Origin of the sequence: Paenibacillus solisilvae, from assembly GCF_042656405.1 — a bacterium.
GTDB lineage: Bacteria > Bacillota > Bacilli > Paenibacillales > Paenibacillaceae > Paenibacillus_Z > Paenibacillus_Z solisilvae.
This window is the reverse complement of sequence record NZ_JBHSOW010000076.1, coordinates 1-57,671: the sequence shown is the minus strand read 5'-3', so window position 1 is coordinate 57,671 and position 57,671 is coordinate 1. Positions and strand designations below refer to the sequence as shown.

Genomic DNA, 57,671 nt, shown 5'->3' with positions numbered 1-57,671 from the left:
CAAGTCCAAGGGCAACCCGCGACTGGATTCGCGCTGCGCAGGCAGCTGCATATGTGGCAGGAAGAAGATATGTTGTGCCGGATGATTTGAAATCTACAGCTGAACCTGTGCTGGCCCACCGGCTGGTTGTAAGCGATATGGCGGCAGTCAATGGTATGCGGGCAGCGGATATACTAAACCGCCTGATCGCTTCTGTACCGGTGCCTGCTCCCGCAGGCGAAGGCGGGCGGAGAAGATGAAGGCCGTCAGCAAAGCTCAGGCGGACCGGAGCGGAGCTCAAACGGACTGGAGCAGCAAGGATTTAACGGACCAGAGCGGCAATTCGAATGCCGGGAGACCGGTTCAAACGGTGCACAGTGCTGGAGAGAAGGCCGGAAGTAAACTGCAAGAAGGATGGAAAATCGGGAGTAAACTGCAAGAAGGATGGAAAATCGGGAGTAAGCTGCAAGCTGGACAGAAGGTTGGAGAGAAGGCTGGGAGTGAGCCGCAGGAGGGACGGAAGGCTGGTGTGAGGTCTCGGAGCGAGCTGCAGGGACGGAAAGATGGAGTGAGGGACCGGAGTGAGCAAGCCGGACGGAAAGTCGGAGAAAAGGCTGGTTCAGGGAAGCTGCGCAGCCGGTATTTTGCCAGAATTCTCTTGCTCATCCTGCTTGCAGCGAGTGCTGCAGCTGTGTATTCGCGCAGCGGAGCCGTTGAATGGCTGTTCTTCGCGATTATTTTCAGCCTCTTCCTGAGTGCTTGGATTCTGCCCTATGCGGTTTCAGGCCGTATTCAGGTAGAGAGAAATATTGATAGGGAACGGGAACTCGTTGACGGCGGAGACATGCATGTCAGATTAAAGATCCGCCTAAGCCGGCCGATCCCGTTAATGTGGCTGAACGTTCATGAACGGGTCACTAATCTTACCGCTCCCCGGCATGCACCGGTTCAGTATCAAGCGGCTACCATACCCGGATTTGGCCGTGGACTGGTTCTGGATTATACGGTGACAAACGTGCAAAGAGGCGAGCTTGCTTTTGAACCGCTTCAGATTTCGGTAGGTGATCTGCTGGGTTTAACGATTCGAACCTTTAATATCGATTGTGCGAGTATTCCGCTTGTCCGTCCTTTGCCACCTGCGGGCGAGCAGCTTCTTGACATTCCCTGTGCACTTGCAGGAGCTAATACCCGTGGAGCAAAGCCGATTGCAGCATTAGGCAGCCTGTCCACTACAGCAGCGGCAGGCAGAAGCCGGGACGGCATGGGGCCTGAGGTTCGTGCTTACACACCGGGCGATTCCTTAAGGCGGGTTGATTGGCGCGCAATGGCAAGAGGCCTTGGCATGCAGACGAGAATCAGCAATGCAGAGCATCCGGGTGAGGTCGTTATCGTTCTTGAAGCGTCAGAGAGGGCATATGGCAGCGATTTGAGGCTGTTTGATGCCAACGCCGGGCGTGCTCTTATGGCGGCGGCAGCTGCTTGGGAAGAGGGAAAAGGCAGTACGATCATAAGCAACAGTTATGAAGAAGATCGGATATTCATTCGCCCAGGCGACCGGAAATCTCTTCATACAGCAGGGGAGAGGCTTGCGAGTATGCGTGCTGACGGCACGAAACCGCTGGCTGCGCTGCTTTCATCGGCCATTGGCCAGCTGCCCCGCGGTGCTTCCGTCATTTGCCTGGGGGCTGCCGAAATTGGAGCCGTCTATAACGAGCCCCAAACAGGTGACGCCGGGACAGATCTAAGGGGAAAAGCGAGCGGAGTCGGAAGTATTGGCGGAGCAGGCGCAGGAAGTGCGGGAAGTGCGGGAAGTGCAGGAAGTTCGGGAAGTTCCGGAATCGCCGGAAGTGCAGGAAGTTCGGGAAGTGCCGGAAGTGCGGGAAGTGCGGGAAGTGCAGGAAGTGCGGGAAGTGCAGGAAGTGCGGGAAGTGCCGGAAGTGTCGGAAGTGCGGCAAATTCAGAGTCGGAAATTCCGGCAGACTTCAGTACAGATGGAATCGTGTACGGAGCGAAGTTGGCTGGCATTAGAGGTGTGTCGCTGTATCTGCTGCTCGCTTACGATGGAGCGGATGTGAAGCAGGGAGAGCAGCAGTGGAAAGCAAAGCTTGACGGTTCGGGCTGTTATATTAAAGGGATGCCCGTACCTGCGGAATACCGCCGCAAGGATTCGATCGCAGTGGAAGGGGGATACGCCCATGTCAGCACCACAATCAGCTAACGGGTCCAAACGAAGCAAACGGGAAATCGAGAAAGCCAGCTTGATTTTTTTCAACTTAAGCTCGCGGCGGCTCGTAACCAGTCTGCTGCTGTTTGGGTTAATCATCGAATGGCTGCTTCCATTGGCCCAATTAGAAGCGTATACGGAGCTTTACCGGATCGGACCTCTTATTGCAGCGGTTGGTCTATCCTTGGCTGTAGGCTTGCTGGTTCCGCCGGCGTGGCTCTCCCTGCTGCTGAATGGCGCAATTTGCCTGGGCACGGTGCTTGTCATGTTCAAGGTGCAATATTCCTCGCCTTATGAATCGTGGGTCGGACTCATTCATGGGCTCAGGGCGGATGTCCAACATCTGATGGACGGGGAGATGCAGCTTAGCGGAGAAACACGGACACTGCTGCTGGTCGCTGGACTTGGAATGATGGCGGCTGCTGTGCAATCTCTGGTGTGGCTGCGTCAGTGGGGGCTTGGATTGGCCGCGTTGACAGCGGTTTATTTGCTGATCCTCTATGGATTTCTAGGCTTGAATGTGTTTCCCGGGCTGCTCCGCACCTGCGTGGAAGGGCTGCTGCTCAGTGCGCTGCTGACGATTCCCCGGTTGGAGCGTCTAAGCGGGGCTAAGATTGTTCAAGTAAGCATGAATGGCGCATATGACCGACAGTATGATGATAAGCATAATCAGGTACACAATTCAACTCCGGAACAAAAGCAAAATCAATCCCATACCTACATGCAGAATCCAACATCAAATCCAGATCATTCCATAACGAACACCCGGAATCCAAAAAGGCCCCTTTCGCTTTTCGGTTGGCCGGTTCGCTGGTGGAGCGGAGCGACATGGCTCGCGGTCATTATTGCTGCTGCGGGTATAGGCGCTGCTTGGGGCAGAAACGCTTCTTCTGAACCTGCACCGTGGGCAGCGGAGGCAGTTAACTGGGGGAAAACCCATCTGAGGGAGGAACAGCTGACGACTGCCGTGCAGGGTCAGACCATGCAGCCTATTGAAATCACAGGCGGATTAGGGTCGGCGGGAATAACCGGCTACGGTTTCGATGATCGCTCGCTTGGCGCTCCGCTGTCCTTGAGTGCTGCTGTTTTATTCACCGTACAGTCTCCGGCGGCGACCTATCTGCGCGGGGAGAGCAAGAGCGTCTATAACGGTCATGGCTGGGAACAGCCGGAGCAGCTGCTGGAGGAGCGGATTATAGGCTCGGACCGGACGCAGCAGACGATTGCGGGCGGGGATTTGATTTCGGCTGAAGGCAGCGGAGTTAAGTTGGATCTGGCGCATACGGGTACAAAAGAAGATATTTTTGCCGGTATTACCGGGAGTTTGACGACAGCGGGGAGTTACGATTCGCTTAAAGATAAATCCGCTGCCGGGCAAACGGATGGAAGCGGGACGAATGCAATAACGCAGACCGTCACGGTTGCATATCCGACTGAGGGCTGGCCTTTGCTGGCGGCAGGTCCGGATGCCCAGGTTATCGCTATGCAAACGGCGGACGGTACGAAGCGTGAATTTTATCGCTTCAATAAGCTGACAGATGCCATGTATCCGGCTTCATCCAAGGATCGCCTTACAGCCTATACCGTTTCAACGCGGCTGCCGGATCCTGCATCCCTTCGCTCAAACCGTACAGAGCAGGGTGCGGGTGTGCCGTCAGATCCTGCGGATCTTTTACAGACATACACACAGCTGCCGGAAGGGCTGCCTGCGCGTATCGGGCAATTAGCGGGTCAGATTTCGGGCCAATTGGGTGCGGGTGCTAGCCGGTATGAGAAGAGCAAAGCCATTGAAGATTATTTGCGGTCCCATTATGTTTATACGCTGACAGATACGGCCGTTCCGGCAGCCGGCGCTGATTTCGTGGATAACTTTTTGTTTGAGCAGAAGCAGGGTTATTGTGTTCATTTTGCCTCTGCTATGGTGGTTATGCTTCGGACGCAGGGCATTCCTGCGCGGTATGTGAAGGGCTTCGCACCCGGGGAAGCAGCAGGCTCAGAGAATAGCGAGCGAATAGGGGCTGGGATATCCAGCGCGGGCAGCGGGGACGGAATTTCTGAGGGCGGAGCGGGTTCAGCGAAGACGCAGGCCTTCACCGTGCGAGCAAGCGATGCGCATGCATGGGTTGAGGTGTATTTTGAGGGTGTCGGCTGGGTGGCTTTTGAGCCGACACCTGGATTTGCGGCGGTGCCGAGCTTGGCCGGCGCCGGAAGCTCCGCAGCATCGGCCGGGCAGCCTGCCGATGCTGCGGAGCAGGGGGCTGCGGCGGCGGGGGATTTCGCCGCCGCAGCTGGCGCCCGCGGGCTCGCCGGGCGCGCCGCAGCGCAGCTGCAGGCGGCTGCGGAGCAGGCCGCCGATGCCGCGCAGCGCGGGGCGCATGCCCTCGCGCAAGCGGCGCGCAGCGCCGCGGCGGCCAGGCCATGGGCCATGGCCGCGCTAGCCGCGGGCGCCACAGGCGCCGCCGGTCTGGCCGCGGCGGCGTGGCGCAGACGCGAACGCGATGCGTTCGCACGCGCGCTGCACAAATACGGCAGCGCGCTCGCCGCGGGCCGGCGCACAGCGGCCCGCGGGCAGTTCCTCGAGCTCGCGGACATCTGCTGGCGCGAGCTCTACGCTCGCCGCGGCGCCAAACCGCCGCACAGCACCGCGCGCGAATACGCAGCGGCACTGAACCTGCCGCCGCATATGACCCCTCTCATCGCTCAATTCGTGCGATGGGACGAACAGGCGCGTTACGGCTCGGAATGGTCCGAGCCGCCAACGCACACCGAGCTTGCGGATCTAAGAGCCGCCATTCAGAGTCTGAACTCGGCCAAGCAATCCAAGCAGCAGGGAACCGTTCAGAGCGTGTAGCTGATATTCAAATCAAACAGGGGCTGAACCAACGCAGATCAAACTGCTTTGGTTCAGCCCCTATTTATGTATCTATTGCCTGTTCCGTAACTCCCCTTGCGTACTCCGTATCCTATTGCCTGTTCCGTAACTCCCCTTGCGTACTCCGTATCCTATTGCCTGTTCCGTAACTCCTCTAGCTTACTCCGTAATCTATTGCCTGCCTCGTATCTCCTATTGCCGATTCACGAAGCCTAATTCCGTTCTACGGGATGCGTTCATCATTGGCATCTCTTACCTCAACAGAGACATCCCTTGGGAAAGCCATGGTTAAGGATGCGGAGGGGGAGGATTCATTGAGGCCGATCCGCTGCGGCAGCTCCTTGATCGAAATATACATCGTTTGGTCAATGGTAAGGATTGAGGTGATGTCATCCGCCTTCAGCGGCGCATTCTTCTCGTCACGATTATGCCGGATGCGGTAGCTGCCGAACAGATGCACCTCGCGGGTGCCGATCTTATCGATCTTGGGCATGGTTCCATGGGTCTCTACAACAATCCGCGTGACTTTAGCGGGAACAGGCTGCTCAACGGCCGGAATATCGAAGGTGCGGTCCTCGCTGCCAAGCGCGTATTGGAGTTCACGGGTAAGCCCGCTTGAAGCGGCGAGTGCAAAGCCGGCACAAATACAGCAGAGCACGCCGACGAACAGAATGCTGAAGATATCATAATGGATGACCGGCTGCTCCTTGTTTTTCAGCGCGATAAAAACGACGATTTCAAGGCCCAGCAGAATAAAGACGACCGGCCACCATTTGAGCAAGGTATCGATAGCCGTTTCCTGGCTCCAAGTCGATATCATCAGCGTGATGCCGATTAGTATCAATGACAAACCCATCGAAAGGGTGCCTACTCTCCAGCGCTTCATTGGTGCGGATCAGCCTCCTTCCTGGTTTCCTTGTTCTTGCTGCCGGCCATGAGCCGGAAGCCGCCGATAATGAGCAATATCGAAACGACGGTGACCTGAACATAGCGCTGGAACCAGTAAGCAAGGCGCCACTGCGGAAACTTTTCTTCGATCATGCCGAGAATTGCACTGTCAAAGAGATAATAAGCGCCGATTGCAATGAGGCCAAAGCCAATCCACTTCTGATGATTCATGAGTCCGTCGATCAAAGGCACATCCTTGAGTTCACCCTCGCCATGCTTAGAAACGCTTTGCATCGCATCAAACAGACTAAGAAACCACAGGATGGGAATCAGATAGAGGAAGATCGACAATCGCAGCGCATCCATCAGGTAGATCGAGAGCAGGAACGCAGCCATTAGCTGCAGCCCGCGTTTTTGAAGGCCCAGATACAAATGCCCGGCGCCAGGGAAAACAGCTAGCAGGAGAGCCACGGTTTTGCTCTTGCGGCCAGTCTCCCGGTTCAGTTCAAAGTCCTCGAAGATCGTACGGTCAGGGATTTCCTCGCCGCGCTGCTTGCGGCCTAGCAGCTGCATCGCATCGAAGAGGCCGTAGAACATAATAACGGGCAGTGCGAGCAGAAAAATAAATACCCCGTTCTCATGCGTAATGAAGCTGATGAAGGCGATCATGGCGAACAAGCCGAAGAACCCGACGATAAAGGTTAAGCCGCGCTGCATCAGCCCAAGCTGAAAATGCGACAGTCCGGGAATAAGCGAGAGAATGATTGTATAGAACCGCTCATTTTGCTGATGGATTGGAGCAGCTCCGGGATAGCCGCCGGTTCCGTCAATTGGGCCGAATCGTTCCGTATACCCGGAATCGCCTGCATACGGAACAGATGCGCCAGCCTCCGGATAACCGCGGTACCTGGAGGTTGGCTTCAGCAGCGTTACGAGCATATCAATCATATTCAACAGACCTATAATAAAAGCAAAGATAAGCAGGACGAGAATTGCATCAGGGTCGGTGCTGCCGCCATTCGACACCTCCATGAGAGCGATTAACGCCAGCGGTCCCCAGAAACCGGCAGCGTAGACGAAAGCGCGAATGAACCTGCCCAGATAGAGATGGCCGAAGCCGGGAATGAAGGACAGCAGAAAGGCGGTCAAAGGATTTTTATTCATGTGAGTGGCCTCCAGTACGTTTGGAATGGATGTTATCGAGCAGGGATGTTGTTTTCTCCATCAGCCGTTGAGAGAAGGTTTCATCTGGCTTCTCCTGCTTGAGGACAGCTGCATCGGCAGGCGGTGTCCTCCAAGCGGCAGCTTCGATATCTTGAAATACTCCGGCAGCCACTAAGATAATCGTCACAGCGGCAGCCACAGCATATTGGAACAGCGGTTTGCGGATGAGAGGCAGACGCCGCGAACGAGGCTGAGCTTTCGCCGCTGCTGCTGCCTGGGCAGGTTCAAGCAGGAGGTCGTCTGCTGGCGCAATACTGCGGTCAGCTTCGCGCTCACTGCCCATCGGTAGCGCATCTTGTCCGCCGCGGTTCAGGGTTTCTTTATTTGAATCAGCCGAATCAGCCGAATCTACTTCGTCATCCGACCCGGTTAAACGGTCAATCTCTGAATAATCTGCACGTGCTTCTTGAATAGCAAGCATCACGCGATCAGCGAATCCTCCGCCGGCTGCCGGCATTACAGCAGGCATTTCTTTCTCATGACCGGCAGTCATTTCATCCATATAAACCGCCAGGCATTCCTCGCACCCGTACAGATGGGACTCAAGCTCATCTCGTCTTTGCACAGAAAGTGTACCGGCAGCGTATGCCTGCCATTCCTGCGGTGTTCCATGGCTCATCGGAAATCCTCCTCCTTCCAATGCTTCTTCATCCAGCTTCTAGCCCGATAGAGCTTCGATTCTACGGTTTTAACTGCAATGCCATGCTCGGCAGCAATTTGCATATGGGATTTCTCTTCCATATAAAAGGCCACGACTACAGGCCGGTAATGATCCGGAATATCGTTAATATAACCAGCTATGAGCTGGGAGCGTTCCTGCCGCAGCAGGTCGTCCTCGACAGATTCCGGTGCACGCACGCATTCGTGCACAAGCAGCTGTTCATTCATCACATCGGGAGCTGCAGCTTGCTCTCTGCGCCTGATCACTTTGCGCTTATAATCAATGGCTGTGTTGACGGCGATTCGGGTCAGCCAGGTTTTGAAGCCATGCCCTTCATAGCGGGGGAGAGAGAAGTAGAGCTTCACGAACGCCTCTTGGGCCGCGTCCTCTGCATCCTTTGGATGCTGCAGGACAGACAGCGCAGCTTGGTATACATAGGACTCATAGCTTGCAATAATCGAGCGAAAAGCATTCTCGTCGCCGGCCAGGACTTGTTCTATGATTTGATGGTCATGGATGATCTTCTCCCCCTCTCCAGCTATATAGACGAATGAAAGCGGGCTTACCCCTGCATCTTCCAATAAATCATAGCTTTAACCGTAAAATTTGTATATTGAGAGAGGGAGCGGTTGTCCGCAGCTTCTCTCTGATAGTCAAACAGCCCGAAATAACTCGAAGAAACTCTAGCGACCTAGGCTCATTTCCTTCACCAACTGTGCATGGTAGAGGCCTAAACTGGATTTCATACAGGATAGGGAGCGATATCGGATCACTGAAGCAGCTATACTGCATTCTATACAGTTAAAAAGAACCAATAGGGCTTATTTGGCTTGGATTCAGCAGATTTAATTGGAAATTTCCAGTATAGCTCACATCTGAATCGATATCGCTCCGATTTAACTGCAATGATCCAGTATAGAAGTAAGGTTGAAGTGAAGCAGCCACTGCTCTCCGTCAACGAGGGCATGAAAAGGGTTCTTACAAAAAAAAGTCCAGCCAATGGAGCTAGTCTCAGATAGGCCTCGAAAAATGCGCCTAACCAAGCGGCTCCAGCCAACGGGCCAGTCTCAGATACGTCTCAAAAAAAACCGCCCGAATCAAGCGGCTCCAGCCAATGGAGCTAGACTCAGATAGACCTCGAAAAATACGCCCAACCAAGCGGCTCCAGCCAACGGGCCAGTCTCAGATACGCCTCAAAAAAACCGCCCGAATCAAGCGGCTCCAGCCAAAGCAGCAGCCGTGCAGGCAGCTCATCCCTGAGACTGCCCTGATGAAATTCCAAGCTCGCCTTCGTTCACGAACGGAGAGCATCTGCTTAACAAAATCCAGTAAAAAGACAGGACTATTTTTGCATTTGGATTCCAGTCTGAGCCCGTATCCGGCAGCTCTTGTTTGCCGTGCCTTGACTGTCCTAAACGCCGTTATATATAATTAGCACATTGATTTGAGGGAGGCCTTGTAATGGACAAGCCAAATGAAATGATTGTTGTCCTCGATTTCGGCGGACAATACAACCAGTTAATCGCAAGACGTATTCGGGATTTAGGTGTATACAGCGAATTGCTGCCATACAACACAACGGCAGAACGGATCCGTGAGCTGCAGCCGAAAGGCATCGTGTTCTCGGGAGGGCCGGCAAGTGTGTATGAGGAGAAATCGCCGCTCGTTGATCCTGCTATTTATGAGCTTGGACTGCCGATCTTCGGGATCTGCTACGGCATGCAGCTTATGGCTCACCAGCTTGAAGGAAAAGTTGAACGTGCGGGTAAACGCGAATACGGTAAGGCAGAAGTTGAATTCATCGCGGAAAGTGCGTTTGTTCAAGGCTTGGAGAACAAACAAACCGTATGGATGAGCCATGGCGACCACGTCGTTGAGCTGCCTGCAGGCTTCCGCGTCGATGCCAGCACAGATCATGCTCCGATTGCAGCGATGAGTCATGCAGAGCGTAAGCTGTACGCGGTACAATTCCATCCGGAAGTGCGCCACTCCGTTCAAGGTAATGAAATGATTCATAATTTCCTCTTCAATGTGTGCGGCTGCGAAGGCAAATGGAGCATGGAGACTTTCATTGATGATACGATCCGGGATATTCGGGCTCAAGTCGGCAGCAGCAAAGTCCTTTGCGCCTTGTCAGGCGGCGTCGATTCTTCCGTTGTTGCGATTCTGCTTCACAAAGCAATCGGCGATCAATTGACTTGTATGTTTATCGACCACGGCCTGCTCCGCAAAGACGAGGCAGAAGGCGTTATGGAAACCTTCGTTGGCAAGTTCGATATGAAGGTCATCAAGATCGACGCGAGCGAGCGGTTCCTGGGCAAGCTGCGGGGCGTTGAAGATCCGGAGCAGAAGCGTAAAATCATCGGCAACGAGTTTATCTATGTGTTCCAAGAGGAATCCGATAAGCTTGCTGATTACGAATTCCTTGCGCAAGGAACGCTGTATACCGATATCGTAGAGAGCGGAACAGCTACGGCTCAAACCATCAAATCTCACCATAATGTAGGCGGCCTGCCTGAAGACATTAAGTTCAAGCTTGTTGAGCCGCTTAAGGCTCTGTTTAAGGATGAGGTTCGTAAAGTCGGCTCAGAGTGCGGTCTTCCGGATGCCATTGTATGGCGTCAACCGTTCCCGGGTCCGGGTCTTGCAATCCGCGTGCTGGGCGAAGTAACTGACGAGAAGCTGAAGATCGTTCGCGAATCGGATGCGATTCTGCGTGATGAAATTATCAAAGCCGGTCTCGACCGCGAGATCTGGCAGTACTTTACTGCTCTTCCAAACATGAAGAGCGTTGGTGTTATGGGCGATGCACGTACGTATTCTTATACGGTAGGCATCCGCGCTGTAACCTCCATCGACGGCATGACAGCAGACTGGGCGCGTATTCCATGGGATGTGCTGGAGAAAATCTCCGTTCGTATCGTTAACGAAGTCGACAACGTTAACCGTATCGTGTACGACGTAACCTCGAAGCCGCCGGCTACAATCGAGTGGGAATAGCATGATGAACCAAGCAGTTTTCTCCGCTGAGGAGGAAGCTGCTTTTTCTTATTAATACAGAAATCCGCTGCGTCACTGCGATTAGTATGTAATGTCCGGCAAGTATACGTTTTCCATTGACAAGCTTCAGCTTTGCTAGCTAGAATGTTCAATGAATCGTACAAACTGCATACCTTTTCGTATAATCTCAGGGATCGGCCTGAGAGTCTCTACGAGATCACCTTAATGATCTGTCTACGAAGAGCAAGAATGAGCATCGCGGCTGTTGGTCCACCGTGCATACTTTTCTTGTTTTGCGTGGAACCTAGGTTAAAGTGCCTGAATTGGCATTTTATAACTTAGGTTTCTTGTTTGTTCTGACCACATTTTTTGGGGAGGGTATTTTAAAAAATGCGTAATTTCTTTCGCTTGAAGGAAAACGGAACAAATGTAAGAACAGAGATTATGGCGGGTCTCACGACATTCATGACGATGGCGTACATATTGGCTGTCAACCCGGGAATTCTGGGCGGAGCGGGACTCAGCGCCTATTCGGTTTTTCTTGCAACCGCGCTCGCCGGCGGTATTTTTACCATTGCAATGGGACTTTTCGTTAATTTTCCGGTAGCACTCGCACCGGGGATGGGGTTGAACGCTTATTTTGCAGCGACAGTGCTTGCATCCAAAGCAACGAATCACCCGATTTCTCCGGAAATGGCGTTAACAGCTGTCTTTATCTCCGGGATTATTTTCTTGATTTTAACGGTTACCCAAATTCGTCAGATGCTGATTACAGCTGTTCCGGACAGCTTGAAGCATGCCATTACGGTGGGGATTGGTCTGTTCATTACGATTATCGGCTTGAAAAACAGCGGGCTGATGACGATTGGGATTGAGAACACGGTTACGGACATTCCGAAAGCACAGTTCACGGATATTTTAAGCTTCGAATCCGTTATTCATATGGGAAGTCTGGAGAGTTCCAGTGTTTACCTTACGCTTGTCGGCTTGCTGATCATCTCTGTGCTCATGGTGCTGCGTGTTCCAGGCGCGATTCTGTTCGGCATTATTGGAACGACGATCGTTGCGATCATCACGGGCGATGTGAATGTCGGCAAGACGCTTGAGGGTCAATCCTGGTCCCCGGATTTTACGCAAATGAACTTCTGGGACTTTGACTGGGCGGGCGTTTGGCATACAGGAATCATTTCTATTATTGCAACCTTTACTTTCGTGGAATTGTTCGATACCTTCGGTACCCTTGTCGGTACGGCGAACCGCGCCGGTGTTATGAAGGATCCGGTGAAAGGCAAGAAAACAGTCGGCAAAGCGATGCTCGTGGATGCAATCGGCGTAAGCGGCGGCGCTGTACTGGGAACCAGCACAGTGACGGTATTCGTCGAGAGTTCCGCAGGTATTGCGCAAGGCGGACGTACAGGCTTAACCGCTGTAACGACAGGCGCTGCCTTCTTGTGTGCGCTGTTCCTATGGCCGGCTATCTCTCTTATCCCGGGGTCGGCTACAGCGGCTGCGCTTATTATCGTAGGTGTGCTGATGATGCAGTCAGTCAAAGAAATTGACTTCCAGGATATGGTGTACGCGATCCCGTCCTTCTTCACCATTGTGCTCATGCCGTTCACTTACAACATCGCCAATGGTGTTTCCTTCGGTATCGTGTCTTATGTGCTGCTTGCGTCAATTGCGAATGCAGTAGGCTCCAAAGCCGGCGGTTACAAGGTTCACTGGCTCATGTGGGTCCTCGCCATTCTGATTATTGCACGGTATGCGTTTATCGGCAGCCAGGGCTAACCCACGTTTGATTATTCAATAACGGACCTATACATTGACAAGAGACTGCTCCCGCAGGTGGCGGGGCGGTCTCTTTTGTTGTTATCCTTGTCGGATAAGTGAACCGTTTAAGCAACAAATAAAATGCAGATGTTAGGTTATCATGACGGATTGTGGCAGGTGACCCCGCTAAATACGAACTTTAATTAACAATATTAAGTTAATGTTCGTGTTTTCGCGTTGACAATCTGACATAGGATTGTTAAACTAAAAGAAGTTAAAACAGATTCGTTAAGACTGAATTTAATCTCGTATATACTCGGGGATAAGGCCTGAGAGTATCTACCCGAAACCATTAATTTTCGGACTACGAGCCCAGATACAGAGAAGCAGGTTGCCGCCAACAAGGGGCAGCCTGATGTTGTCTTTACCACACCGGAATCCCGTCCTGGATTGAACTATTCCAAGGGGAGAGAGCCGGTGCTGTCGGACAACAGATCATGTTTTCTCTGTTACGGCCTACGAAGTCCCGAAGCATTCCTAGATTTGGAAATGGTGCTGAGGGGCTTTTTTTTGACCTTAATGAATGCCAAGGTTAGAGAGAGAAGAAAATAACGATTTAAGTCATACTTTGCTTATATTTGTGAGCGAAGAGACTTGTTACGCCTCAGTAACGATGTTTCTTCATATCTATAGATAAAGGTGGTAATAATTGCATGTCTGCAAAAGTAGGCGTCATCATGGGCAGCAAATCAGATTGGGAAACAATGAAACTAGCCTGTGACGTGCTGGAAGAGCTGCAAATTCCTTATGAGAAGAAGGTTGTTTCAGCGCATCGAACGCCAGATTTGATGTTCGAATATGCGGAAACTGCCGTATCCCGCGGTCTCAAGGTCATTATTGCGGGAGCAGGCGGAGCTGCACATTTGCCCGGCATGGTTGCTGCGAAGACCATTTTGCCGGTTATTGGCGTTCCTGTGAAGTCATCGAATTTGAACGGAATGGACTCGCTGTTGTCTATCGTACAGATGCCTGGCGGCATTCCAGTTGCCACTGTGGCGATAGGCAACGCCGGCGGAACGAATGCCGGGCTGCTCGCAGGTCAAATTCTCGGAGCTTTCGATCCTGAAGTTCAGGCTCGCGTGCAAGCGCGCCGCGATCGGATTCAGCAGGAAGTGCTTGAAAGCAGTGAGACGCTATGAGTGAGGCGGACAAGCAAGGAAGCGGGTTAGTGCCTCTTACCAGCTGGTTAACGGAAGAGAAATCCTTAGGCGCCTGCGGCATCGATGGCTGTGAGGCTGATGATGCGGCTTCAAGTGCAGTGAAGAAGCTCGTGAAGGTCATTCTCCCTGGATCGACGGTCGGTATTCTCGGCGGCGGACAGCTTGGCCGGATGATGGCTAATGCCGGGAGTGCGATGGGCTATCGTTTCATCGCCCTTGATCCGACACTGGATGCCCCCTGCGGCCAAGTATCGGAGCAGATTGTGGCCGCTTATGATGACCGCGATGCGGCACGAGAGCTTGCGAGCCGTGCGGATGTGATTACCTACGAGTTTGAGAATGTAGACGCAGGCGTTGCAGCCATGCTGATGGAAGAATCCTATGTTCCTCAAGGCAGTGAGCTGCTCTATACCACCCAGCATCGTCTCCGCGAGAAGCGTGCGATTGAAGCTGCAGGTGTGAAAGTCGCGCCCTACTGTGAAGTTGCAAGCGCAGACGAGCTTCGCGCGGGGGTTGCAAAATTCGGTCTTCCGTGCGTGCTGAAGACGGCAACCGGCGGCTATGACGGCAAAGGCCAGTGGGTGATACGGGACGAAGCGGAGATTGATGAAGCTTTCCACACGTTGAACCGTGCAGGAATGGAGCTTGTCCTTGAACAGTTTATCAAGTTCGAGAAGGAATTATCCGTTATTGCGGCAAGAAGCCCGCAGGGCGAGATTCGAACATTCCCTGCTGCAGAGAACATCCATGTGGATAATATTCTTCATCTCTCAATTGTTCCGGCAAGGGCCGATAAAGAGGTCCAGCGCGAAGCGGAGCGGCTAGCCGCCCGGATTGCGGAAGGACTCGGCGCTGTCGGTCTTATCGCGGTAGAGCTGTTCCTCACCGAAGGCGGGGAGCTGTACGTGAACGAGCTGGCCCCGCGGCCGCATAACAGCGGACATTACACGATGGAAGCCTGCCGGACCTCCCAATTCGAGCAGCATGTGCGGGCAATCTGCGGACTGCCGCTCGGGGATACAGCCCTGCTCACGCCGGTGGTCATGGTCAACGTGCTTGGCGAGCATATGGAGCCGCTGCTTGCGCGGATGGCGGAGGTTGATGAAGCTGCGGACCGTTTGGGCGTTGCCCCAAAGGTACATCTTTACGGGAAACAAGAAGCAAAACATAAACGGAAGATGGGTCATGTCAACGTGCTTACGGCTGATGTAGACGCGGCGCTTGCCTGGATATCCGAAACCAACATTTGGAGGGCTTAAAAACTCATGTTAGAACGTTACAGCAGACCCGAAATGAGAGCGATTTGGACGGAACAGAACAAATTCCAGGCATGGCTTGAGGTTGAGCTTTGCGCATGCGAGGCTTGGGTAGAGCTTGGAGTCATTCCACGCGAGGATGTTGAGGCGCTGCGCCGCGGTGCAAGCTTTAATATCGACCGCATCAGCGAGATTGAGCTTGAAACTCGCCATGATGTTATTGCCTTTACGCGTGCAGTTTCGGAAACGGTAGGTCCAGAACGCAAATGGGTCCATTACGGATTAACTTCAACAGATGTCGTCGATACGGCAATGGGCTACCTTCTCCGTCAGGCGAATGAAATCCTGGAGCGCGACATTCTGAACTTCATTGAGATACTTCGCGGCCAAGCCGTTACTTATAAAGATACAGCGATGATGGGACGTACGCATGGAGTTCATGCCGAGCCGACTACCTTTGGACTGAAGCTTGCTCTTTGGTATGAGGAAATGAAACGTAACCTGGAGCGTTTCCGCCATGCGGCAAACGGCGTTCAATTCGGTAAAATCTCCGGTGCTGTCGGTACGTATGCCAACATCGATCCATTCGTAGAGGAATTCACATGCCGCAAGCTCGGCATTTCACCGGCTCCGATCTCGACGCAAACCCTGCAGCGCGATCGTCATGCTGAATATATGGCAACACTTGCACTAGTTGCTTCGTCGCTTGATAAATTCGCTACCGAAATCCGCGCCCTTCAAAAGAGCGAATTCCGCGAGGTTGAAGAGCCTTTCGCCAAAGGGCAAAAGGGTTCATCCGCAATGCCGCATAAACGCAACCCGATCGGCTGCGAGAATATCTCCGGTCTTTCCCGCGTTATCCGCGGTCATATGATCACGGCTTACGAGAACATTGCTTTGTGGCATGAGCGCGATATCAGTCATTCCTCTGTAGAGCGTATTATCCTGCCGGATGCAACGATGCTTCTGAATTACATGCTGAACCGTCTGGGCAACATCATCAAGAACCTGCAGGTGTTCCCGGAGAATATGAAACGCAACATGCAGCGCACATACGGCGTGCCATTCTCCGGCCGCGTCATGACGAAGCTGATCGACAAAGGCTTCAGCCGTGAGCAGGCATACGACACCGTTCAGCCGCGAGCGATGCAAGCTTGGGAAGAACAGCGCCAGTTCCGCGATATTATCGAATCAACGCCAGAGATCACTGCTGTTCTATCGGCAGACGAGATTGAAGATTGCTTCAACCCGACATGGCATCTCAAGCATGTAGATACGATTTTCAAACGCCTTGAATTAATCTAATACAGTTATTCATGTCCGTGACAGCCGGGCTGAGCCGCGCAAACGATTCGCAGCCGGCCGCTGCACGCGAAAAAGGAGCCAGAGCAATGACTACTTCACCTGCATTATCCACTGCTGTGGACTATGTTAAAGCGCCGCTGCTGTATAAAGGCAAAGTACGGGAGCTGTATGATCTTGGCGAGCATTACCTGATTGTTGTGACCGACCGGATCAGCGCGTTTGATTACGTGCTGGACCCTGCTGTACCGGAGAAGGGCAACGTCCTTAACCGCCTGTCGGCCTTCTGGTTCGAGCAAACGGCGGACGTCATTGAGAACCATATCGTGCATACCGATGTGGAGAAGCTCGGTGATCTCGTAACGGAGCCGGAATTATTGAAGAATCGGATTATGGTTTCGCGAAAAGCAGAGCGCATTGATATCGAATGTGTCATTCGGGGCTATATCACAGGCGGTGGTTGGAGACAATATGTGAAAACATCGGAGATTAACGGCATCAAGCTTCGTGAGGGCCTGCGCAAGAATGAACGTTTCGACCAGCCGCTGTTCACACCTGCAGCCAAGAACGATGTCGGTCACGACGAAGATATTCCGTTCGAGAAAATGCAGGAGTTGGTCGGTTCCGAGCTTGCTGAGGAGCTGCGCGACCAAAGCATCAAGCTATACGAATTTGCCCGCGGCTTCTGTGAGGAACGCGGCATCATCCTGGCGGATTGCAAATTCGAATTTGGCTTAATCGGCGGCAAAGTCATCCTGATCGACGAAATCTTCACGCCGGATTCATCCCGCTTCTGGTCCAAAGATAACTACGAGCTTGACATCGAAATCGACAGCATGGACAAAGAACCGGTACGCACCTATCTGCTGGGTTCCGATTGGGATCAAAACAGCAAACCGGCGCCGCTTCCTTCATCCGTCGTCGAAGAAACAACCCGCCGCTACCTGGACATCTACAAAGTCCTGACCGGCCGCGCGCTCTAATAATGATCGGACTGAGTTCTGCAAAAGCAAGGACGACGTTTGCTAAACATACTTGAAAATGAACGGCATGAACTTGTCTTGCTCTTGACCCTAGCTGTTCGTAAACGTTTCTCAATGTTCTTGAACATTAAGGAAACTAATCATTATTGGTGTTCAGCATTATGGTGTTAAGCATTATGCTGTTGGCGTTGCGATCTTAGCGCACCAAGCGCCTTCTTTAAAGTTAAATTCCTGCAATGCGGTCAGCAGCAGGAACAAACAACGCTGAAGGCGAAGATCTCGAATCCTTAAGCCCTTGAACTTATGCAGTTATTCCTTAAGCATTCATCACTACTTAAACCCGCGGGACAAGCAAAGATGTTCCGCACCAATATAAACCGCGTGCGGGCGAAGAGCAGGCTAAGCGCCCTTGCTCCTAGAGCCTCATGCGAGAGGAAGTATGCTCTTTGGAAAATGCGTGGAGCAATAAGCGGGATACCCGCCGGAGAACGAAGTGATCGCCTTTGAACCCGGGAATCCACTTTATAAGGGTGGGATCAAGATTCCAGGGTTCAACAGCGACGGAGGCGGGTAGTCCCAGCGGTTGTGCAACCCTCCATTTTTCATCCAGCGAAGCGAGATTCAAGAGTGACTTACATTCCCAGGAGGCGACCCAAATGAAGGCAACAGTCTATGTAACCATCAAGCAAAACGTACTCGATCCGCAAGGCAGCGCTGTACAAGGCGCACTTCACTCGATGGGCTTTGACGAAGTCGGCAAAGTCCGTATCGGCAAATACTTGGAGCTCGATATGAACACGACCGACCGTGCAGCAGCCGAAGAGCGCTTGAAAGCTATGTGTGAGAAGCTGCTGGCGAACACGGTAATTGAAGACTACCGTTTTGAATTGGAGGGTTAAACGATGAAGTTTGCGGTAATCGTTTTTCCAGGCTCGAACTGTGATATTGACTGCTACAAAGCAGTTGAGGATACAATCGGCCAAGAGGTTGAATATGTGTGGCATACGGCTACGGATCTGTCCAAGTTTGATGCGATTCTGGTTCCGGGCGGCTTCTCCTATGGGGATTACCTGCGCTGCGGCGCTATCGCGCAGTTTGCATCGGTCATGGATGAGATCAAAAAAGCTGCTGAAGCAGGCAAATATATACTGGGTATCTGCAACGGGTTCCAAATTCTTACCGAGGCCGGCCTTCTGCCGGGCGCACTCATTCGCAACAACGGCATGAAATTCCGCTGTCACCAAACGCAGCTTGAGGTTGTGAATAACAGCAATGTGTTCACCAATCAATACGCGCCAGGCGAGCTGATTAACATTCCGATCGCACACGGCGAAGGAAACTACTTCTGCGACGACGCAACACTGGCGCAGCTGAAAGCGAACAACCAGATCGTATTCCGCTATGCAGGCGATACGAATCCGAACGGCTCGCTTGAAAATATCGCGGGTATCAGCAATGAACGCGGCAACGTAGTCGGCATGATGCCGCATCCGGAGCGCGCGGTCGATCAGCTGCTGGGCTCGGAAGACGGCAAACGGATGTTTACATCGATTTTGAATGCATGGAGGGAACAGCATGGCGCAGCAATTAACGGCTAAGGAACCGACAGCGGAACAAATCGCAGACCAGCGGATTTATACGCAATTCGGCGTAACCGATCATGAATATGGGTTGATTTGCGGTTTTCTGGGTCGCAAGCCGAACTACACCGAGATCGGTGTATTCAGCGTTATGTGGTCCGAGCATTGCTCCTATAAGAATTCCAAGAAAATTCTTAAGAAATTCCCGATCACCGGACCGAAGGTTCTGATGGGGCCAGGCGAAGGCGCGGGAATCGTAGATATCGGCGACAATCAAGCGGTTGTATTCAAAATCGAATCGCATAACCATCCATCCGCGGTTGAGCCTTACCAAGGCGCAGCAACAGGAGTCGGCGGAATTATCCGTGATATCTTCTCCATGGGTGCGCGTCCGGTAGCGCTGCTGAACAGCTTGCGTTTCGGTAAGCTTGAGAACCCGCGGGTTAAATATTTGTTCGAGAACGTTGTTTCCGGTATTGCTGGATATGGTAACTGTATCGGGATTCCAACGGTTGCGGGCGAAGTCATGTTTGACGAAAGCTACGAGGGTAACCCGCTCGTAAACGCAATGTGCGTCGGTCTGATCGATCATGATAAAATCCAGCGCGGTGTAGCAAAAGGCGTGGGTAACCCGGTATTCTACGTGGGTCCGGCAACTGGACGCGACGGAATCCACGGTGCAACCTTTGCATCCGTAGAGCTCTCCGAAGAATCCGAAGAGAAACGTACAGCTGTACAAGTAGGCGATCCGTTCATGGAGAAGCTGGTCATGGAAGCGACGCTCGAGCTTATTGATTCCGGCATCGTAGTCGGCATTCAAGATATGGGTGCAGCTGGACTTACCTGCTCCAGCGCAGAGATGGCATCCAAAGCAGGCAACGGACTTGAGCTGTACCTCGATGAAGTGCCGCAGCGTGAAGAAGGCATGACGCCTTACGAAATGATGCTTTCCGAATCGCAAGAGCGCATGCTGTTCGTGGTTGAACCTCGTCATGAAGCGCAGGCGCAGGAGATCTTTGACCGTTGGGGAATTATCTGCGTGAAAGTCGGTAAAGTAACAGATGACGGCCGTTTGCGTTTGTTCCACCAAGGGGAAGAAGTGGCGAATATGTCGGTTACAGCACTCGTTGACGAGTGCCCGATGTATGACAAGCCTTCGAAGGAGCCTGCGTATTATGCAGCTAATGCGGCGATCGATACAGCGGCTTACCCGGAAGTGACAGATTTGACGGATGCACTTAAGCAAGTTCTTGCTTCGCCGACTGTAGCGAGCAAAGAATGGGTATATAACCAATATGACCACATGGTTCGTACGAGCACGGCTGTTGCTCCAGGTTCCGACGCGGCTGTCGTTACGATCCGCGGCACGCGCAAAGCGCTCGCGATGACAACTGACTGTAACGGCCGTTATGTTTACCTCGATCCTGAGGTTGGCGGACGGATTGCCGTTGCGGAAGCAGCGCGTAACATCGTTTGCTCCGGTGCAGAACCGCTCGCAATTACGGATAACCTCAACTTCGGCAGCCCGGAGAAGCCTGAAGTATTCTGGCAAATCGAGAAAGCGGCTGACGGTATCTCCGATGCTTGCCGTGTACTGGATACACCGGTTATCGGCGGTAATGTAAGCTTGTATAACGAGAACGCGAAAGGCGCGATTTACCCGACTCCTGTCATCGGGATGGTTGGTCTCGTGCATGACCTGAACCATATTACGACACAGAGCTTCAAAGCCGAAGGCGATATCATCATTCTTGCCGGTGAAACGAAGAACGAGCTTGGCGGCAGTGAGCTGCAATACGTGCTGCAAGGCAAGTCCGAAGGCCGTCCACCGCAAATTGATCTGGCTACCGAGAAAACATTGCTAAGCACGGTGCTTGGCGCGATTCAGCAGGGTCTTGTCGCTTCTGCGCATGACTTGTCCGAAGGCGGCCTTGCGGTTGCTCTGGCGGAATCCAGCATCAGCGGCAAGCTTGGCGCTGATGTGAATGTAGTTACAGAACTGCGTGCAGATGCCGCGTTGTTCAGCGAAACACAATCCCGTATCCTGCTCTCAGCTAAGCCTGAGCAAGCGGCGAAATTGACAGCATACTTGACGGAGCAAGGCGTACCAAATGCACAAATCGGCGTTGTGCGCGGAAGCGGACTGACGATTAACATCAATGGCAAACCGGGCGTAGATTCGCCGGTTGAGCAACTGGAGAAGGTCTGGAAGGATGCGATTCCATGTCTGATGAAGTGAACCAGCAACCCAAGCTGTGGACAGGCAATCATTACAACGAAGGTATAGGCCGGGACGATATTTTTGATAAATTGCGTGAAGAGTGCGGTGTATTCGGGGTGTTCGGCGTCCGGGATGCAGCCACTCTCGGCTATTATGGTTTGCACACGCTGCAGCACCGGGGCGAGGAAAGCTCCGGAATATGCGCGGTGGATTCGGTTGAGGGCACGTTCAATTATCACCGCGGTATGGGACTTGTCAAAGAAGTATTCGATCAGAAAACGCTGGAATCCCTGCCGGGTGACCGCGTCATCGGACATGTCCGTTATTCAACGGCTGGAGAGAGCAAGCTTGCCAACGCGCAGCCGCTAATCTTCAAATACCGGGACGGGGATCTGGCGATTGCAACGAACGGCAACATTGTGAATGCACCTTCCATCCGTAGGGAGCTCGAGAGTCAAGGCTCGATCTTCCAAACGACAAGCGATACCGAGGTTATTGCCCATCTGATCGCTCGTTCGAGCAAGGATTTTGTCAATGCGGCGAAGGACGCTTTGCAGCGGATTATCGGCGGCTTTGCTTTCCTGATCATGACGAACGAGAAGCTGATTGTCGCTTCCGATGCCCATGGCCTGCGACCGCTTGTTATGGGTAGGCTTGACGGCGGTTATGTGTTTGCTTCCGAAACCTGCGCTCTGGAGACCGTTGGCGCGGAGTATGAACGTGATGTGCAGCCCGGAGAAATGCTTGTCCTGGACAGGGACGGCTTGAAGCTCGACCGCTTCGAGAAGCTGGAGCGCCGGGCAACCTGCGCGATGGAATATATCTATTTTGCCCGTCCGGACAGCGACATCAACGGCATTAACCTGCACTCCGCCCGCAAACGCATGGGCCAGACGCTGGCGCTTGAAGCTTTTGTCGATGCGGATGTGGTAACAGGTGTGCCGGATTCCAGTATTTCGGCGGCGATCGGATATGCCGAGCAAACGGGTATTCCTTACGAGCTTGGACTCATTAAGAATAAATATACAGGCCGCACGTTCATTCAGCCTTCCCAGGAGCTTCGTGAGAAGGGCGTGAAGATGAAGCTGTCGGCTGTTCGTAAAGTGGTGGAAGGCAAGCGTGTGGTCATGATCGACGATTCCATCGTTCGCGGCACAACAAGCCTGCGTATCGTTAACCTGCTCCGCGAGGCCGGAGCGACAGAGGTTCACGTGCGTATAACGTCACCGCCATTTATGAATCCTTGTTATTATGGGATTGATACGCCCGATCGCAAGGAGCTGATCGCTTCTCAGAAGACGGTGGAAGAAATTCGGCAGGCGATTAACGCGGACTCGATTTATTTTCTAAGTCATGACGGGTTTATCGATTCTGTTGGCGGGAATGACGGCGAATATAACCGCGGCATGTGCCTGGCTTGTTTCGATAATGATTACCCGACTCCGGTCGATCCAACGTCCGAGAAGAGCTGCAGCTGTTAACAAATATATGATGAGGTGACCCTAGTGGCAGAAGCTTATAAACAAGCCGGCGTTGATATCGCGGCAGGTAATGAAGCGGTTGAACGGATGAAGAAGCACGTGAAGAAAACGTTCCGCCCGGAAGTTCTGACAGAGCTTGGCGGATTCGGCGGACTGTTCGGTCTGAACAAAGACAAATACGAGGAGCCTGTGCTCGTTTCCGGTACAGACGGAGTAGGGACGAAGCTGAAAATCGCTTTTGCCATGGACAAGCATGATACGATCGGTATTGATGCTGTGGCAATGTGCGTGAACGATATTATCGTGCAAGGCGCCGAGCCGTTATTCTTCCTGGATTACCTGGCTTGCGGTAAAGTTGAGCCTGCGAAGATCGAAGCGATTGTCAAAGGGATTTCCGATGGCTGCATCCAGTCCGGCTGCGCGCTGATTGGCGGAGAAACAGCAGAAATGCCAGGCATGTACCAAGGCGATGAGTATGATATTGCCGGCTTCACGGTAGGTATCGTAGATAAGAAGAAAATCATCGACGGTTCCACCATTGCTCCTGGTGACGTTGTGCTTGGACTTGCTTCGAGCGGTATTCACAGCAACGGCTTCTCGCTCGTCCGCAGACTGCTGCTTGAGCAAGCAGGCTTCAGCCTTGACCAAGCGCTGCCTGAGCTGGATGGCAAGAAGCTTGGCGATGTTGTTATTGAACCGACTCGTATCTATGTGAAATCCGTGCTGGAGCTGATCAACCGTGTGACGGTAAAAGGGATGGCTCATATTACAGGCGGCGGCTTCATCGAGAATATTCCGCGGGTGCTGCCTGAAGGCGTGAACGTGAATGTTGAGTTTGGCTCATGGCCGATTCAGCCGATCTTTAAGCTGATGCAGGAGAAAGGCAATATCACGAACCGCGATATGTTCACCACGTTTAACATGGGCGTCGGCATGGTTGTTGTCGTTCCTGCGGATCAAGCGGAGCAAGCACTCTCCATCGCACGCGAGCTTGGAGAAGAGGCTTACCGGATCGGTACTGTAACGGAAGGCAGCCGCATCGTAACCTTTACGGGAGCGGACGTATAATGGCAGAATTGCGTATCGCCGTATTCGCATCAGGGCAGGGAACGAACTTCCAGGCGCTCGCGGATGCGGCAAACCAAGAACGGCTCGATGGCGCAAGCCTCGAGCTTCTTGTTTGTGACAAGCCGGAGGCTCCTGTAGTGGAGCGGGCACGGCGGGCGGGCATCGATACCTTCTTGTTCCGGCCCAAAGAATATCCTTCCCGCGAGGCCTATGAGCAGGAAATCATCGCCGAGCTTACGCGCCGCGGTGTGGAATTGATCGTACTGGCTGGATATATGCGGATTCTGACCTCTGTGCTGGTAAAGCCGTTCTACGGACGGATGATTAATGTGCATCCATCCTTGCTGCCGGCTTTCCCTGGTGTCAATGGTATCAGACAGGCCATTGAGTACGGTGTGAAGGTAACGGGTGTAACTGTTCATTATGTGGACGGGGGATTGGACAGCGGACCGATTATCGCGCAGCGTCCGGTCGAGGTGCTGGACGGCGACACGGAAGCGACGCTTGTGCCGCGCATTCACGCGGTAGAGCAAGAGCTGCTCCCTTGGGTCGTTCAGCGCATTGCTGCAGGCGCAGTTGAATTAGATGGACGGCATGTGAGGATGGGGTAATATCGGGAAGCTTGAGGAGGCCTTTAGTTGGCATCCTCGGGTAAACCGTGCAAAAACTTGGCTGATGCTTGCGAAATAGTTTTTTGCTCACAGAGCAGATAACTTTAAGCAGCATTCGCAAAAAACTTGGCTGATGCTTGCGAAATAGTTTTTTGCTCACAGAGCAGATAACTTTAAGCAGCATTCGCAAAAAACTTGGCTGATGCTTGCGAAATAGTTTTTTGCTCACAGAGTAGATAACTTTAAGCAGCATTCGCAAAAAACTTAGCTTATGCTTTCGACGTAGTTTTTTGCTTAATGGTACCTAGTCGGTACCCTTAGGCAAAGCCACGCAAAAAACGTAGCTGATGCTTACGAAGTAGTTTTTTGCTCACAGAGTAGATAACTCAAGTAGCATTCGCAAAAAACTTAGCTTATGCTTTCGACGTAGTTTTTTGCTTAATGGTACCTAGTCGGTACCCTTAGGCAAAGCCACGCAAAAAACTTTTAGGAGGTCTATTATCTTGGCTATTCGTAGAGCGTTGATTAGTGTGTCCGACAAGACGGGGATTGTAGAGTTTTCACGGGCACTTGCGGGACTTGGCGTGCAAATTATTTCGACTGGTGGAACGGCGAGCCTGCTTGAGAAAGAAGGCGTTCCGGTTGTTGGTATTTCGGATGTAACGGGCTTCCCGGAGATTCTCGATGGCCGCGTTAAGACGCTTCACCCTGCTGTACATAGCGGCTTGCTTGCCGTTCGTGATGACGAAGAGCATCAAAAAGCGATGAAAGACCTCGGCTTAGACTACATCGACCTCGTTGTCGTCAACCTGTATCCTTTTGCAGCGACGATTGCCAAACCGGATGTTTCCTACGAGGACGCCATTGAGAATATCGATATCGGCGGACCGACTATGCTTCGCTCAGCGGCGAAGAACCATGCTTTCGTGACGGTAGTCGTGGATTCGGCAGATTACCAAACCGTTCTTGATCAAGTGAAAGCAGAAGGCGATACGACGCTTGAGACCCGTAAAGTGCTTGCAGCCAAAGTATTCCGCCACACAGGCGCTTACGATGCATTGATCGGCGATTACCTCTCCAAGCTGCAGGGCAACCCGCTTCCGGAAAGCTACACGGTTACTTATGAGAAGGTGCAGGATCTTCGTTACGGAGAGAACCCGCATCAGAAGGCTGCTTTTTACCGCAAGCCGCTTGCAGCTGCCGGCAACATCACGACTGCAGAGCAGCTTCACGGCAAAGAGCTTTCCTACAACAACATCAATGACGCCAATGCAGCACTTGGGATCGTCAAGGAATTTAACGAGCCTGCTGTCGTAGCTGTTAAACATATGAATCCATGCGGCGTTGGTATCGGCAGCGATATCCATGAAGCTTATCAAAAAGCATACGCAGCTGATCCGACCTCCATCTTTGGCGGTATCGTTGCGGCGAACCGCACAATCGGTGTTGAAACGGCTAAGCTGCTCGGCGAGATTTTCCTTGAGATCATCATCGCGCCAGAATTCACTCCGGAGGCGCTTGAAGTGCTGACGAAGAAGAAGAATATCCGTCTTATGAAGCTCGGCGAGCTGAAAGCAGCAGGCGAGCGCAAGCCGGAATGGCTCGTAACGAGCGTCGACGGCGGTATGGTTGTACAAGAGAGCGATGTTCACAGCTTGACGGAAGACGACATCAAAGTCGTTACGAACCGTAAACCAACCGAAGAAGAACTGAAGCAGCTGCTGTTCGGCTGGAAAGTCGTTAAGCATGTAAAGTCGAACGCGATTCTGCTTGCTTCGGATAATATGACAGTCGGCGTTGGCGCCGGCCAAATGAACCGCGTAGGCGCAGCGCGCATTGCCATTGAGCAGGCGGGCGAGAAAGCAGCCGGCTCGGTACTTGCTTCCGATGCGTTTTTCCCAATGGGCGACACGCTTGAAATTGCAGCTAAAGCGGGCATTACAGCTGTTATCCAACCGGGCGGTTCGATCAAAGACGAAGAATCCATTGCAGTTGCGAATGCCAACAACATTGCTATGGTGCTGACTGGCGTACGTCATTTTAAACATTAAGGCCTACTTGGGGAGGGTTTCCTTTGCGGATAATGGTCATCGGCGGCGGCGGACGAGAGCATGCGATCGTCTGGGCGCTAAACAATAGCGAGAAGGTAAAGAAAATCTACTGTGCACCGGGCAATGCAGGTATTGCGGAGCTTGCTGAATGTGCCCCGATTCCGGTTAACCGGTTCGCGGATCTCATTCAATTTGCCATGGATCATTCCGTTGATTTAGTCGTAGTCGGGCCGGATGATCCGCTTGCGGAAGGCATCGTAGATGCGTTCGAGGAGCAGAACATCCCGGTCTACGGACCGCGCAAGAATGCAGCTGAGATTGAAGGCAGCAAGATCTTCATGAAGAATTTGCTCAAGAAATACAACATTCCTACGGCAAAATACGAGACATTCACCGATTACGAAACGGCGCTTACTTATCTGCGCCAGCAAGAAATCCCGATTGTCATAAAAGCGGACGGTCTTGCAGCCGGTAAAGGCGTTACCGTTGCTTATTCATTAGAAGAAGCGGAGCAGGCGCTGAGCGATATGATGGTTGGCAAAGTGTTCGGCGAATCCGGCGGACGCGTCGTTATCGAAGAATTCCTGGAAGGACAAGAGATGTCCATCCTTGCTTTCGTCGATGGGGAAACCGTTCGTGCAATGGTTCCCGCACAGGACCACAAGCCGATCTTCGATAACGATAAAGGCCCGAACACAGGCGGTATGGGCACGTACACACCACTGCCGCATATTGATCCAGCCCTTGTAGAGGATGCAATCGAGAACATCATTAAGCCGACAGCTAAAGCCATGGTGAGTGAAGGCCGTTCTTTCCGCGGCGTGCTGTTCGCTGGCTTGATGATGACGAAGAACGGCGTGAAAACGATCGAGTTCAATGCTCGGATGGGCGATCCAGAGACACAGGTTGTTCTTCCGCGATTGAAGACTGACCTCGTAGATATTATATTGGCGTCGATCAATGGACGATTGGATCAGCTTGAGCTGGAGTGGAGCGAAGAGGCTGCAGTATGCGTGATTGCTGCTTCCGAGGGCTATCCGGGCAGCTATCCGAAGGGCCGTGTCATTGAAGGCTTGGAAGCTGCTAAGGCACAAGGCGCGCTTGTGTTCCATGCCGGCACTGCCGAGAAAGACGGAGAATTCGTAACCAACGGCGGACGGGTGCTTGGTATCGTCGGCCGCGGCCGCGATATTGCTGAGGCACGCGCTCGTGCGTATGAAGCCGTATCCGTGATCAAGTTCGAAGGCATGCAGTACCGTACGGATATTGCGGCGAAGGCACTTAAGTAACACTGGTTTGTTCTTTCCCTCAGGCGGAGAGAAAGAAGAGAGCTGCTGATCTAACTATGGTTTGTACCGAAATGGGCTGTTCCAAAAGTCATGTTTATGACTTTTCGGAGCGGCCCATTTGCATGATCCGCCTTATTTGGTTAATCAAGAGCTTCATAGAAGGCGCCAATAGTGGCTCTGGGGCAATATCAAGCTGCCGAGCTGACAGCAGCAGCTTCTATACTGGATAATTGCAGCTATTTGGAGCCCATTTCTTTCGCAGCGCACCCTATACTGGAAATTTCCAGTTATTATTTCGTGATTTGGCTCAAAAGCACCCTATGAGGTCGATTTAACTGTACGGAATACAGTATAGGTGGCTAAGAAAGCGAAAAAAGCTTCACATACTGTACGAAATACAGTATAGCCTTTAGCTCAGTGAAGAGGTTTGGCTAGCAAGATGAAAGGTAGAAGGAGGTGCCGAAAGCCGAAAATTAGAATTGGAGCAGCAGAGTAAGTATTGAGAATGGAAATAGCAATAGAAGCAGTAGAGTAGAGGAATTTAGGCACAGGTACCGCGCTTGAGATTCAGCTGCCAGATGGTACTGGTCTTAGAAGCAGATGTAGTTATAGAAGCAGCTGGGCAGCTGGAGAGCAAGAGCATGACTTGGAACGTTGCGCCACGGTCATCTCCTTCTCCTTTCTCAAACTAACAGTGTTTTAATCATTCTACTCCGCCTGCCCGCCATCAAGCAAAATGTTTCAATCCCCCTCCCAAGGTGGTACAAGTACATACAACCCCGAAGGGAGAAGTGAATACGATGGAACATCCAATGGTCAAATGCAGCGTTGCAAATTGCCAGCATTGGGAGGATGGGAATGTATGCGTGGCGGATTCAATCATGATTGAAATCACCGCGCATGCTCACCAGAAAGTCGGAAATCACCGGGACGAGGCTTCCGATTCATCGGAAACCTGCTGCCAAACCTTTGAGGAACGACCCCATTAACTCCTTAATCACATGTACGTACCCCTCAAAAGCCCGCATGCCGGATCAAATCCGAGATGCGGGTTTTTTGATGGGAGAATGCCGGATGGTGTCTTTGCCCATAAATAGCCACTTCCGAAAAGGGAGAAATTCCTGCCCCTCCAGCTTCCAATTTTCTGTATAATGATGAAGGGAATGATTTGATTTTCATGGGAGAGGAATGAGTGTATGTTTAAAAGAGTAGCGGCCGACCTGCTGGGAATCAGCGATATTGGGGCAGTCATCAAGCCGGCAGATTACGACAAAGTGGACGCCGACGATTATGTGATGCATGAGGAGAACGAGAAAATATACTTTCTGATTAAGTCGAAGTCAGATGAATATTGCTTTACAAACCTTGCCCTGATCCACTTGGACGGTACGAGTGCCATCAGCAAGAAGCGCACGCTTCGCCGGTATCCTTATAGCACGAATAAATTTGCTAACGTCCTGCTGGAGACTGCCGGAACGGTCGATCTGGATGTGGAGATAAAGTTCACGCTGGGCTCGCAGCCGTTCTCGATCGATGTGAATAAGAAGCATATTGAAGAGCTGAAGGACCTGTACAAGGCGTTGATCAAAATCGAGGAAATTACCTATGAGAACGAAATCATTACCAGCTACGCGAACAAAAGCCTGGATATGACTTCAAGCACGCTGAGCCGGATCGCCAACATCCAAGGCAATCTTGTGGATCAGTTCAAAGAGATCAACCAGGCCGCCTTCATGTGGCTCGTTGAAACCCATAAAGATTATAAGGAAAAAGACTACGGCTATGTATTTGAGAAATTCATTAATCAATAAACTCGAACAAGGAGCAGACTCTAGGGACTGCTCCTTTGCTATGCACGGAGAAATTTAATAACCTTAATGACTTGTGGATAATATGTGTATAAGTTTGGGGATAAAATGTTATTTGGGCCAAATGAGCCGCTGACTGGAATTGTCCTGAAGATAAATTTCTTGGATGGTTCCCAAATCCTTTACATCCACATGGACGTTGAAGGAGCCATCCCTCTTGTTAAACGTAAGCAGGCTGCCGGTTAGTTGGATATACAGCTTACTACGGTCGTGCCGCAGCATATAGCCTTTGTAATCCAGCGCACTGTCCGCAAAATCGCCTGACAGCGACAGCATTCCATTCGAGAATGTGATTTCTTTTACAAAGATGTTATTTGTTTGCACAGTCGCAGTCAATATACCATTCACGATAAGTGCGCATCCAACAACGAGGATCAAGAGCAGCGGAATGATCCATTTTAGCTTCTTCTTCATCGGGGTCTCCTTAGTGTTTGGGCCAGCGTGTATCTCTCTAAATTCCATATAAATAAAGATAAATCCTGCACAGCTGGGAACAATTTCAAGTTTATTGCGTCTTGCCGAATGAACGCATCATTCAACCAATGAAGAACTTCCGTTCCAGGCTGCTGGAGATATTCCGCAATGGGCACAAGAGGCCGTTCTGAAATGCTGGCAGCTCGGAATAACAACGGGTACGAGAATGGAACGTTCCGTCCAGATAGTCAGGCACATCGCCGAAGCGGTAAAAATCATTACGTTCAGTACGTAAAATGAATACGACAATCTGAGTATCAAGACTTCTCCCGTTATATCACACAGTTATGTATCAAAAAGGGGATGAATTCACAAAAAAAAGACCCAAATGTGATTTGGGTTAACAAAGTGAAGTATGAGTTGTCCTGAATATAAAATATGTAATGATAAGTGAAAGAGTGTGGGGTTTTGTAGAATTGCTATAGGCAAAACAACTCTACCATTAACCCAATTTTCTGAAAATAGTTTTTAGTCTAGCTAATAGCAGGCTATTTGTCCATGCCTAAATTAAACAACTCGCGTACACTGAACCATCTTTACAGGGAGGTGTCGTTGTTGAGTTGTCTGGATAGAAAGAAACGGTGTAAAAAGAAAACCGTAATTGTTTGCCCAACAAAGGGCAAAAGAAAGAAACGCCGTCGTCGAGTTATTAAAAAAATATGTCGGGTAACATGTCCCCGGGGACTTCAAGGACCTCCAGGACGTCGAGGACGTCCAGGACCTCCAGGACCAGCAGGTCAGCGGTTACTTCAAGAACTTGGAGGAGCAATTGCGGAAGCTGGACCTCAAGGACTTGCGGGAGCGCTTGGCCCCCAAGGACTTGTAGGACTTATAGGAGCAATAGGCGCACTTGGTCCCGAAGGACTTGCGGGAGCACTTGGTCCCCAAGGACTTGCAGGGCTTGCAGGAGCAATAGGCGCAATAGGCCCTGAAGGACTTGCAGGAGCACTTGGCCCTCAAGGAGTTGCAGGACTTATAGGAGCAATAGGCGCACTTGGTCCCGAAGGAATTGCGGGAGCTCTGGGACCTCAAGGACTTGCAGGGCTTGCAGGAGCAATTGGCGCACTTGGCCCCGAAGGACTCGCAGGTGCACTTGGACCTCAAGGATTGGCAGGACTTGCAGGAGCAATAGGCGCAATAGGCCCCGAAGGACTCGTAGGTGCACTTGGACCCCAAGGATTGGCAGGACTTGCAGGAGCAATAGGCGCAGCTGGACCGGCAGGACCCGCAGGACCAGTAGGACCCGCAGGACCCGCAGGGGCAACAGGAGCAACAGGAGCAACAGGAGCAACAGGGGCAACAGGGGCAACAGGACCAGCAGGAGGGGTATTAGGCTTTGCTGATTTTTTTGCCTTGATGCCTCCTAATAATGCAGCAACAGTAGCTCCCGATACTGACGTAAGTTTTCCTCAAGATGGTCCTGTCAGTGGGACTGAAATCACCCGTATAAATGCGAGCTCATTTAACTTAGCTGAAATTGGCACGTATCAGGTTTTGTTTGAGGTGAGTGTAAACGAACCGGGTCAACTGATTTTAACACTCAATGGAGCTGACCTTGCTTATACGGTTTTCGGGCGTGCAACAGGTACTACTCAAATCGAAGGAATGGCTCTTGTACAAACTTCGGTCATTAATTCCGTACTCACGGTACGTAATCCTGCTGGCAATGCCGCAGCACTCACGATCACTCCTCTCGCTGGAGGAACTAGGCCGGTTTCCGCACACCTTGTTATTATGCAGATCGCATAGAAGGAAAGAAATGTATTATTAATCGATACATGACAATAACAACTTGAGACCGTTGAAGTAGGTAATAACGTATCCAGCGTTATTATTTACTTCTTTTTATTTGCTTGTGTATGTGATACATGCATGAACAGAATATAGTTTTCAAAGTATTTGAACGGTTATCTTTAGAAAAATAATTAAAAAACCTCGGTGCTGAATTGTATCTTCAAACTATCAACACACCTAGTAATCTAATAAACTTTTCTTATGAGAAGACGATACGAATGACGTGGCGATCAATGGGAACAAATCAAGGGTGCTGGGTTTCATTTAGATTCATTCTTTTGCGCGCCGTGGGGTTTAACCACAGCTTTGTTGTCCTTAGCGTCTTTGCCGCTCCAGCGGCGAAGGAAGCTGAACCAATGGGGCTGCCTGTTAAACCAAGATGTTACTTCTTTGTAACAACTTCCGGCCCTGTTTCCTATACGATAGACGTATAGCATGGGCGAGGAGATAGAGGTATGATACAGAGAAGCATTAGACATAAGCGGCGCCGGTTCCCTGTTGTCTTTTTAATAGTTGGTTTCAGTTTAATAGCAGTCCTTGTGGTCTTAAGCACCCAGTCCAAGTGGGAGCTCGGGTCTGATCCGGGGAGACCTGGTCACGCTCAAGCTGTTGGAAGCGGCGGCGTTAATCCCTCTCCCCAGATTACGGATGCTAACCTGGCGGGAGGGGAGGCCGGCGGGAGTGGAGCGGTCCAGACCGCGGATGGCAAGAACGATTCGACTGGCCCGAAGCCGCAATTACCGTCCCAGACCAACGTTCCGCCTAAGTCTTGGATTCCGTCGGTTAGCCTGGACAGGCCGACAGCTGCGATTGTGCAGTACCAGGCGAAGCCCGGCACGAAGCTTGTGGCGATCACTTTCGACGATGGGCCGGATAATCGATATACACCGGCAATATTGGACATTTTAAAAGCATACAAGGTCAAGGCGACCTTCTTCACTGTCGGAACACAGATTAAGAAATACCCTGCTGTCATGAAGCGAATCGCCGCAGAAGGACACAGCATCGGCAATCATACGTATAATCATTCGGATTTGACGAAGAAAGATATGAATGGAATCAAGAATCAGATCAAATGGACCGACACCCTGATTCAGCGGTCGAACGGATTCGTGCCGCGTCTGGTGCGTGCTCCTTATGGCGCGGTATCTCCAATGCTCAAAGCTATCATCAAGTATAACAATCGGGAGCTCGTCGGCTGGACGGTGGATACGGATGACTGGGCAGGCAAATCGGTAGCCGCGATGCGGGCGAACGTCAACAAGAACACACATCCAGGCGGAATCATACTTATGCATTCATTCGGAAGCAAACATATCGCGAGTACAGTTAATCTCTTGCCGCTTGTTATTCAAGATCTGCGCAAAAAGGGTTACACGTTCGTGACGGTGGATGAGCTGCTGGCTGCGAAGAATCATGGCGGCAAATTGACGGCGAAAACGGCAACGGCAACGGCTTAGAAACGGGCATCATTTAAGCGATTATAGGTTCAAGGCGTATTGTCAGCGGGGGCTGCTGTACGGATGGGGAAAGGAGGGCGCGAAGAGATAGATGATGCGACTACATTGGGCGCGGCAGCTGGGGATTATGAGCTTATGCATCCTTGGCCTGCTGGGCATGACCGGCTGTCAGTATACAGCCACACCGGCCGATTTGCTGCTTAATCCGCAGTCTACGCCGGAGAATGCGGTGCTTGCTTCCGCTGTGCGGGACGCATTGCCATCGAGAGCGAAGCTCTCCCTCCCTGTTCAGGAGAAATCGAACTCCGCGGTGATGAAAGCGGATATTAACGGTGACGGGGAGCTCGAAGCTCTGGTTACTTTTATCAACAATAATAGCGCTCAACAGGTCATGGTCCTCCAAAGCAATAAGAAGGGCGGCTGGAAGTATTGGTTTACTTTCGAGGAATCCTCGAATTATGGCATCGATGTCCTGCGGATCGCCGATCTGGATCATGACGGCAAGCCGGAGGTGCTCATCGGTTGGAACCAGTATGGCGAGCCCGAGCATTTGCTGAATATCTATCATGTCCCGCCGGCTTACAAGGGCGATGTTCCGCTGAAGCCGCTGAAGGAGCTGTCTTATGATACGATGTCGCAAGGCGATGTGGACGGGGACGGAAAGTCCGAGCTTGTGCTGATCCGATTGAATAGCGAGAAAATGACCGCTTCGATTCATGTATTCCGATTCCTGGGCGGGGCTGTGCTTGCAGCTGCTTCCACCTCGATGGATGGTTCCGTGAACGGTTATTACAATATATCAATTGGCAAAATCGCGCCAAAACGATTCGGCATCATTACGGATGCCATCGTAGGTGCGCACTCGTCGAACACGACGATGCTCCTGTGGGATAAAGGGAAGCTGCTGAAAATCTATCCTTCCTCCCAGCGGGGCGCCCAGGATGAAGACAGCACGATGGATGCGCTGATTGCCGGAGACGGCAATGGGGATGGTATACTGGATATCCATGTGCTTCGCGAAGCCCCCGGTCAAGACGAGGGTGTGCCGTACAGTGATCTGGTATGGATCGAGCAGTATAAGCAGTGGGACGGGGCAGGGCGTTTTGACGTCGTCGGTGAGCGTTACGCCGATTATGAGCAGAACTTTGCGCTGCGCATTCCTGCAGGATGGCAGGATTACACAGTCCGCCACCCCAAAGAGGGCAGCAAATCAGACATCGCAGTTGATTATTATGATTCAAAGTCGGGTAAACGCATAGAGGTTATGGTCATACGCATCGTTCCGCTCAATGACTGGGATGCCATAGAGCATCAGCTGCAGGAGAATGCCAGTGAATTTATGCTCTTGGAGCGGGCAGCCGGTATGGTCTATTATGCCGTATGGGATAAGCTAGACGATACGCAGCAGGTGAATCCGCTGCCGCCGAGCGAAACGACGCTGAAAAATATGTTCATGCTGCTTCCCGAGCAGTAGAGGGTTTGCAGTGGAGGATGGCGGTAAACGAAGCTTATGCTTATAGGGGGAGTTTCGGCCTGAGCTGATGCAATGTCCGCGAAGTATCGCAAAATATTCGGCTTTTGTTTTAGAAGCGGGTTTTGTGCAAGCTAAGCGTATCCCAATGAAGGATTACAAACAAACGAAGCTTATGCTTTTGAAATGAGCATTTTGCTTGCACGGATGCATAATTACGATCTATCGCAAAAACTCAGCTTATGTTTCCGATGCAAGTTTTTGTTTACTGAGGAGCATATCAGGAAGTATCGCAAAAACTCAGCTTATGCTTCCGATGCAAGTTTTTGTTTACTGAGGAGCATATCAGGAAGTATCGCAAAAACTCTTAGGAGGAATCTAATGCGCATTTTGCTGCTGGAGGATGAGGAAGCTATTCGTGGCTTCGTACGTATAAATTTGAAGCGAAACGGTATGGAAGTGACCGAAGCTGAAGACGGGGAAACCGCGCTGGCGTTAGCCGAGGCGGCTTCGCCGCCTTTTGACGTTGCGCTGCTTGATGTTATGCTGCCGACCATCAGCGGCTTTGAGGTCTGCGAGCAGCTGCGGGCACGGTTTCCCCGCATGGGCATCATCATGCTGACGGCAAAGTCGCAGGAAGAGGATAAGATTCGCGGCCTTGAGCTTGGTGCCGACGACTATGTCCAGAAGCCGTTCAGTCCCGGCGAGCTCATCGCGAGGCTGAATTCGCTGAACCGGCGGATGATGCCGGGCGGGTTGTCATGGCCTGAAGCAGGTGCGCAGGGAGCTGCTGGAGCGGCTGTTGCACCATCGGGAGCGAGTCATTCAGGCCCTAATCATGATATCCTGCATCCGCCAGGCGACCAGTCAAATGCATCGGGCGCAGCCACGCCCCATATTCGGAATGACCAACAACACCATGACGCGGCGGCTAACCAGCCTGCCGGAAGTACGAACGAGATGACAAGCCGCAGCATGAATGCGGCTGACAATGAAACTGCGGTCTCTTCCGCAAATACGGCTGCAGGGAACACGCCTCATGCCTCACAACCATTGCCCCCTGCAGCATCGAATGCCTACCAGCCAAGAGCGCTCCCGAGAGAGCTTCGCTCCGGGCCTTTTCGTTTATCGGCGGCGGAGCGGAAGCTGTGGAAACAGGGAACGGAGATCGTACTGACGCCGACGGAGTGGACGCTTGTGGAGCTGCTGATGGAGCGGGCAGGCGAAGGGCTCAGCCGCGATGCGATTTTGGATGCGGTGTGGGGGCGGCATTTCATCGGGGATTTGAAGATCGTCGATGTCAATATCCGCCGAATCCGTCAGAAGCTTGAGGATGAGCCCTCTGATCCGCAGTTTATCGAGACGTTATGGGGCTTTGGCTACCGGTGGAAACGGAGCGACCGTTAATGAGCAGTCTTCGCACTCGAATCGTATGGACGTACGGCGTGCTTATCCTGCTTGTCGTCGTGATGCTCGGTACGATTTTCGGAGCGTTGGTATGGAATTACTATTACAGCAGCGCGCTGGGCTCGGTGCTTCAGCGGGCAGAGACGGAAGCCGCCCTGCATAACCGCAATATCGCTTACCAGCCGATGAAGGAAAAGGCACGCTACATGCTGCAAAATATGACGATAGGCACTTCCAAGCTGCAGCTTCTGGATAACAGAGGCGTTATCGTCGTCGACAGCGACGGTCTGCCTGGAGACGGCTCCGAGCTAGCAACGCCGGATGTGCTTAGAGGGATTGACGGCGAGAAGGGGGTTTGGCGCGGCATCGACCCGCTTACGAAGGAGCGGATCGCAGCCGTCACGCTGCCTATTAAGCAGGATCAGCGCGTCGTCGCCATGTTCCGCTATACCGCTTCGCTCAAGCAGGTGGACGATATCATCCGCAATATGCTGTGGATCACGCTGCTCGTTGGATCGGCTGTCATCCTGCTCTTCTTCACGATGAGCGTCATCCTGGCGAACCGGATCGTAAGACCGATCCGGAACCTGACACGGGTCGCCGAGCAAATTGCGGAGGGAGATTGGTCCAAGCGTACAGCGCTCGCTTATCATGACCGGGATGAGATCGGACGGCTGGCGGAGACGCTCAACACGATGGCCTCGGAGCTGACAAGACGGGAGAAGCTGAAGGAGGATTTCATCTCCTCCATCTCGCATGAGCTGCGAACGCCGCTGACTTCGATCAAAGGCTGGAGCGAGACGCTCGCTTCCGGTGATCCGGCGGATGTGGAAGAGATGCAGATGGGCCTTGCGATCATCGACCGCGAGACGGTCCGCCTCTCCGGGCTTGTTGAGGATCTGCTGGATTTCTCGAAGCTGTATGCCAAGAGCATCGTGCTTCATCCGGAGACGCTTGATCTCCTTAAGCCGATGCGGGAGACGATTAAGCAATTCGAGGCGCGTGCCCAGAAGGAATCTATTACGATAACGGGCAACTACTCCATTGCGACGCTGCCTGTCGAAGCGGACGCCAACCGGATGAAGCAGGTGTTCATCAACGTGCTCGATAATGCGTTGAAATTCACGCCAAGAGAGGGCTCCATTACGGTTACAGCGGATCTGGACATGGATTGGGTGCGAATTGCCGTTACAGATACGGGCAGCGGGATCTCTCTAGAGGATCTGCCTCATGTGACGGATAAATTCTATAAAGGAAGCAGTCAGCGCTCAGGAAGCGGGCTTGGCCTGGCCATCTGCAAAGAGATTGTCGAGCTTCATGGCGGAGTTTTCCGGATCATGAGCACGCTCGGTGAGGGCACGACAGTTACGATACGCATTCCATTGCGCAAAATACCGCAAGAAGAACAGCCGATCGAATGATCGGCTGTTCCGGCTTTCGCTTTCTGTTAAGCGCGCTGTTCCCAGCGCGCGGTGTGGCGGTGCGAGGCGGCTGCCGTCTTCGGCTGCTCCGTTAGCAGCAATCGCCGCTGATGCAGAGCCGGTATTCAAGCCGGTGACCGGCGGTCAACCGCCTGCATTTTCTACTCTTTATAAAACAGTGATTTATGCTTGACGCTGACATACGCAATCGCGGCGGCTGCAAGAACGATAACCGAAGCAGATAACCAGTGATCGGCTAACCAGTCGAGAAATGCGGACATTCCGTCCACCTCCTGGCATAACTGAGGCAAGCCTGAACCTGCCGCTGGGGCTTGCCTCATTTTTCACTAGTATGTGATTTTTGCCATGAACTATACCTGAAGCCGGGATTACGTATCGCTGGTCTCATCCTTAGCAGAACATTATTAGCAGATCTTGTCCTTCTGCCAGCGGATGCTTTCGTCAAAGGTACTCAACGATAAAGCCTGTTTGCTCCAGTAATACTTAAGGTCCTCGCTCTGCCAGCCCTTATATAATTCCTCCCAAGTGAATGGACCGTGCGGCAGCAGGGAGGCGCCTTCAATAACCTCGTTAACAGGCTGATAGCGGTAGTCGCAGGATAAGCGAATCTGCCCGGGGCGCCGGTTAGGCAGCGATTTGTGAACCGTATGGCTGTGAAAGGTCACGATATCGCCGGATTCGTAATCAATCGTCAGCCACTCATAATCAAGCCCGCATAGAATGCTTTCCAGCCCGCCCGCTCCCGGCGCTGCCGTAACGCCGAGCAATCCGGCCTGGTGACTGCCTTTCAAGATGGCGAGTCCGCCAAGCGCAAGCGGCACATCGCCAAGCGGAGTCCAGCAGGTCCAGGTGCTGGAGGCTCCCTGGATATGAAGAAAATCCTGATGCGACGGCGTGATCTTGGCGCTGGCATGCGGAAGCATAATCCGCCCGATATGGCGAGGGTGAACGAAGGGGGCTGTTCCTCCGAACAGCGACTCATACATCGATAAAAGCGCTGGTGAATGAGCCAGTGCATGAAAGGATTCCAGCTTCTGAATATCCAGATACATCGCCTCGGTCACTCCGACGCCGTTCCATTGCAGCTCGCTCTCGGAGTAGCGGTTAACAGCTGTCAAATCTGCAATGCCCGCTTGAAGCGGGTGCCGGCTGCTCATTACGCCATATCGGTCCAGAATCTCCAGGATATCCAGGCGCAAAGCCAGCACATGCTCACGATCCAGCAATCCGCGGAAGAATAACAGCCCATCCTTCTCAGCCCTTGCACGGAGCTGATCCGGCTTGCTCAGAAGAGAGGTTGAATCCTCAAAGGCACCGCTGACCGGCTGCTTGTCATTGTCCTGTTCTTGCTTTAGAGTCATAAGTAACATCCCCTTATGGATAGATATGAAACTGAGGCTGTATATGGCTGTAGCATAGCACGCGGGAAGTCAATCGTATTTGCACCCCGCCTGTAAGGATTGTCATTTACCGGAATGAGATTTGGACAGTGACTCTATGACTTCTCATACAGAAAAAAGGAGGAGCCTCGCGCATGTGGAAGGCGGCAGCGGTTAACGATGATTTTCAACCGATTGTGCATTATGCCAACCGGCTGGAATGCAAGCCTGGAGAGAGATTCGGTCCCCGCATAATCAGCGATTACCAGTGGCTGTTCGTGCAGCGGGGCAGCGGTCATGTCCGGATTGGCGGCCATCGTTACCGGGCGCAAGCAGGCCTTTTATTATGCTATGGGCCCGGGGTACCGCATGAAATCGAAGCCGATCCGAAGGATCCTTTCGTGCTGTTCGGACTGCATTTTACACCACACGGTTCCTTGAGCAGCAGGCCGTACGACCTGCGGGGAACCATCGTGGATGTCGCCGAGGAGAAGCTGGCAGGCTTCGAGCTGGATGACCGTGACGGCATGCTGCCATCCGGTACCAATTGCGGCATGTGGCCGCTGACTTTCTTTGAGGAGCTGGTGGAGGAATATAATCGGGGGAGCCAGATGTCGCCTTTGCTGCTTAGGGGGATATTCACCCAGCTCGCAGCAAGGCTGCTGCGCTGGATTCGGAATAACGAATACGCCGTATCGCCGCTTGACCGGCAGGTGGCGCAGGTGAAGGAACGCCTGATCCAGCAGGCGGAGCAGGCTTACGATCCGGTATGGCTCAGTCTAACGACTGCATACAGCGTGGATTATACGGCGAGACTGTTCAAAGAACGCGTCGGCATGGCGCCCCATAAGTACCATATGGAGATGAAGCTTGCGGCGGCGAAAAGGCTGCTGGAACAGACAGACCTGAGCTCGACCCAGATTGCGGAGCGGCTGTCGCTGGGCAGCGTGCATTATTTTTGCAAATGGTTCAAGCGGTTCACAGGTGAACAGCCGTTGCGGTACCGGGAACGGACAAGGATTTTATAAGTACCGTATCCGGCGGCGCGCCTAGTGGATTCTGGTATATGTCCGCTTGGGAGAGACAATCCGCATGCTCCTATGGTTTAATAAGGGGTATCAGGATATGCCGATATTAACTCATAAAGGTGGACTTGCATGGTTACTAGAGACAATGGCGGGACTTGGTTCCGCACAAGTACAATAACGCTCTTCGTCCTCATGCTGCTGGCTGCCGGTCTCTTGGCCGGATGCGGCGGTAATGCGAATGCTACCAACAACAAGACGGAACCGCTTACAGAGAATACCGATCCGGTGGTTCCCATTGACCCGCCAGCGGTTGAGCCGGAACCTGTCGATCCGCCCTCCTTCATTGCCCCATTGACGGGACTTGCATTGCCAACAGAGCCTGTGCAGCGCCCTTTTGCCGTGATGGTGAATAATTTCTCAGCGGCCCGTCCGCAATCCGGCCTGCCGCATGCGGATATGGTGTGGGAGGTGCTGGCGGAAGGCGGCATTACGCGCCTTGTGGCGATTTTTCAAAGCGATAACTTCACCGATCCGATCGGTCCGATTCGCAGCAACCGGCCGTATCTGATCCGGATTGGCGAGGCGCTTGGCGGCGTACTGGTGCATGCAGGCGCCAGTAACGACGGTTACGATGTGCTGCAGCATCAGCACAAAGCCTACCTGGATGAGATCACGAATGCGGGCAGCTACTTCTACCGGGAGAGTTTCCGCAAAGCGCCTCATAATCTCTATTCGAATTTAGAGAAGCTTCGCGAAGGCGCGCTGAAGAAGAAGTACGATCAGACCGTTACCATCCCGACCTTCCCGTTCTCGGATGCGGGGGCGACGGCGGCCGGTGTACCGGCAGCATCGGTGAACCTGAATTTCCTGCTCAAGGATTACAAGGTATCGTATGCCTATGATGAGGCAACGAAGCTCTATCTGCGCTCTATCAATGGTGAGCCGCATACCGATTTAACAACCGGTGACCAATTATCCGCGACGAATCTCGTTGTCTTGGGCGCCAAGCATAAGACCTATGACGATTACGGCCGGCTTGAGGTCAATCTCGAATCCGGCGGTCCTGCTGTGCTGATCCAGCTGGGCAAAGCTGTTGAATGCACATGGGTGAGAAGCGATGACGATGTGATCCGGCTGATGAAGGACGGGCAGGAGCTGCCGTTCGTTCCGGGTAAAACCTTCTATCACATCGTGCCGCTGTCCCCGACATTCGCGGGACATGTGAGCTACAGCTAGCAGAGAGGCCGTCAAACTGTGAATAACACATGGTTAAAGATGAATACAATATACGATTAACAGCGAAAACAAACAGCTGAGAATCGCAATTCCAATCCTAGCTGCTAGACGGAGAAAGTCCCTGTAACGCTGCACAATGATGCAGCGCCGCAGGGGCTTTTTTAGTGAATGCCGGGCATTGCAGTGGTCGGCCGATCTTATTGCCTGTCGATTGTTGATCGCCTGCCGGCTGCTGATCGCCTACCGGCTGCTGATCGCCTACCAATTGTTGTTCACCTACCAAATGCTGATGCCTACCAACTGCCTCCAGCTTCACTGCTGTTTGGTCATATACGCAATCCACTGCTCGCGCAGCTCAATCTCAGAGCGCTTGCAGATCCCTTGATAATCATACGGACTCCGGATCAGCTTATTCAGCGCATCCAGGCCGTATTCGGCTGTGATGAATTCGACGAGCTTGTAGGAGAACTGAAAACCCAGCATCCTCTCGAAATCCCATGTGTCATTGTCGAGATCCGCGAAGTGCGGAATGGCTCCCTTCTTAACGGCATCCACCATCGTATCGCGAAGATACTCCGCTGTCATCTGCTTCGTCTCATAGGCCCCGACACCTTGGCGAATCCATTTGGGAGCCCCGGGGTTAATGTCGGTGATGAGCCACATCGCGAATAGGTGGACAGCCGATTGCAGAATGGTCCGGTACGTATGCTCTGGCCCGGGATTAAGCGGCGAAACCATCTTGATCACGTCACCCTCATAGGTGCCCATGAACCAATTCGGTGCATCCGGCTCGCCGACCGCCTGATGGAATGCAGGGAGATCCGGATAAATTTCGAAAATGATTTTGCGGGTAGAGGCATGCTTGTAGGTCTTGGACAACCGGTCGACGTTTAGGCGCAGCTCTTCGAACAGATCCTTGTGGACTTTGCTTTGCTGCTGCTGCTGCTGCTGTTGATTAAGCGTGGAACTGCTTGGCGTGCTGGAATCGGAATCATCCTTATGGATGACCGCGAACCTATTCTCAATGGACATAATGGTAATGTCACCCCATTCGTTAAGCTCGCTTCTCAGCCGCTCCAAGGCCCGGTAGTACCTGTTCTTCACAGCGCTTTGGCGCATGCCGACAATCTCGGCGATCTCAAGCAGTGTACAGCCGGCATAGAACCGCAGCTCAATAATCTGCTGATCGAGGGCCGTTAACTTCTGAATCGCACAGCGGATATCGATTCGGATCTCTACTTGCTCGGCGTAATCGAGAGGGATGGCCGCGAATTCGGAGAGCTCCGATGCGGATTCCCGGACCCGGGACTGGCTTCTATATTCACTCAGCAGCGTATTCCTGGCAATCTTGAAGATCCAAGTGAACAGACTGGATTCATCCCTGAAGGTGTGGAGGTTCTGCAGAACCTTCATGAACACCAGCTGCGTGAGATCCTCGGCATGAACAGGGTTCACCTTAGTGGAGAGATAATGGCGGATACGGCTGTTGTACTGCTGATATACCGCTTCGAATTGCTCCTTGCTGCTCTGCGTATGATACTGGCTGCTGCCCTGTTCATCCGGATAAACAGGGAATTTGTCCGGGGCGCCTGACATGACTGTACCTCCTCTTGCTCTTACCTTTAATTAGACACCGGAGAGTAAGAAAAAGCCACGCTTTATAAATATTAGGCGGTTAAAAATGGTCGCAGAAGAAAACAATAGGTACGGGTGGCAGGGCAGAAAAATAAAAAAGTGAAAGTTTTTTGAAAAAGTCATAAATCCTTTACAATCCCTTAACAATTCACATGTAAACTATGTTAAGATATTGACGGTTCATTTGATGGCTGAATGGTACCGGACCATGTCAACTATGCATCAAGGCGAAGGGGATACTCATGTTTAAGAAAAAAGATATTTTCTTTACCACGTTCGAAGCGATGGCAGACACGATTCTAGAGGCTGTGCAGTATTTTGAACAGCATGTTTCCAACCTCCAGGACGTTACTCAGTTTGCAAAGGTCATGAAAGAATATGAAACCAAATGTGATCGCTTTGTACATACAATTCTGACAGAGCTGAACAAAACGTTCATTACGCCTATTGAGCGTGAAGATATCATGGCGCTGACGACGTCGCTCGATGATGTTTTGGACGGGATTGAAGCTTGTGCGTCCCGTTTCGAAATGTACGGCATTCACGAGCCGGATGAGTACATTACCCTGTTCGCCGAGAACCTTCTTCGCTGCGCGCAGCAGATCAAGAAGGCGATTTACCTGCTGTCGGAGAAGAAGCTGCTTGCGATGCGTGAGCCTGCGATTCACCTCAATGAGCTTGAGAACCAAGCGGATGACCTGCTGCGGATTTGTGTGAAGAGCTTGTTCACCAACGTCAAGGATCCGATTGAATTGATCAAACGAAAAGAAATCTATGAGCGTCTTGAGCAAACGACCGACTACTGTGAGGATGTCGCGAATACACTCGAAACCATCATTATGCGTAACAGCTAAGGAGCAGGTGACGAGTTAAAATGGATATCTACATCTTGGTTGGTATTGTTATCTTTCTTGCGCTTGGATTTGATTTTATAAACGGGTTCCACGATACGGCCAATGCGATTGCCACATCCGTATCGACCAGAGCCTTGTCGCCGCGGCTTGCCATCGTTGTAGCCTCGGTGATGAACTTCGTCGGTGCGATGCTCTTCACCGGTATTGCGAAGACGATCGGGGGTAAAATTGCCGATCCTTCGAAGCTTGGTACACCGGATCATCCGATAGGCGTCTATGTAGTCATTGCTACGCTGCTTGGCGCGATTATCTGGAATCTGCTTACGTGGTGGGTTGGAATTCCTTCCTCCTCTTCACATGCGCTGATCGGTGCGCTTACCGGAGCGGTAGTCAGTGCGGCCGGCCTCAGTGCCATTAACAGCTCGGGCTTTATCGATATTATCAAAGCTCTTATTCTCTCACCGCTTATTGCATTCACAGGCGGATTCATCGTGATGTGGATCTTGAAGCAGATTTTCGCCAAATCCAGTCCGCATCAAGTGAACAAAATGTTCCGTTCAGGCCAAGTGCTGACCGCAGCATTCCAATCGTTTACGCATGGTACGAATGACGCGCAGAAGGCGATGGGGATCATTACGTTCGCGCTCGTGACGGCTGGCCTGCAGGACAACACCGACCATATTCCGCTGTGGGTTAAAGTTTCCGCAGCGACGGCGATGGCGCTCGGCACCTCGATTGGCGGCTGGAAAATCATCAAGACGATGGGGACGAAGATTTTCAAAATCGAACCGATCAACGGATTCGCAGCCGATATTACATCGGCGACCGTAATCTTGACAGCTACGCTGACGCATCTGCCGGTCAGCACGACGCATGTGATTACATCGTCGATTCTCGGTGTGGGCAGCGCGAAGCGTTTCTCCGCCGTGAAGTGGGGACTAGCCGGGCGGATCGTCATCTCGTGGGTCATCACGATCCCGATCACGATGATCCTTGCGGCGCTGATCTATCAGGTAATCGCGCTGTTTGAGTAGTGGGTTTAAATGGGTAAAAGGCTGAGTGCCCTGCGGGGGCATTCAGCCTTTTGTTGTGGGTGATGCGACTAAAGCGTGGCGATGGATGGGACGGCAAGCAGTGAGGCACATGTTACGTCCATATTTGAGATCAGGCATGCTGACGCGTGGCCTTGCTCGCTGTTATGCAGCGCCAAGCCGCGCGCGAGAGAGATGCGCACGGTACGTTAGCGTTTGCGCGGACGGCGGCGCTGTCCGCCGGGCGTGACGCCTGCGCCGGTTCTGGTGCGGCGGCGTTTCTTCTTGCGGCGTGGAGGCGGCGTATCATCGTCGTCCTCAGCGATGGAGGCCGTGTCCTTTTTGAAGGAACCGGCCAGCACCTTGATAAGCGGCGCCATTTGGGAGATGCTGCCGACGACCTCTTTCACCTTGGTCATGGTCGTTACGATACCGTCAATGCCGCCCATGCGGTCGACGATACCTTTGATATCATTCAAGCTGTTGCCCAGATTAAAGCCGCCGGCTTTGGCTGGCTTTGCCGCTTCCGTCGATTCCTGAGATGGCAAGATGAGCGCTTGACTGGTGGGTGCCGGTTGTATGGAGATGCTCGGTATGCCCGCTGAAAACTGGGATTCATCATATGGGATCGGGTTATTCCCCAATGTGGTATTGCTCATTCCGCCGTCGAAGAAGGGATCGGATATGCCGGGGAACTGGCTTTGGCCGGGCTGATTGATGCTTCTTCCGGACGGATCGTAGCGGTATTTCACGCAGATCACAACCTTTTTAGCGTTTTATATAGTAGTCTATGGAGTAGGCAAACATACGGATTGGACGAATGCCCGTTTCTGCAATCATTTTTTCCGCGAATGTCCTGCCTGCAGCATGTACTGCAGTTCTTCTCTCCTTTAAAGCTTGAGTGCGCTAACGCTTGAAAATTGTACTGGAAACCGATACAATGAGCATATTAGTTCGGGTAGGGGGAATAAGGACGATGCAGCTTAAGAAGCTGAATGACAAAACTTTCGACCAGCTGTTCGAGGCAATTCTGACGCTTGAGACAGTAGAGGAATGTTATATATTCTTTGACGATTTGTGCACCGTGAATGAGATCCAGTCGTTATCGCAGCGGCTTGAAGTGGCGCGTATGTTGGGCAAAGGTCACACATATAATCAGATTGAAGCAGAAACAGGCGCAAGCACGGCGACGATATCGCGTGTGAAACGCTGCTTGAACTACGGCAACGACGGGTACAAAATGGCGCTAGAGCGTGCGGGTCGCTAACGATGAAGCCAGGCATTCTGGTCATTAGCCACGGCTCGCGCGAGGCGCAGTGGGTGCGGCTGGTCGATGAAGCCGTCGCAGCCGCTGCCGGCTCGGATGCCTTGCGCCGCGGATTGGCTGGCCGCAGGGCGGCTCAGACTGTAAGTGGTGAGGCGGGACGGCCTGCGTGTGATGATGTGCAGCGGCTTGCAGGTGACAAAGCGCAGCAACGTGCTGGTGGCGAAGCGGAACGACGTGCAGGTGATGCAAGGATGGAATTGACTATCGGCGGAGAACCTGTGCCGGTCGTTTCGTCGTTTCTGGAGATCGTCGAGGGCCGGCTGATCCAGGACGGCATTAATCAGCTAGAAGCGGAAGGCGTAAGCGATCTGTACGTCCTTCCGCTCTTTGTTTCGTCTGGAAGCACGCATGTGGATGACATCGCGCAGGCGTTCGGCCAGCCGCCGGTATCTGCGAAGCGTGAAGGCGAGCTGGAGCGGTTCCGCTTGCAGGGGAGCACACGCGTGCATTTCGGCCTGCCGATCGACGATGATGCGGATATCGCGGAGCTGCTGCTCTCGAATATCCGCGAGCTGTCCAGCGCGCCTGCGCAGGAGAGGCTGCTGCTCGTGGCGCATGGCTCGCACGAAGCGGACTTTCATGGCCGCTGGCGCAAGGGCATGACGCTGCTTGCAGGACGGCTGCGCGAGCTCGGCGGCTTCGCCGGAGCGGATATCGCGATGCTGCTGCCGAATCAGGCAGCCTGCGTGATGAAGGCTCTGCAGCGCAAGCATGCGGGTCAGAGCGTGATCGTCGTACCGCTGTTCTTGAGCGATGGATATTTTACAGGGACCGTTATTCCGAATCGGCTGGAAGGGCTGGATTATCGGTATAACGGGAGAGCGATGCTGCCTCATCCTTGCGTGACACGCTGGATGGAACGGCAGATTGCAGGTTGGCTTGAAAGCCTAGTTATCGATAGAGAGTAAGAAAGAACGAATTCATGTGAATAATAGTATGATAAGGTATGGATTGTATTGGGGGCAGGTTTGCGATTGCCTGCGAGTTAGCTGTATGGGCGGGTGTTCCTACAGGCTGGAAAGTGCCGGAGGTTGGTCCGAATGACAAATAAACGAGCAAGATTAATTTATAACCCGACATCGGGTCGGGAAGAGATCAAGAGACGGCTGCCCGATATTCTCCAGCGGCTGGAGATGGGAGGCATCGAGACGAGCTGCCACGCCACCACAAGTGAAGGCGATGCGACCATAGCTGCAGCAGAAGCAGCGGATCGCGGTTTCGATATTATTATCGCGGCGGGCGGAGACGGAACGCTGTATGAAGTTATTAATGGACTAGCGGAGAAGGACTTCCGTCCACAGGTCGGGATTCTGCCGCTGGGAACGACGAATGATTTTGCCCGGGCCTTAGGGATTCCCAAGCATTGGGAATACGCGGTTGACCTCATCACGCAGCAGTATACGAAGCCGATTGACCTCGGACGCGCGAACCAGCGGTATTTCATCAACATTGCCGGCGGCGGTTCCTTGACGGAGCTGACCTATGAGGTGCCAAGCAAGCTCAAGACCATGATCGGGCAGCTGGCCTATTATATGAAGGGTCTGGAGAAAATGACCCGCCTGCGCCCGACCGAGCTGAGGCTCAAGGCCAAGGAAATCGGCGAAATGCATGAGGAAATCATGATGTTCCTCATCTGCAACAGCAACTCGGTCGGCGGCTTCGAGAAGCTCGCGCCGGAAGCGAATCTGGAGGATGGCTTATTCGATGTGATCGTGCTGAAGAAGTGCAACCTCGGCGAGTTCATCCGGATTGTATCGCTTGCCCTGCGCGGCGAGCATTTCAATGACCCGCATATTGTGCATTTTCAAACTAATGAGCTGATTGTAACGACACCGGATTATGTGCAGCTCAATCTCGACGGTGAATACGGCGGCACGCTGCCGTGCACGTTCACCATGCTGCCGTCACACTTGAATATATTCGTGGATGAAGCGGGCACCTCGACGTACCGCTAGTCCAACAATTGAACATAACGGAGCGATCAACGTACAAATGACAGTACCAGTAACTAAAAATGATGAAGTCGTCGTCGACATAGTCGGCTTGACGCATGAGGGCGAAGGGGTAGGCCGTGCAGACGGCTTTACCCTTTTTATACAGGGAGCACTTCCCGGCGAGCGCGTACGCGCGAAGGTGTTGAAGGTCAAGAAGACTTATGGCTATGCGAAGATGCTGGAACTGGTTGTGGCGAGTCCCGACCGAGTTGATGCGCCTTGCGGGATCTTTAAGTACTGCGGCGGGTGTCAGCTGCAGCATTTGAGCTATAAGGGCCAGCTTGAGTGGAAGCGGCAGCATGTGGTGGATAACCTGGAGCGGATTGGGAAGCTGCGGGTTGCAGGTGCGAATGGTGCGAGCGGCGATGGAGAGAGTGCTGGAGATGGAAGAAATGAAGGGCAAGGGATTGTGGTGCATCCTACGATTGGGATGGACGAGCCTTGGCGTTATCGGAACAAGGCTTCGGTTCCGATTGGAACGGCGGTAGATGCTCCATCGGTGGGCTTTCCTTCAGGAAAAGAGCGCCTGATCGGCGGCTTCTATGCGCACGGCAGCCATCGGATTATAGACATGGAAGCTTGCCTCATCCAGCATTCCGATAACGATGACATCATCGGCATGGTGAAATCTATCGCCCGCGAGCTTGGCGTGAGTGCTTATAATGAGGAGACTGGCCGCGGGCTGCTGCGTCATGTGATGGTTCGGGTAGGCTTCGTCACAGGCGAAGCGATGGTTGTTCTTATTACGAACGGACAGAAGGTTCCACAGGTGGAACGCTGGATTGAGCGGATTCGCGAGGCTTTCCCAAGTGTGAAGAGCATTGTTCAGAACGTGAACACGCGCAAGACGAATGTCATCTTCGGCGACGAGACTCGTGTGCTGTGGGGCAGTGAAGTGATCTATGATGGGCTGGATGGGATCCGCTTCGCGATTTCAGCGAGATCGTTCTACCAGGTGAATCCGGTGCAGACGGTGGAATTGTACCGCAAGGCGGTTGAGTATGCGGGATTGACCGGATCGGAGACGGTTATTGATGCGTATTGCGGGATAGGGACAATTTCGCTGTTCCTCGCGAGACGCGCTGGTCGCGTTTATGGGGTTGAGATCGTCCCGGAGGCGATCGAGGATGCAGGTAGGAACGCGGCGTTGAACGGGATCGATAATGCGTCGTTTGAAGCTGGCGCAGCTGAAGTAGTGATTCCGCGTTGGCGGAAGGAAGGCATAGTGCCTGATGTGATCGTAGTCGATCCACCTCGCAAAGGCTGTGATGAAGCTTTGCTGGAGACGATTCTGGCGATGAAGCCAGAGCGAGTGGTGTATGTGTCGTGTAATCCTTCAACACTGGCAAGGGACTTGCGCGTGCTTACGGATGGCGGGTATCGGACGGTTGAGGTTCAGCCGGTGGATATGTTTCCGCATACGGTGCATGTGGAGTGCGTGGTAAGGATATATCGGGAGGGACATTAAAAGGTAAATGTTTCAACAAGGTCTGCTGAGAAAGCAGGCTTTTCTTTTATGAACTATCTTAAAGAGTTAATAGTTAAAATGAAGCAAGCATTAAGTTGACCTCTCCCCACAGCGGTGGAGGTTATTTCATGCGAACATATACTCGGAGATAGGGGTTCGAATTCAGAAGAAAATTGAGAAACGCAAGGTTGCTTATATTTAGTATGATCAATGTGTTGGTTATTGTATTATAGATAATAGAACGACTGCCTCAATAGGTATTTATAATATAGAACATAGGTGGATACATGTCCTGGAGCAAATTGAAGCAACATCTGGAGAGTTTTCTCTGTCCTGCCTTATATGGAAGGGTGGAATACAGTTCAACCAGCTACCGTTATTTACCCGATAAAGCAGGACTTTGTTATATTACGGTAGATAAAAAGAACGTACTCAATATGAATGATATAACTACCTTAATCAGATGGTATCAGACGGAGCTGGAAATTAAGAATGATTCAGATATCCAAATTCCTATCAACAATGAAGAAATTGAAGCGGTCAGAAAAGATACCAAGGGGATAGTTCCGGAGGATCGTCTAAAAGTAATTGCAAGAAGTAGAAAAATATCAGAATATGCAAAGGAGCTTTTGTCAGCACAGTCATCATTAAGTAAATCAAATTTTATCGTTGTAGCTAATAAGTTTTTATCCATTTCTATAGAGGAAAGCATAGAGAGCAATGATATCTTATTGAATATTCTAGCTTTGGTGGACAGACGAGTTGGAAAAAAGCGAATTTTAAACATGACCGAGAAGATGAAGTTAAAGCATCCAATTGTGCAGTATTTTTATGAACTACGGCTTAGTATGTTATGAAAATAAGTAACTCATTCACCTTCAATCGCGAGGTTTTTTCATGAGACCATACGCTTGCTGACATATTAGTGTCGGCTTGGTGGTTTATAATGATGGAAATAACCTGTCGAACAAAGGAATTTCCAGTTAGTTTGTGGAATAACATTGACTGTTGAAATTGGATGGTGAACTGAGATATGAGAATTATTAGTTGGAATTGTAACATGGCATTTAGAAATAAGGCAAAATACCTGCTGGAATTTGATGCTGATATATATGTGATACAAGAAAGTGAAGATACAGCGAAACTGAATATAGCAGAATTAACATCTTATCCTAATAGAATCTGGATTGGGAAAAACAAAAATAAAGGCTTACTGGTTTTGGCGAAAGAGAATATTAAAATTGAAACATACAAAGAGCATAATTTAAATTACAAATACATCTTACCATTGAAAGTTAGTGGAAAATGTAATTTTAATATGCTTGCGGTGTGGGCACAAGATGATAAAGAAAATCGGCGGAATCAATATATTGGTCAGATTTGGCATGCTTTGCAAGAGTATAAGCTTTTAATTTGACATTGTGGCAATTTAATCGACCGTTTCGGAACGAATATCATCCGACCATGAAGCCTGTAGCACTTATCTCCTACCCGATTAAAAACTCAAGCAAAATTGGTGAAATTATACTCGATCCATTTGGCGGTTCAGGAAGTACGCTAATCGCATGTGAGGATACGGATCGAATTTGCTATACGATGGAGTTGGATGAGAAATATGCAGATGTGATTGTGAATCGATATATTGAACGTGTCGGCAGCGATACTGGTGTGTATTTGATTAGGGATGGAGTGAAGTTGCGGTACCAAGAAGTTGTTACTGGGTAGTCCTTTATCAATTGAGATTAGTCCAATGTCCATGTATAATTTGGAAAAGGGGTGATCTTAATTGTCTTTTGATTGGAATATTGAGTCTGAAGTATTTAGTATCACAAATCTAAAAGCTAGAGTTAATGCGGACAAGTTATTCGTAAGTCTAATGCAAGAGATTGAGAAACAAGGCATTGACATCCGTAAGAGTTTCTTCATTTCTGCTATTCAAAAGTTGATACCCAAAGGAACTGCTGGCATAGATAACAATTCGGTTTATGGATTCTCCATATTAAGTATGTTAAGTGGCCAGAAGAAGCGTGATTATTTTATATTTGATGACCTTAATTTAAGAGATGAGTTTACTTCAGTTGCCAATAATAATTATAACCGCGACAATTACTATTGGCTTAAGAACTACCCGAGCGAACTAATACGGATTAATCCCATATTTATTAAAGATTAGATGGTGGAGCCTATGATAAGGCTCTTTTTTATATGCAGAAAATGGAGTTGAGGTGAGTTGAAGAAAGATAACAAGAAAGTTGTAAGGTCATTAAAACCTAAACTGCCTACAAAGTATGATTTGAATGTAGAGCCAAGACTAGAAGAAATTAAGCAATGGGTTAAGGATGGAATAACAGATGAAGAGCTTGCTGTACATTTGGATATTCACGTTTGTACGGTTTATGAGTATTCCAATAAGCATCCTAAATTTGCAAAGGTCTTAGAACGACCATCGAAATGGGACACTCACGTATTGCCAAGGTTTACGGAGATACAGCGGTGGATAGAGGAAGGCTTAACGAATGATCAAATGTGCGAAAAATTAGGCATTGCTCCTGCCACTTGGTATGAATATGCAAATAAGCATCCGATGTTCTTATAAATTGGGGCAAGTCTGTTATTAATACACGCGTGGAAAATTCTTTATTTCGTGCTGCTACTGGTTATGATGTAGAGGAATTAAAAACAGTGGTTGAAGAGGACAAAAATGGAAAAAAGAAAACTCGAATCGAGAATGTTAAAAGGCATATTCCTGCAAACCCAACAGCGATGATCTTCTGGCTGAAGAACCGCGCACCGAACGAATGGAATGATCGCCGCGAGATACTTATCGATACGAAAGCAGCTGAACTCGAACGGAAGCAATTGTTTCTTGATATGATAGATGCAGATATAGTAGAAGCCAAATATGAAGCCATAGAGGAGTCCAGCTATATCGAGGAAGGCTTTGAAGAGCCGGATGCATAACGTTATGTCGTCAGTTATTTGATAGATAAACGCCAGTTTCAGCCCTAAATTACCATCAAAACTAGCCATTTACACTGCATATATAAAAGTTATGCATCCGGTTGACTGTCTCCCCCACCAACGGTATGATGTGACACACAAGCGAAAGGTGGGGGCGATATGTGCCGTATTTACAGGGGTTTGAGGCGCATTTACGGAGTAAAGATCGGAGTGAGAATACGATATCCTGCTACTTGAGGGACACGTTAGCATTCTTGGCTTGGTATCGGGGTAAGACGGACTATGGGTTGGATAAATTCAACCTCATTCCATCCTTAACCCCTTCGCTATACAACCACTCTTTCTCCTTCGAATGCTGATGGTTAACCGTTTCTTCCCAATCTAAGATATTCAAAAACATGTCTGGCTCTAGCTGCTTCTTCAAGTCATTCGTAATTTGACCAAGCTTCTGTCTGACCCTGTTGCTGCGAAAATTGCATTGACCTTCACTGAATCGTTCGCGTGTTCATCAAACCTTTTGCTTAATGCTTTCTGAAACCATTCTGGCCAATCTTCCAAAGTGCCATCCCCTCTTCGTTGTTCGAGTGTGTGTATGTTAACTCTGATGGGAGGGGATGGCAAGTTGTTTATCGATTCATTTTCTTCTACAATTCTTCCTGATTTTCAACAACATTCTACTGCATAATAGTACATTTTTCGACGGTAAAGTATTGCATAACCGTGGTATAATTTTACTATTCACTATAAATGATTGGCTTGCCGAAATGCTCTTTAGTCCAACTTCGATGCAGGGCATACAGATAGCGGTGAAATCAAGTTTTAGTAATCTGTAGCCCCCAAATTTTGCTCGGAAACTTAGTCAAGCACGATTATTAAAACAATTTAAAATCATTGAATTCAAATAAAACGATTCAAGGGGGATGTTTAACTTTGGAAAATACAAGACAGTATTATATAGACCGCATCATTCATTGTGCAGCGAATAATAACCTGTATGACTACACAATCATTCGTCTTCATGAGTTGGATACTAACGAGCTTATAGCCACTTGGGATGGTCTCAGATTGGTTTATGGGGACATAAAGAGTATTAAGCAATAGAATTATCATTTTAAGAGGGAGTAAATTAGGGAAGCAGCAATCCAATCCCTTATTTCTCAAGTTAAAGTAGAATTTTGGGGAAGTTAATGAAATAACGGATTCATGAGCAATAGGATTGTTCAGAAATTCTAATGAAAGGAGTCTCAAAAATATTTTCTTGGTTATTTGGATCTAAGTGTGCCATATGTGGTAAGAAAGCTTCTGAGCCAAGGAAGTATTTCAATGATAAAGGAAAACCGATCAAGGTTTGTAAAAAGTGTGTTCCCTATGCTAAGAGAAGAGCATTTAGAAAACGAAAAAAAACGATGATTTTAAGGGGAATCGGAACTATGAAAGAGGCTACACTTTTTCTCATGGCAAGGAATTTCCATCAATAAAAACATGTGAAAAACAGTTTGGATAAAATGACAATTTAAGGAGAAAAACATTATGAGATCAGAAGACCAGATTAAATCTAAATTGATCCAGTTGAAGTCTTTGAATGGTAAAAATCTTGAGGTTGAAAAGCAAATTGAAATACTCGAATGGGTATTAAATGAGCCTACAGAAAAATATCATAATAAATAAAGGTGACAACGATGTATTACCACGTCTACTATCCGGATCGCATCGGGTAGCATTTACGATAAATCCCCCCTCGGGGGAGCCTTCAAAAAGAGTTTACACAAAAGATTTGACAGACTCAGATAAATAAAAGCCACTCCTTTTCGCATCCCAAACACAAATATTTGTTGGGGATCCAGTAAGAATTAAAGAACAGAAAAAGAAATTGCAGTATACAAGGTCATGCCATGATCGAAGCAGCTTCATTTGAAAATTACAGAGCAATTAGCGGCAAAATAATTTCAACTGTTGTTCCCCGGCCGACTTCACTTGAAATTTGAATTGTTCCATGATGCTCCTTGATAATTTTGTAGCAAATCATTAAACCTAGGCCTGTTCCTTTTTCCTTCAAGCTGTAAAAAGGTTCGCCAAGGTGGGGAATTCTGTCTTGCGGTATACCGTATCCGTGATCTTTGATTCGAACCGAAATGGAATCAGTGCTGTATTTAATCATAATTTCAATTTGTCCGCCTTGAGGCATCGCTTCAATGGCATTTTTCACAACATTGATAAACACTTGTTTGAGCTGATTTTCTTCGCATTCAATGAGCGGATCCCCAGATTCTGACTCTATCAAAATTTGCACATTGTGCATTGTCGCAAGCGGATAGAGAAAAGAAGCAACCTGTCGGATCACAATTTCTAAATTATTCCTGTTAAACTTCACTGTTTGCGGCTTTGCCACGGTCAAAAATTGGTTAGAAATCCATTCCATTTGTTCAATTTCGGATAACATGACTTCCAAGTACCAACTGTCTTTATCAGTTGTTTGGGACTTCAATAAGCTGAGAAAACCTTTGATTGTCGTAAGCGGATTACGAATTTCATGGGCAATCCCTGCTGCTAGCTGACCGACTACAGCAAGTTTCTCCGTTTTTCGCAGCAATTCTTCCGTTTTCTTCAGTTCCGTGATGTCACGTCCAATGATTACTAGTCCTTTGCGCCTACCGTCCTCATGATAGATTGGAACTTTAATAACATCGCAAATCGCATCGCTGCCACTAGGACTTGAAATGATTTCTTGAGTGCGTATCAGACTGCCTTTTTCCCAAGCCCAATCATCGGACACTGTGCATTGTAAATAGGTATCCCGATAAAATTCATTGCACGCGGCAAGTTCATTATCCGTCATTCCCTGGTAGTCGGTATCCTTTAACTGAAAAGAAGCAAGTGCAAAATCGTTTGCTTCGATCCACCTACCTTGATCATCCTTGAATATAACGAGGTCAGGCAAGGAATTAATCAATGTCTGAAGCCGTTTCCCGGTTACTATTAGCTCTTCGCCCATTCGTTTTAGTTCCGTAATATCTCTTGAAATGAGCACATACGCGACGACTTTGCCCTTGCTGTCAAAGAGCGGGGAGGCGAAATTGCTGACATCGATCAGACTACCATCCTTGCGCTGTCTAACGGTTTCATAAGGGATGACATGCCGGGAACTAAACATGTTTTTACGAATTTCATCGGATTCCCTTTTAAGATGATCAGGAATCGCTGGGATCTCTTTTCCGAGTAGTTCCTGTTCCGTCCAGCCGTATATTCTTTCAAAAGATCTGTTGGTTTTTATGACATGAAAGTTGGCGTCTAAAACGATAATCGCATCCTCAGTATTGCGGAAGAAGAATTCAAGTTGTTCTTTTGTAGACTTCAAGTCTTCATGAATTTGTCGATGATTCGGTGCGATATCCCGCATTGTTTCATATACGCCGACGATTTCGTTCTCTACAAAGATCGGAAAGCTCTTTAACGAAACATAAAGACTATGCCCCTGCTTATGCCGGAAAGCAGCTTCATACTCTTGCTGCATACCATTTGCCGCCTTGGCAAAAGCCCGTAACTTTTGTTCTTTGTAGTCCGGGAGAGTTAAGTCTTGGACCTTAATGTTTCTCAACTCACTCGTGACATAGCCAAACATTCTCTCCGCTGCCGGATTTGCATCGAGGAGAATTCCTTGTAAATCATAAGAAAAGATGGCGTCCGGATGATGATCGAACAGCGATTTGTACAAGTAATCTTGTTTTGAAACTCTTTGTCTTTCAGCAGCTTCGTCATTTTTGAGAGGTGATGAGATTGCTGGGGTATGGTGGAAATCCGGTACATATTTGAAACCGGCAATTTCAGGTGGAAGGACATTAATAATCGATCCGATTGCCACTCCACCGTAAACGTAAGGTGAGCATTCAAATAGCCACATCTTATTATCGTACTCAATTTCCCAGTTCACCCTTGAAGGAAAAGATTCTATTATGAGAGAGTTATTTTCCATCCGAAGATTGGGTGAGATCCAGCCTTTTTCATACAGCAGTTGGGAAGCTTTGATGACTCGTCCTCCACGGTCTAAAACCGCTAGTGGGAGGGTTGTACTTTTGGTTAGCTCAACAAAATACTGAGACAGCCGGAAACGCTCGAATTTCAATTGGTTGCAAAGTATCTTCTCGATATCTTTAGCCGCCTCAACAACGGCATCAAGTGTTTTCGGATCATTTACCGTCCACAAGCCGGTTAAATCGATAATACCGAGCACTTTGCCTGTAGCGGGGTCGCGGATGGGGGCAGCGGAACATGTCCAGCCATGAATCTTTTGGCAAAAATGCTCGCTGGCAAACACTTGAATCGGTCCTCCGGTGACCAGGGCTGTTCCAATTGCATTCGTCCCAATTCTGCCTTCACTCCAATCTGAGCCGGGCGAGAAGTTAATGTCTTCCGCTTTTAACATCAAAGACATTTCGCCATCATAGTAAATCATTTCGCCAGCCGCGTTGGAATACGTTACAAGATAGCCGGTATTTGCGGTAAGCTGCTTCAACTTCTTTAAAAACGGCTCGACTATTCGAAATAACGGGTCAGACGTCACGTGCTCTTGAATTTGATCAATTCCTAGGTTATAAGAGGCTTTACTGAGGAGAGGATTGACCCCTTGCTCCATGCAACGCTGCCAAGAATTGTGCATGGAAGTCCTGACATTTAGCTGCGAGGAGTTTCCGGACATAAACTTTTCCCATTCGCGTTCGATCGTTGCATTATCAGTTTTTCGAGAACTGCTTAAACGGAATGTGTCAAAACTTTTTTTTGCCATAACTGCCTCCTCTTATAACTTAGTTGATCGTTACGGCATACCTGCAAAGCCTTTGAGTTCAGCAAGCGCTCTGTGAGAACGAGCAAGTAGCTTTAATAATCACTTTGTTTCAAGATCAAGGCAATGATGTTACCGTCAAGCTATTCACTAACTTGATAGATTTATTATATTCGCAATAGATTCCCACATCAATAAAATGTGAGTGAAAATAATAAATTACCTTCCTAATAAATACGATTGTTACGCAAATTTTTTTTAAAAAAAGCTACATCATATATTCCTTTGGTATTATCCCCTTCAAGTAGACACTCAGAAAAAAAACCTTATGGTACCATAAGGAATGAGTGAACTTGGAGGGGATTTATTTATGGCTAAAAAAGGA

At 50.6% G+C, this 57,671-nt stretch carries 50 protein-coding genes, 1 pseudogene and 2 riboswitches (1 of these 53 running past the window's edge); of the genes and pseudogenes, 40 read left to right on the top strand and 11 right to left on the bottom strand.

Annotated elements, in window-relative coordinates:
* The 3 genes in view from ACFPYJ_RS20480 to ACFPYJ_RS20470 are tightly spaced (each overlapping or abutting the next) and all read left to right on the top strand, a layout consistent with a single transcriptional unit that may run on beyond the window.
* A protein-coding gene (locus ACFPYJ_RS20480) for an AAA family ATPase (RefSeq protein ID WP_379190070.1) crosses the window boundary here: on the top strand, window positions 1-239 show its final stretch. It extends 832 nt beyond the left edge of the window; the window shows 239 of its 1,071 coding nt (coding positions 833-1,071); its start codon lies off the left edge, out of view; it ends in the stop codon at window positions 237-239.
* Complete coding sequence (locus tag ACFPYJ_RS20475) at window positions 236-2,197, top strand: DUF58 domain-containing protein (RefSeq protein WP_379190069.1); 1,962 nt, start codon at window positions 236-238, stop codon at window positions 2,195-2,197. The genes ACFPYJ_RS20480 and ACFPYJ_RS20475 overlap by 4 nt, the downstream gene beginning before the upstream one ends.
* A complete protein-coding gene (locus ACFPYJ_RS20470; protein ID WP_379190068.1) occupies window positions 2,175-5,054 on the top strand; it encodes a DUF4129 domain-containing transglutaminase family protein in 2,880 nt (959 codons plus the stop codon). The genes ACFPYJ_RS20475 and ACFPYJ_RS20470 overlap by 23 nt, the downstream gene beginning before the upstream one ends.
* 244 nt (window positions 5,055-5,298) lie before the next feature.
* Here the strand turns inward: ACFPYJ_RS20470 and ACFPYJ_RS20465 are convergent, their stop codons facing one another.
* From ACFPYJ_RS20465 to ACFPYJ_RS20445, 5 genes are all read right to left on the bottom strand, one after another.
* A complete protein-coding gene (locus tag ACFPYJ_RS20465; protein WP_379190067.1) occupies window positions 5,299-5,961 on the bottom strand; it encodes a hypothetical protein in 663 nt (220 codons plus the stop codon).
* Window positions 5,958-7,127 carry a hypothetical protein gene (locus tag ACFPYJ_RS20460; RefSeq protein ID WP_379190066.1) on the bottom strand — a complete coding sequence of 390 codons (1,170 nt, stop codon included), beginning with the start codon at window positions 7,125-7,127 and terminating at the stop codon, window positions 5,958-5,960. The genes ACFPYJ_RS20465 and ACFPYJ_RS20460 overlap by 4 nt, the downstream gene beginning before the upstream one ends.
* Window positions 7,120-7,806, bottom strand: a complete 687-nt coding sequence (locus ACFPYJ_RS20455) for an anti-sigma factor (protein ID WP_379190065.1) — start codon at window positions 7,804-7,806, stop codon at window positions 7,120-7,122. Before ACFPYJ_RS20455 ends, ACFPYJ_RS20460 begins: the two co-directional genes overlap by 8 nt.
* A complete protein-coding gene (locus tag ACFPYJ_RS20450; protein WP_379190064.1) occupies window positions 7,803-8,429 on the bottom strand; it encodes an RNA polymerase sigma factor in 627 nt (208 codons plus the stop codon). The genes ACFPYJ_RS20455 and ACFPYJ_RS20450 overlap by 4 nt, the downstream gene beginning before the upstream one ends.
* Window positions 8,430-8,974: 545 nt before the next feature.
* Window positions 8,975-9,130: a hypothetical protein gene (locus tag ACFPYJ_RS20445; protein ID WP_379190063.1), complete on the bottom strand. Its 156-nt coding sequence runs from the start codon at window positions 9,128-9,130 to the stop codon at window positions 8,975-8,977.
* A 179-nt stretch (window positions 9,131-9,309) separates the two neighbouring features.
* Between ACFPYJ_RS20445 and guaA the strand changes: the two genes are divergently transcribed.
* The 16 genes from guaA to ACFPYJ_RS20365 all read left to right on the top strand — a co-directional run bounded on the left by guaA (window position 9,310) and on the right by ACFPYJ_RS20365 (window position 29,491).
* A complete protein-coding gene (gene guaA, locus ACFPYJ_RS20440) occupies window positions 9,310-10,848 on the top strand; it encodes a glutamine-hydrolyzing GMP synthase (protein ID WP_379190062.1) in 1,539 nt (512 codons plus the stop codon).
* Window positions 10,849-11,005: 157 nt separating this feature from the next.
* A riboswitch (purine riboswitch) is annotated at window positions 11,006-11,105 on the top strand.
* Window positions 11,106-11,238: 133 nt separating this feature from the next.
* On the top strand, window positions 11,239-12,636 hold the full coding sequence (locus tag ACFPYJ_RS20435) for an NCS2 family permease (protein WP_379190061.1): 1,398 nt from the start codon (window positions 11,239-11,241) through the stop codon (window positions 12,634-12,636).
* Between the two features lie 268 nt (window positions 12,637-12,904).
* Window positions 12,905-13,005: riboswitch (purine riboswitch) on the top strand.
* Between the two features lie 326 nt (window positions 13,006-13,331).
* Complete coding sequence (gene purE / locus ACFPYJ_RS20430) at window positions 13,332-13,817, top strand: 5-(carboxyamino)imidazole ribonucleotide mutase (protein WP_379190060.1); 486 nt, start codon at window positions 13,332-13,334, stop codon at window positions 13,815-13,817.
* Complete coding sequence (gene purK / locus ACFPYJ_RS20425) at window positions 13,814-15,097, top strand: 5-(carboxyamino)imidazole ribonucleotide synthase (protein ID WP_379190059.1); 1,284 nt, start codon at window positions 13,814-13,816, stop codon at window positions 15,095-15,097. Before purE ends, purK begins: the two co-directional genes overlap by 4 nt.
* 6 nt (window positions 15,098-15,103) lie before the next feature.
* A complete protein-coding gene (gene purB, locus ACFPYJ_RS20420) occupies window positions 15,104-16,399 on the top strand; it encodes an adenylosuccinate lyase (RefSeq protein WP_379190058.1) in 1,296 nt (431 codons plus the stop codon).
* Window positions 16,400-16,485: 86 nt separating this feature from the next.
* Window positions 16,486-17,379 (top strand): phosphoribosylaminoimidazolesuccinocarboxamide synthase, encoded by an 894-nt coding sequence (locus ACFPYJ_RS20415; RefSeq protein ID WP_379190057.1) that lies wholly within the window; start codon window positions 16,486-16,488, stop codon window positions 17,377-17,379.
* Between the two features lie 656 nt (window positions 17,380-18,035).
* Entirely contained in the window at window positions 18,036-18,278 is a 243-nt protein-coding gene (purS, locus tag ACFPYJ_RS20410; RefSeq protein WP_379190056.1) for a phosphoribosylformylglycinamidine synthase subunit PurS, read from the top strand.
* Between the two features lie 3 nt (window positions 18,279-18,281).
* Complete coding sequence (gene purQ / locus ACFPYJ_RS20405) at window positions 18,282-18,977, top strand: phosphoribosylformylglycinamidine synthase subunit PurQ (protein ID WP_379190054.1); 696 nt, start codon at window positions 18,282-18,284, stop codon at window positions 18,975-18,977.
* A complete protein-coding gene (gene purL, locus ACFPYJ_RS20400; protein WP_379190053.1) occupies window positions 18,955-21,198 on the top strand; it encodes a phosphoribosylformylglycinamidine synthase subunit PurL in 2,244 nt (747 codons plus the stop codon). The genes purQ and purL overlap by 23 nt, the downstream gene beginning before the upstream one ends.
* A complete protein-coding gene (gene purF, locus ACFPYJ_RS20395) occupies window positions 21,183-22,661 on the top strand; it encodes an amidophosphoribosyltransferase (protein WP_379190052.1) in 1,479 nt (492 codons plus the stop codon). The genes purL and purF overlap by 16 nt, the downstream gene beginning before the upstream one ends.
* Before the next feature lie 24 nt (window positions 22,662-22,685).
* On the top strand, window positions 22,686-23,729 hold the full coding sequence (gene purM / locus ACFPYJ_RS20390; protein ID WP_379190051.1) for a phosphoribosylformylglycinamidine cyclo-ligase: 1,044 nt from the start codon (window positions 22,686-22,688) through the stop codon (window positions 23,727-23,729).
* Window positions 23,729-24,340: a phosphoribosylglycinamide formyltransferase gene (gene purN / locus ACFPYJ_RS20385; protein ID WP_379190050.1), complete on the top strand. Its 612-nt coding sequence runs from the start codon at window positions 23,729-23,731 to the stop codon at window positions 24,338-24,340. Before purM ends, purN begins: the two co-directional genes overlap by 1 nt.
* Window positions 24,341-24,843: 503 nt before the next feature.
* Window positions 24,844-26,391, top strand: a complete 1,548-nt coding sequence (purH, locus tag ACFPYJ_RS20380) for a bifunctional phosphoribosylaminoimidazolecarboxamide formyltransferase/IMP cyclohydrolase (RefSeq protein WP_379190049.1) — start codon at window positions 24,844-24,846, stop codon at window positions 26,389-26,391.
* A 23-nt stretch (window positions 26,392-26,414) separates the two neighbouring features.
* Window positions 26,415-27,680, top strand: coding sequence for a phosphoribosylamine--glycine ligase (gene purD / locus ACFPYJ_RS20375; protein ID WP_379190048.1), 1,266 nt, complete (start codon window positions 26,415-26,417; stop codon window positions 27,678-27,680).
* Window positions 27,681-28,480: 800 nt separating this feature from the next.
* Window positions 28,481-28,669, top strand: coding sequence for a DUF1540 domain-containing protein (locus tag ACFPYJ_RS20370; RefSeq protein ID WP_379190047.1), 189 nt, complete (start codon window positions 28,481-28,483; stop codon window positions 28,667-28,669).
* Between the two features lie 207 nt (window positions 28,670-28,876).
* Window positions 28,877-29,491 carry a PH domain-containing protein gene (locus ACFPYJ_RS20365; RefSeq protein WP_379190046.1) on the top strand — a complete coding sequence of 205 codons (615 nt, stop codon included), beginning with the start codon at window positions 28,877-28,879 and terminating at the stop codon, window positions 29,489-29,491.
* Between the two features lie 108 nt (window positions 29,492-29,599).
* On the opposite strand, the gene ACFPYJ_RS20360 is transcribed toward ACFPYJ_RS20365, so the two are convergent.
* Window positions 29,600-29,962 carry a hypothetical protein gene (locus tag ACFPYJ_RS20360; protein WP_379190045.1) on the bottom strand — a complete coding sequence of 121 codons (363 nt, stop codon included), beginning with the start codon at window positions 29,960-29,962 and terminating at the stop codon, window positions 29,600-29,602.
* A gap of 612 nt (window positions 29,963-30,574) precedes the next feature.
* Here ACFPYJ_RS20360 and ACFPYJ_RS20355 point away from each other — a divergent pair.
* The 6 genes and pseudogenes from ACFPYJ_RS20355 to ACFPYJ_RS20330 all read left to right on the top strand — a co-directional run bounded on the left by ACFPYJ_RS20355 (window position 30,575) and on the right by ACFPYJ_RS20330 (window position 37,575).
* Complete coding sequence (locus tag ACFPYJ_RS20355) at window positions 30,575-31,771, top strand: collagen-like protein (protein WP_465263366.1); 1,197 nt, start codon at window positions 30,575-30,577, stop codon at window positions 31,769-31,771.
* A gap of 500 nt (window positions 31,772-32,271) precedes the next feature.
* On the top strand, window positions 32,272-33,276 hold the full coding sequence (locus ACFPYJ_RS20350; RefSeq protein WP_379190043.1) for a polysaccharide deacetylase family protein: 1,005 nt from the start codon (window positions 32,272-32,274) through the stop codon (window positions 33,274-33,276).
* Between the two features lie 91 nt (window positions 33,277-33,367).
* Complete coding sequence (locus tag ACFPYJ_RS20345; RefSeq protein WP_379190042.1) at window positions 33,368-34,750, top strand: FG-GAP repeat domain-containing protein; 1,383 nt, start codon at window positions 33,368-33,370, stop codon at window positions 34,748-34,750.
* Between the two features lie 378 nt (window positions 34,751-35,128).
* A pseudogene (locus ACFPYJ_RS20340) lies at window positions 35,129-35,497 on the top strand (response regulator transcription factor); the annotation flags it as partial.
* Window positions 35,489-36,154, top strand: coding sequence for a winged helix-turn-helix domain-containing protein (locus ACFPYJ_RS20335; protein WP_379190097.1), 666 nt, complete (start codon window positions 35,489-35,491; stop codon window positions 36,152-36,154). The pseudogene ACFPYJ_RS20340 and the gene ACFPYJ_RS20335, both read left to right, overlap by 9 nt.
* A complete protein-coding gene (locus tag ACFPYJ_RS20330) occupies window positions 36,154-37,575 on the top strand; it encodes a sensor histidine kinase (protein ID WP_379190041.1) in 1,422 nt (473 codons plus the stop codon). The genes ACFPYJ_RS20335 and ACFPYJ_RS20330 overlap by 1 nt, the downstream gene beginning before the upstream one ends.
* Window positions 37,576-38,000: 425 nt before the next feature.
* Here ACFPYJ_RS20330 and ACFPYJ_RS20325 read toward each other — a convergent pair whose 3' ends face one another.
* Window positions 38,001-38,957 (bottom strand): phytanoyl-CoA dioxygenase family protein, encoded by a 957-nt coding sequence (locus ACFPYJ_RS20325; protein WP_379190040.1) that lies wholly within the window; start codon window positions 38,955-38,957, stop codon window positions 38,001-38,003.
* Between the two features lie 173 nt (window positions 38,958-39,130).
* Here ACFPYJ_RS20325 and ACFPYJ_RS20320 point away from each other — a divergent pair, with 173 nt between their 5' ends.
* Window positions 39,131-40,003: an AraC family transcriptional regulator gene (locus tag ACFPYJ_RS20320; protein ID WP_379190039.1), complete on the top strand. Its 873-nt coding sequence runs from the start codon at window positions 39,131-39,133 to the stop codon at window positions 40,001-40,003.
* 129 nt (window positions 40,004-40,132) lie between these two features.
* Window positions 40,133-41,239, top strand: coding sequence for a DUF3048 domain-containing protein (locus tag ACFPYJ_RS20315; RefSeq protein ID WP_379190038.1), 1,107 nt, complete (start codon window positions 40,133-40,135; stop codon window positions 41,237-41,239).
* 97 nt (window positions 41,240-41,336) lie between these two features.
* Here the strand turns inward: ACFPYJ_RS20315 and ACFPYJ_RS20310 are convergent, their stop codons facing one another.
* Both ACFPYJ_RS20310 and ACFPYJ_RS20305 read right to left on the bottom strand, forming a co-directional pair.
* A complete protein-coding gene (locus tag ACFPYJ_RS20310) occupies window positions 41,337-41,504 on the bottom strand; it encodes a hypothetical protein (protein ID WP_379190037.1) in 168 nt (55 codons plus the stop codon).
* A gap of 47 nt (window positions 41,505-41,551) precedes the next feature.
* Window positions 41,552-42,835: an RNA polymerase sigma factor gene (locus ACFPYJ_RS20305; RefSeq protein WP_379190035.1), complete on the bottom strand. Its 1,284-nt coding sequence runs from the start codon at window positions 42,833-42,835 to the stop codon at window positions 41,552-41,554.
* A 281-nt stretch (window positions 42,836-43,116) separates the two neighbouring features.
* Between ACFPYJ_RS20305 and ACFPYJ_RS20300 the strand changes: the two genes are divergently transcribed.
* Window positions 43,117-43,728 carry a DUF47 domain-containing protein gene (locus ACFPYJ_RS20300; RefSeq protein ID WP_379190034.1) on the top strand — a complete coding sequence of 204 codons (612 nt, stop codon included), beginning with the start codon at window positions 43,117-43,119 and terminating at the stop codon, window positions 43,726-43,728.
* 20 nt (window positions 43,729-43,748) lie between these two features.
* The gene (locus tag ACFPYJ_RS20295; protein WP_379190033.1) at window positions 43,749-44,762 is read left to right on the top strand and encodes an inorganic phosphate transporter; all 1,014 of its coding nucleotides are present in this window, start codon (window positions 43,749-43,751) and stop codon (window positions 44,760-44,762) included.
* A gap of 206 nt (window positions 44,763-44,968) precedes the next feature.
* Here ACFPYJ_RS20295 and ACFPYJ_RS20290 read toward each other — a convergent pair whose 3' ends face one another.
* Complete coding sequence (locus tag ACFPYJ_RS20290) at window positions 44,969-45,511, bottom strand: tyrosine protein kinase (RefSeq protein WP_379190032.1); 543 nt, start codon at window positions 45,509-45,511, stop codon at window positions 44,969-44,971.
* A 224-nt stretch (window positions 45,512-45,735) separates the two neighbouring features.
* Here ACFPYJ_RS20290 and ACFPYJ_RS20285 point away from each other — a divergent pair, with 224 nt between their 5' ends.
* From ACFPYJ_RS20285 to ACFPYJ_RS20235, 11 genes are all read left to right on the top strand, one after another.
* Window positions 45,736-46,026, top strand: a complete 291-nt coding sequence (locus ACFPYJ_RS20285; protein ID WP_379190031.1) for a YerC/YecD family TrpR-related protein — start codon at window positions 45,736-45,738, stop codon at window positions 46,024-46,026.
* A 2-nt stretch (window positions 46,027-46,028) separates the two neighbouring features.
* Complete coding sequence (locus tag ACFPYJ_RS20280) at window positions 46,029-46,994, top strand: sirohydrochlorin chelatase (protein ID WP_379190029.1); 966 nt, start codon at window positions 46,029-46,031, stop codon at window positions 46,992-46,994.
* A gap of 132 nt (window positions 46,995-47,126) precedes the next feature.
* A complete protein-coding gene (locus ACFPYJ_RS20275; RefSeq protein ID WP_379190028.1) occupies window positions 47,127-48,041 on the top strand; it encodes a diacylglycerol kinase in 915 nt (304 codons plus the stop codon).
* 37 nt (window positions 48,042-48,078) lie between these two features.
* Window positions 48,079-49,548, top strand: coding sequence for a 23S rRNA (uracil(1939)-C(5))-methyltransferase RlmD (gene rlmD, locus ACFPYJ_RS20270; RefSeq protein WP_379190027.1), 1,470 nt, complete (start codon window positions 48,079-48,081; stop codon window positions 49,546-49,548).
* A 287-nt stretch (window positions 49,549-49,835) separates the two neighbouring features.
* A complete protein-coding gene (locus ACFPYJ_RS20265; protein WP_379190026.1) occupies window positions 49,836-50,405 on the top strand; it encodes an SF0329 family protein in 570 nt (189 codons plus the stop codon).
* Window positions 50,406-50,581: 176 nt separating this feature from the next.
* The gene (locus ACFPYJ_RS20260) at window positions 50,582-50,965 is read left to right on the top strand and encodes a hypothetical protein (protein WP_379190025.1); all 384 of its coding nucleotides are present in this window, start codon (window positions 50,582-50,584) and stop codon (window positions 50,963-50,965) included.
* A complete protein-coding gene (locus ACFPYJ_RS20255; protein WP_465263365.1) occupies window positions 50,962-51,273 on the top strand; it encodes a DNA methyltransferase in 312 nt (103 codons plus the stop codon). The genes ACFPYJ_RS20260 and ACFPYJ_RS20255 overlap by 4 nt, the downstream gene beginning before the upstream one ends.
* 61 nt (window positions 51,274-51,334) lie before the next feature.
* Window positions 51,335-51,721, top strand: coding sequence for a hypothetical protein (locus tag ACFPYJ_RS20250; protein WP_379190024.1), 387 nt, complete (start codon window positions 51,335-51,337; stop codon window positions 51,719-51,721).
* 57 nt (window positions 51,722-51,778) lie between these two features.
* On the top strand, window positions 51,779-52,144 hold the full coding sequence (locus tag ACFPYJ_RS20245; RefSeq protein WP_379190023.1) for a hypothetical protein: 366 nt from the start codon (window positions 51,779-51,781) through the stop codon (window positions 52,142-52,144).
* Between the two features lie 29 nt (window positions 52,145-52,173).
* Complete coding sequence (locus ACFPYJ_RS20240; RefSeq protein ID WP_379190022.1) at window positions 52,174-52,509, top strand: hypothetical protein; 336 nt, start codon at window positions 52,174-52,176, stop codon at window positions 52,507-52,509.
* A gap of 1,530 nt (window positions 52,510-54,039) precedes the next feature.
* The gene (locus ACFPYJ_RS20235) at window positions 54,040-54,177 is read left to right on the top strand and encodes a hypothetical protein (protein ID WP_379190021.1); all 138 of its coding nucleotides are present in this window, start codon (window positions 54,040-54,042) and stop codon (window positions 54,175-54,177) included.
* Between the two features lie 250 nt (window positions 54,178-54,427).
* Here ACFPYJ_RS20235 and ACFPYJ_RS20230 read toward each other — a convergent pair whose 3' ends face one another.
* On the bottom strand, window positions 54,428-57,289 hold the full coding sequence (locus tag ACFPYJ_RS20230; RefSeq protein WP_379190020.1) for a PAS domain S-box protein: 2,862 nt from the start codon (window positions 57,287-57,289) through the stop codon (window positions 54,428-54,430).
* Between the last annotated feature and the right edge of the window lie 382 nt (window positions 57,290-57,671).

Bases quoted from the DNA above. Each gene is read 5' to 3' on its own strand.
- ACFPYJ_RS20475 (WP_379190069.1), top strand. From the start codon at position 236: ATGAAGGCCGTCAGCAAAGCTCAGGCGGACCGGAGCGGAGCTCAAACG.
- ACFPYJ_RS20470 (WP_379190068.1), top strand. From the start codon at position 2,175: ATGTCAGCACCACAATCAGCTAACGGGTCCAAACGAAGCAAACGGGAA.
- ACFPYJ_RS20465 (WP_379190067.1), bottom strand. From the start codon at position 5,961: ATGAAGCGCTGGAGAGTAGGCACCCTTTCGATGGGTTTGTCATTGATA.
- ACFPYJ_RS20460 (WP_379190066.1), bottom strand. From the start codon at position 7,127: ATGAATAAAAATCCTTTGACCGCCTTTCTGCTGTCCTTCATTCCCGGC.
- ACFPYJ_RS20455 (WP_379190065.1), bottom strand. From the start codon at position 7,806: ATGAGCCATGGAACACCGCAGGAATGGCAGGCATACGCTGCCGGTACA.
- guaA (WP_379190062.1), top strand. From the start codon at position 9,310: ATGGACAAGCCAAATGAAATGATTGTTGTCCTCGATTTCGGCGGACAA.
- ACFPYJ_RS20435 (WP_379190061.1), top strand. From the start codon at position 11,239: ATGCGTAATTTCTTTCGCTTGAAGGAAAACGGAACAAATGTAAGAACA.
- purE (WP_379190060.1), top strand. From the start codon at position 13,332: ATGTCTGCAAAAGTAGGCGTCATCATGGGCAGCAAATCAGATTGGGAA.
- purK (WP_379190059.1), top strand. From the start codon at position 13,814: ATGAGTGAGGCGGACAAGCAAGGAAGCGGGTTAGTGCCTCTTACCAGC.
- purB (WP_379190058.1), top strand. From the start codon at position 15,104: ATGTTAGAACGTTACAGCAGACCCGAAATGAGAGCGATTTGGACGGAA.
- ACFPYJ_RS20415 (WP_379190057.1), top strand. From the start codon at position 16,486: ATGACTACTTCACCTGCATTATCCACTGCTGTGGACTATGTTAAAGCG.
- purS (WP_379190056.1), top strand. From the start codon at position 18,036: ATGAAGGCAACAGTCTATGTAACCATCAAGCAAAACGTACTCGATCCG.
- purQ (WP_379190054.1), top strand. From the start codon at position 18,282: ATGAAGTTTGCGGTAATCGTTTTTCCAGGCTCGAACTGTGATATTGAC.
- purL (WP_379190053.1), top strand. From the start codon at position 18,955: ATGGCGCAGCAATTAACGGCTAAGGAACCGACAGCGGAACAAATCGCA.
- purF (WP_379190052.1), top strand. From the start codon at position 21,183: ATGTCTGATGAAGTGAACCAGCAACCCAAGCTGTGGACAGGCAATCAT.
- purN (WP_379190050.1), top strand. From the start codon at position 23,729: ATGGCAGAATTGCGTATCGCCGTATTCGCATCAGGGCAGGGAACGAAC.
- ACFPYJ_RS20370 (WP_379190047.1), top strand. From the start codon at position 28,481: ATGGAACATCCAATGGTCAAATGCAGCGTTGCAAATTGCCAGCATTGG.
- ACFPYJ_RS20365 (WP_379190046.1), top strand. From the start codon at position 28,877: ATGTTTAAAAGAGTAGCGGCCGACCTGCTGGGAATCAGCGATATTGGG.
- ACFPYJ_RS20360 (WP_379190045.1), bottom strand. From the start codon at position 29,962: ATGAAGAAGAAGCTAAAATGGATCATTCCGCTGCTCTTGATCCTCGTT.
- ACFPYJ_RS20350 (WP_379190043.1), top strand. From the start codon at position 32,272: ATGATACAGAGAAGCATTAGACATAAGCGGCGCCGGTTCCCTGTTGTC.
- ACFPYJ_RS20345 (WP_379190042.1), top strand. From the start codon at position 33,368: ATGATGCGACTACATTGGGCGCGGCAGCTGGGGATTATGAGCTTATGC.
- ACFPYJ_RS20335 (WP_379190097.1), top strand. From the start codon at position 35,489: ATGATGCCGGGCGGGTTGTCATGGCCTGAAGCAGGTGCGCAGGGAGCT.
- ACFPYJ_RS20330 (WP_379190041.1), top strand. From the start codon at position 36,154: ATGAGCAGTCTTCGCACTCGAATCGTATGGACGTACGGCGTGCTTATC.
- ACFPYJ_RS20325 (WP_379190040.1), bottom strand. From the start codon at position 38,957: ATGACTCTAAAGCAAGAACAGGACAATGACAAGCAGCCGGTCAGCGGT.
- ACFPYJ_RS20320 (WP_379190039.1), top strand. From the start codon at position 39,131: ATGTGGAAGGCGGCAGCGGTTAACGATGATTTTCAACCGATTGTGCAT.
- ACFPYJ_RS20315 (WP_379190038.1), top strand. From the start codon at position 40,133: ATGGTTACTAGAGACAATGGCGGGACTTGGTTCCGCACAAGTACAATA.
- ACFPYJ_RS20305 (WP_379190035.1), bottom strand. From the start codon at position 42,835: ATGTCAGGCGCCCCGGACAAATTCCCTGTTTATCCGGATGAACAGGGC.
- ACFPYJ_RS20300 (WP_379190034.1), top strand. From the start codon at position 43,117: ATGTTTAAGAAAAAAGATATTTTCTTTACCACGTTCGAAGCGATGGCA.
- ACFPYJ_RS20295 (WP_379190033.1), top strand. From the start codon at position 43,749: ATGGATATCTACATCTTGGTTGGTATTGTTATCTTTCTTGCGCTTGGA.
- ACFPYJ_RS20285 (WP_379190031.1), top strand. From the start codon at position 45,736: ATGCAGCTTAAGAAGCTGAATGACAAAACTTTCGACCAGCTGTTCGAG.
- ACFPYJ_RS20280 (WP_379190029.1), top strand. From the start codon at position 46,029: ATGAAGCCAGGCATTCTGGTCATTAGCCACGGCTCGCGCGAGGCGCAG.
- ACFPYJ_RS20275 (WP_379190028.1), top strand. From the start codon at position 47,127: ATGACAAATAAACGAGCAAGATTAATTTATAACCCGACATCGGGTCGG.
- rlmD (WP_379190027.1), top strand. From the start codon at position 48,079: ATGACAGTACCAGTAACTAAAAATGATGAAGTCGTCGTCGACATAGTC.
- ACFPYJ_RS20265 (WP_379190026.1), top strand. From the start codon at position 49,836: ATGTCCTGGAGCAAATTGAAGCAACATCTGGAGAGTTTTCTCTGTCCT.
- ACFPYJ_RS20260 (WP_379190025.1), top strand. From the start codon at position 50,582: ATGAGAATTATTAGTTGGAATTGTAACATGGCATTTAGAAATAAGGCA.
- ACFPYJ_RS20235 (WP_379190021.1), top strand. From the start codon at position 54,040: ATGAGATCAGAAGACCAGATTAAATCTAAATTGATCCAGTTGAAGTCT.
- ACFPYJ_RS20230 (WP_379190020.1), bottom strand. From the start codon at position 57,289: ATGGCAAAAAAAAGTTTTGACACATTCCGTTTAAGCAGTTCTCGAAAA.